Genomic DNA, 57,671 nt, shown 5'->3' with positions numbered 1-57,671 from the left:
CAGTCGCTTCATGTGCGTATCCCTTCCTTGGTTCGCCATGGCTGCCTTGCCGGCACACGGCGAGCGTTTCCATCTGGGTCTATGCGGGCGGTTCGGGCCGCCTTCTCGAATGGTCACATCTGGCGTGCGCGGTCGGTTTCCCTCCGGCCGCGCACGCTGGCGGATGAAGCCGTCTTGGAATGTCCGGAAAACGGGCCCTATGGCTCGGCCAGGAGCCCGAGCACCGTCACGGTTTTCTCGGCGACCATCGTCTTGGTCGCCGCGTCGAAGCGCTTGAAATGCTGGCTCGCGCAATGGGCGTCGAAGGCGGCGCGGTCGCGATAGATCTCGTAGAGCAAGATGCAGTCCTGCTCGCCGTCGGGCTGCAGCACATCGAACCGCTCGCAGCCGGGTTCGTCACGCCGCGAAGTCTCGGCGTTCTCGATCATCAGCGGCAGGAAGCCGGCCATGCTGCCGTCAGCGATGCGGAAGCGGACGAGGATGGTGAATTTCGCCATGAATGGTCCTGAGCAAATGGCGGGTGGTCAGAGGTCGGAGGCGTTCCAGTAGAAGTCGCCGACCTCGGCGAGATGAGCGCGCATCGCATCGGCCGCAGCCTGCGGGTTACGGGCGGCAACGGCTTCGAAGATGCGCTGGTGAGCGGCATAAGCGGCCTGCGCCGCGCCGCCGGCCTTGAGCGAGGTGGTGCGCTGTTCGGTCAGCCACTCGGTCAGGCCCAGATGGAGCGCGGTGAAGATCGGATTGCGGGTGATCTCCGCCAGCACGAGATGGAAGGCGACGTCGGTCCGTTCGAAGCCGCGCCCCTGATCGAGCGCGGCGCGGTTGGCGGCCAGCGCGGCCTCGAGCCTGGCGATGTCGTCCGCGGTCGCCGTTTCAGCGGCGAGACGGGCGACGCCGACCTCGAACATGGTGCGCGCCTGCTGGAAGTGGTGCGCCCCTCCGGGCTTCGCCAGGAGATAGCGCGCCAGCCCCGAGAGCTCGCCGATCATCGTGCCGGCGCTGGGCTGCGAGACGCGGGCGCGCTCACCGCTGCTGATGACGATCAGCCCCATGCGCTGGAGCGCGAAGAGCGCTTCGCGGATCGCAGTGCGGCCTACACCGTAAGCCTCCATGAGCTCACGTTCAGCGGGCAGCTGGTCGCCAGGCGCGTAGTGCCCCTCGTTGATCGCGGTTTCCAGCCGTTCGACCACGTCTTCATAGAGCTTGCGGCGCCTGATTGGCCGCCGGTCTGGAATGGTTGCGCCGGCAATCATGCTGGTTTCCTTGACGAGGGTTCTGCTGACCCGACGCGCCCGCGGTCAGCTGCCGGGCAAGGCGTGGACGTCGTCGAAGAACAGGTCCTTCCAATCCTTCGGAGCCGTCTTCAAGCGACCGGTCTGTGCCATGAAGTTCGCCATCTTCATCGTCTGGTGCGGCGTGAAAGTCATCTGGACTTCCGGCGCCGAGATCATCGCGTAGATGTCATCCACGCTTTCCTTGGTCCCGGTCATCCGCTGATAGGTCGCGGCAGCGGCCCGCTTGTCTTTGTTGATCAGCTCGATCGCCTCCTGCAATCCGGCGACGAAAGCTTGATAGGCCTTGGGATTGGCCTCGCGGAAGCGCTTGGTCGCATAGGCGGCGGTGTTGGTGGCCGGGCCGCCGAGCACATCGTAGCTGCTCAGGATCTTTTGGACGCGCTGGTCGCGCTTCTGCTGGTGCTGGAACGGCAATGCCGAGAAATGCGCCGAAATCACGCCGGAGCCGGAGAGCAGCGTCGAGGTCGCCTCCGGATGCGGGAGCGACACTGTCAGCGGATCGAGCTTGGCGTAGTTTTCCGCGCCGAACTCCTTGGCGGCGGCCATCTGCAGCAGCAGTGCCTGGTTGGAGACGCGCACGGTGGTGACTGCGATGCGGTCCTGTTCGGTGAAATCCTTGATGGACTTGACCTTGGGGTTGGTGGTCAGCAGCTCCATCGGCATGTTGACGATCGCGCCGACGCCCTTGACCTCCATGGTCGTGCCCTGGGTGCGCGACCAGAGCGTCAGCAGCGAAGGCACGCCGCCGCTGCCGAAATCCAGCCCGCCGGAAACCAGCCCTTCGGTGATGGCGCCGGGATTGCCGAGCTTCACCCAGGCCACGGTGAGCTCGGGCAGTCCGAGCGCCTTGGCATGCTTCTCGACGAGCTTGCCGTCCTCCATGATCATCAGCGGCAGGCTGCTCAGCCCGTATTGCTGAGCCGCCTTGATCTCCTTGACCTCTGCCTGCGCCTGGCTCGTGGCCAGCAGTGCCAGGCCGGCAGCGGCGGCCAAACCGATAATGCGTTTCACAGCGCTTCTCCCATGTTCATAGCAGTTGCCTTTGTCGGGCCAGATCAGTGCTGCATGCCCCAGCGCTGCACGGTGCGCTTCTCGATGGCGCGGAAAATCACGGACTCGACGAAAAGGCCGATCAGGATGACGGCGAGCAGGCCGGAGAAGACGCGGGCGGTGTCGAGTTCGGAACGCGCCTCGAAGATGTACCAGCCCAGCCCACCGGAGCGGGACGACACGCCGAAGACGAGTTCGGCGGCGATCAAGGTGCGCCAGGCGAAGGCCCAGCCGATTTTGAGGCCCGCGAGGATTGCCGGGAAGCCGGCCGGGATCAGGATGTGGATCACGTAGCGCAGGCCCTTCAGGCCGTAATTGCGCCCGCTCATGCGCAGCACTTCCGGTACCGCGCGGAACCCCGTCAGCGTGTTGAGCGAGACGGCCCACAGCACCGAATGGACGATGACGAAGATCAGCGAGCCGATGCCGAGGCCGAACCAGATCAGCGCGAGCGGCAGCAGGGCGATCGCCGGCAGCGGATTGAACATCGCGGTCAGCGTATTGAGGATGTCCGTCCCGAAGCGGGTCGAGACGGCCACCGTCGTCAGCACTGCCGCCAGCGCGAGGCCTGTGCCGTAGCCGTAGATGAGCGAGCGCATCGAGGTCGCGACACGGTCGATCAGCGTGCCGCTGGAGATATCAGCGACGAAGGTGGCGACCGTTTCGGCGAAGGAGGGAAAGAGAAGAGGGTTGTTGAGCCAGCGGGCGTAGAGTTCCCAGACTATGGCGAGCGCGATCAGGATCGCCACCTTGCGCACGGCTTCATTGTTGACGATGCGTTCCATGGCGGAAAGCGGTCGCGCCACCTCACCGATGCCGCTCGCATCGATCGGCTCGATCTCGAATTCGGGGCGGCGCGCAAGCATCGCGCCCTCACTGCGTCCCAGCGTCGCCATGCTCATGCCTGGGCGTCCTCTTCCTGCCGCTGTGGGCCGAGTTCATGCTCGAAGAGCAGGTTGTGGATCTTGTCCGACAGCGCGCCGAAGGCAGGCGTCCCCACGGTGTCGAAGCCGAGCTGGGATGCGTCGAGTTCGGCCCTGACACGGCCGGGGTGCGGCGACAGCACCAGGATGCGCGAGCCGACGATGATTGCCTCCTCAATGGAGTGCGTCACGAACATCAGGGTGAAGCGCACCTGCTCCCAGAGCTGCAGCAGTTCGTCCTGCATCTTGCGGCGCGTCAGCGCATCGAGTGCGGCGAAGGGCTCGTCCATCAGGAGGATGTCCGGCTCCATCGCCATGGCGCGCGCGATCGCGACGCGCATCTTCATGCCGCCGGACAGCATGTGCGGATAGACGTCGCGGAACTTGGTGAGCTTGACCTTGTCGATGATCGACAGGGCCCGATCCATCGCGTCCTTGCCCTTGAACCGGCCGGCTATGCGCATCGGAAACAGAACATTCTCGAGCACCGTCTTCCACGGCATGAGCTGCTCGAATTCCTGGAAGACCATCATCCGGTCGGGCCCGGGCCCGACGACCTCACGGCCACGCAGCCGGATGTGCCCTTCCTCGGGCGTCATGAAGCCGCCGACGGCCTTCAGCATGGTGGATTTGCCGCAGCCGGACGGGCCCAGGATCACATAGCGGTCCTGCTCGTGCACCGCGCAATCGACGCGGTAGGTCGCCGTCACCAAGTGGTTCGGCGTCTTGTATTGCAGTGTCAGCCCTTCGACTTCGAGCAGCCCGGGCAGGACCGGGGAGGCTTCCCGAGGCGGCGCCTGGCCGCCTGAAGCGCCGGAAAGGCCATGCACCGGCCGCGGTTGCGCAATGGCTGACAATGTCACGCCCTTCTCCCTGATCGTCCTCGCCTGCCGCGCGCTCGCTCAAGGTGGCCGCAGCTTATCTACTGGTCTACGTGTAGACCTGTCATACCAGATATGTCAAACCGCGTGCCAAGGCGTCCGCTGGAGATGCCCGGGAAGCTGGGACAGGAAAGCCATGGATAGCGAGAAGACCGTCATCGTCACCGAGAAGGGGCTGAAAGCCTTCTGTCGGGCGATGTTCACGAAGGCTGGCGTGCCGGAAGCCGAGGCGATCCTGATCGTCGACAACCTCGTCGAGGCCGATCTGCGCAATGTCGCGTCACACGGCGTCGTGCGTCTGCCGATCTATATCCAGCGCATCGAGGACGGCGGTTCCAATCCGCGCCCGCAGCCGAAGGTCATCCGCCAGACCCGGACGACGGCCGTGCTGGACGGCGACAACGGCATGGGCCAGATCGTCGGTGTCCGCGCCATGGAGATCGCGATCGAGAAGGCGAGCGATGGCGACTGCGCCTTCGTCTCCGTCTGCAACAGCAACCATTACGGCGCTGCCTCGCATTATGCCGAGATGGCGGCGAAGGCCGACATGATCGGCCTCAGCTTCACCATCGGCGGCATCAACCACATGACGCCCTGGGGCGGAGCCGAGGCCATCCTCGGCAACAACCCGTTCGCCTTCGCCTTCCCGACGCGGGATGGCTTCCCCGTCGTGCTCGACATGGCCTGCAGCGTCGCCGCGCGCGGCAAGATCATCGTCGCCGCCAAGGATGGCACGCCTATTCCGGCCGATTGGGCGAGCGGCCCGGACGGCGCGCCGACGACAGATCCTGTGGAGGCGCTCAAGGGCTTCGTCCTGCCGGTCGGCGGCCCGAAGGGCTATGCGCTGACGCTCGGTATCGGCCTGCTCAGCACCATGCTGTCGGGCGCCTATTTCGGCTCCGAGGTCACCCACATGTACGAGCAGACGACGACGCCGCAGAATGTCGGGCACCTGTTCGGAGTGCTGCCGATCTCCGCTTTCGAGGATCTCGATCGCTATTACGCGCGGATGTCGAAGGCGATCGCCGATATCCAGGGGACGAAGAAGGCGCCTGGCGTCGAGCGCATCCACCTGCCGGGAGAGCGCGAGCACCTCGCCCTCATGGAACGCCGCCGCAACGGTATTCCGCTCAACGCCGCAGTCTTCGACGAACTCAGCGAGCTCGGTGCGAAATACGGCATCGCGCTTCAGGCGGCCTGACCATGTGAAAGGGCGGCTCGCGCGCACCGCGAGCCGCCGCATCTGCCAGTGCAGGCCGGGGCCTTGCCAAGGCGCGGAATCTGCCCTAACTCTATGCGCATCGATTAACGTATACATTATTGGATGCAATGTATCTGAGCCAGCCTCTCGCGACGATGGGTAGCCGGGCGCCCCGCTCGACCGACACCGTCTATGCGCGGCTGAAGCAGCATATCCTCGACAACCGCTATCCCCCGGGTGCCCAGATCCTCGAAAGTGAGGTGGCAGCCGCGCTGAACGCGTCGCGCACTCCCGTCCGCGAAGCCTTCGTACGGCTGCAGCAGGAGGGGCTGCTCGAGATCGTGCCGCGCCACGGCGTGCGTATCTCGGCGCTCTCTCCCGACGACATGCGGGAGATCTACGAGGTTCTGATGTCGCTGGAGCCGACGGCGGTCGAACTGCTGGCGGCGCGCCGCCCCGACCGGACCGAGCTCGAGAGCCTGATCACCTCCTGCGACGCGATGGAGGCGGCGCTGGCCGGCGAGCCCGATCTCCAGGCCTGGGCCGCGGCGGACGAGGCGTTCCATCTGAACCTCGCACGGCTCTGCGGCAATAAGCGCCTGGCTGCGATGATCATGCAGGTCTGGGACCAGGCCCATCGCGCCCGGATGTTCACCCTGTCGCTGCGACCGCTGCCGGTGCGCTCGACCGAGGAACACCGAGCCGTGCTCGACGCCATACTGGCCGGCGATGTCGAGCGTGCCCGCTCGATCTACCACGCGCATCGCAAGCGCGGCGGCAACGAACTCACCACCATCATCGAAAAACACGGAATTCAAAGGCTATGACGTCCAACTCCTTCCAACTTGCAATGATGCCCGGCGAGGGCATCGGCATCGAAGTCATGGAGGCCGCCGGCGCGGTGCTCGGCGCAGTCGAGAAGCGCTTCGACCTGTCCTTCCGCCAGGAGCACATTCCAGGTGGCGCGCATCACTACAAGGATACTGGCGCGATCCTGCCAAAGGACGGGATTGAGCGGGCCGGTAAGGCCGACGCCATCCTGTTCGGGGCGATGGGCTGGCCCGATATCCGCTTTCCCGACGGCACCGAGATCGCGCCCCAGCTCGATATTCGCATGGCCTTTGGCCTCTATGCCGGCGTTCGGCCGATCCGCGCCATCCCCGGCACGCCGCCGGTGCTCGCTCATGAACGCTGGAAGGACATCGACCTCGTCATCGTGCGCGAGTCGACCGAGGGTATGTTCGCCTCGCGCGGCAAGGGCGAGATCATCGACGACAAGGAGGCCCGGGACACCCAGGTCATCACCCGCAAGGTCACGGAGCAGCTTACAGAGTTCTGCTGCGGGCTGGCGCGGCGTCGCCGCGAAGCGCGCGGCACGCCAGGGCGCGTGACGCTCGTCGACAAGGCGAATGTCTTCCGGTCCTTCGCCTTCATGCGCAAGGTCTTTTATGAAACGGCGGCCAGGCATCAGGATATCGAGGCTCGGCACCATTACATCGATGCGATGGCGCTCGATCTGGTCCGCAGGCCCTGGGATTTCGACGTGCTGCCGACGGAGAACCTGTTCGGCGACATCCTCTCCGACCTCGGCGCCGGCCTGATCGGCGGCATGGGCTTCGCCCCTTCCGCCGATATCGGCGAGTCGCACGGCATGTTCCAGCCGAGCCACGGCACTGCGCCCGACATCGCCGGCAAGGGCATTGCGAACCCGACCGCGATGATCCTGTCCACGGCCATGATGCTGGACTGGCTCGGCGATCGCCATGGCAGCAGTGCGGCGCGCGATGCCGCCCGCGCGATCGAACTCAGCGTCGACCACGCTTTCGGCAAGATGAACCTGCGGACCTATGACATCGGCGGCCGACACGGCACGCGCGATATCGGCAGCACCATCGCCGAGCTGATCAGCAGCGGGGCTGCCGATCCGCAATGACACTGAGGGTCGCCATCGCAGGCTGCGGCTATTTCAGCCGGTTCCACCAGGATGCGTGGAGCCGGATGGAAGGAGCCCAGATTGTCGGCGTCACGGATCGCGACGCCGGGAAGCGCGATGCGGCGGCGGCCTTGTTCAGCGGCGCCCGCGCTTTCGAAGATGCCGAGGCGATGCTGGAGGCCCTGCGTCCTGACCTGATCGACATCGTCACGCCGCCCGGGACGCATCGTGCCCTGGTCGAGGCCGCGGCAAGTCGCGGCGTCAAGATGATCTGCCAGAAGCCGTTGGCGCCGACCTATGACGAGGCTGAGGCGATCGTCGGCGTCGCCGAAAAGGCTGGCGTGATGCTGGCGGTGCACGAGAACTTCCGCTTCATGCCGTGGTTCGTCGAAACGCATCGGCTGATCCAGGGCGGCGCGGTCGGCCGGCCGCTCAACATCACGTTTCGCCTGCGGCCCGGAGATGGCCAGGGCCCCGAGGCCTATCTCTCGCGCCAGCCCTATTTCCAGGCGATGCCGCGCTTCCTGATCCACGAGACCGGCATCCATCTGATCGATGTGTTCCGCTATCTGCTCGGCGAGATCACCGGCGTCTTCGCCCGCCTGCGGCGGATCAATCCGGTGATCAAGGGCGAGGATGCAGGGCTCGTCGTCTTCGACTTCGCCAGCGGGGCGGCCGGGCTGTTCGACGGCAACCGCCATGTCGACCATCCCTCGGACGACACCCGCATGACCAATGGTGTGCTGCTCGTCGAGGGCGATGGCGGCGTGCTGCGCCTCGACGGCTATGGCCGGCTGTTCCTGCGCAAGCTGCGCGGCGAGGAGAGCGAGCATGCTTACGCCTGGCAGGACCGCGGCTATGGCGGCGACTGCGTCTACGGCCAGACCCGGCATGTCGTCGAGCACCTGACCTCGGGCATTCCGCTGGTCAATGACGGCCGCGCCTATCTGCGCAATTTCGCGATCGAGGAAGCGGTCTACCGCTCCGCGGAGGACGGGCGCTTCATCACGATCTGAACCACGAGAAGGCGGCGATCGGAGCCGCCCGGCTGGGCAGGAATGATCAATCCAGGGAGGACATCATGCAGAACAGGCGCAATCTCCTGAAAGCCTCGGCCGCGCTGGCCGGCGGCGCGGTCTCCGGATTTCCCTTCATCGCCAGAGCGCAGAACGCACGCATCTTGCGCTTCAGCCACACCGACACCTCCGTCGGCGCGGCACATGAAGCCGCGACGCGCTTCGCGGAGGCCGTCGAGAAATACACGTCCGGCCGCTGCAAGGTGCAGGTCTTTCACTCCGGCCAGCTCGCGAACGACGCGAAGTCCCTCGATCAGCTCCAGCTCGGCGGCCTCGACTTCGCCCTGACCGGCGTCGTGACCTTCACGCCGCATGTGAAGGATCTCTCGCTGATTGCGCTGCCCTATCTCGCCGAGAACTACGAGCAGGGCTGGAAGCTCTACGACACCTCGAAATTCATCAAGCAGCAGGCCGATCTGCTGCCGGCCAAGGGCATGCGGATCATCGGCAACTGGGAGGCCGGGTTCCGCAGCTTCACCACCAATTTCCCGCTCAACAGCCCGGCCGACGCCAAGGGCAGGAAGCTGCGCATCGCACCGGTCGAGATGATCCGCTGGATCATGGAGTCGATCGGCTTCTCGCCGGTCGTGATGCCGGTGACCGAGGTCTATCTCGCCATCCAGCAGAATACGGTTTCGGGTCAGGAGAACCCGATCGACACGATCTTCTCGCAACGCTTCTACGAGGTGGCGAAGCACGTCACCCTGTCGCAGCATGTCTACTCGCCGCGCTGGCTCGCCATGGCGGAGCGGACCTTCAAGGGGCTGAGCCCGGCCGATCAGGAGGGAGTGCTGAAGGCGGCAAAGGAAGCGGGCGACTGGAACCGCCGCGAAGTGCGCGCCAATGACGACAGGCTGCTGGCGGAAATGACCGCCAAGGGCGCGACCATCGCCAGGCCCGATCTCGCCGCCTGGCGCAAGGCGAGCGAGGGTGCCTATGAGCGGGCCCGCAAGGAGTTCGGCGCGGCGGCGGTCGACCAGATGCTCGGCGAAGCGGCCGAGATCCGTAAGAGCATGAGCTGAGGCCTGGGCTGCGGGACGGAGGCCGGCATGCGTTTTCTCTATCGTCCCGACCTTCCCGAGCCGGCGCCGCTGCGCTGGCTCGGCGATCTGGTCGATTTCGCCGTGACGTTGCTGGCCGCCATGCTGCTCGTCGTGATGTTCGCGAATGTCGCCGCGCGCGTCGCATTGAACAGCGATCTCGCCTGGAACACCGAGTTCGGCGAGTTCGTGCTGCTTTGGGCGACTTTCCTCGGTGGGGCGTCGGCGGCACGCCGGGGCGCCCATATGCGCATCACCGAGTTTACCGAGAAGATGCGGCCGAAGCTGCAGCAGGTCGTCGAGATCGCGACGCGCCTCGGCGTCATCGGACTGCTTTGCCTGCTGATCGGCTACGGCCTCAGCATCACCGAGCGCACGATGGGCCAGGAGCTGACCGTGATGCATGTCCCGATGGGGCTGCAATACCTCGCCATGCCGGTCGGTTCGGCGCTGGCGCTCGTCTTCGTCATCTACGAGACGATCCTGCTCGCCCGCGGCAAGCCGATCCCGCAAGAAGCCTTCCAGGATTGACGCCATGGTGCTCGCGGTCATCTGCGCGGTCTTTTTCGCGCTCGCCCTGCTCGGCATGCCGCTGGTCTGGGCGCTGCTGCTCACGACGGTCGCGACGATCGGGATCTTCGGCCAGGACTACCCGCTCGAGGCGATCTTCCTGTCCTACATTTCCAGCGTCGAGCCGCTGCATCTGGCGGCGATCCCGCTCTTCATCTTCACCGGCGAACTTATCACCAATGGGGGCGTCGGCAGGCGGCTGATCGACTTCGCCCGCTCGCTCCTCGCCTTCATGCCGGGCGGGCTCGGTGTCGTCACGGTCTCGGCCTGCACGATGTTCGGCTCGGTCTCGGGCTCGGCCGTCGCCGACTCGGCGGCCATCGGCTCGATCATGGTGCCGCGCATGGCAGAGCGCGGCTATCCACGCGCCTTCGCCGCCGCCCTTATCGCCGTCGCAGGAACGATCGGCGTCTTGATGCCGCTGTCGATCCCGCTGCTGGTCTACGGCTTCGTCGGCAACGTCTCGATCCGCGAACTGCTGGTCTCCGGCGTCTTCCCGGCCTTCACGCTCGCCTTCGTGCTGATCCTGCTCTGCATCTGGAAGGGGCGTGCGCTCGGCTGCGATCTCGGCGGAGCGATGCCGAGCCGGACCGAGATCTGGAAGAGCTTCGTCGCCATCCTGCCGGCCTCGGGCATGCCGGTCGTCATCCTCGGGGGCATCCTCTCCGGCGTGTTCACGCCGACCGAGGCGGCTTCCGTCGCAGTGTTCTACGGGCTGATCCTGGCACTGTTCGTCTATCGCGAGGTCAAGCCGGCGCAGGTGCCCGGCATGCTGCTGCAGAGCTTCCGCACCAGCGCCGTGGTCATGCTCGTGGTCGGCGCGACGGGTGCGCTCTCTTGGCTGATCACGGTCGAGCAGATCCCCGCCAATCTGGCGCAGGCAATCCTCAACATCGCCGAGAACAAGTATGTCTTTCTGTTCCTGCTGAACCTCGCCCTGATCCTGGTCGGTATCTTCCTCGAGCCGCTGCCTTCGTTGATGCTTACGGCTCCGCTGTTCATCCCGACCGCCAAGGCGTTCGGCATCGATCCGGTCCATCTCGGCCTGATCATGGTTTTCAACCTGGTGATCGGGCTCTACACCCCGCCGGTCGGCGGCACGCTCTTCGTCGCCGCAAAGATCGCGCGCGTCGGCATGGTCGCGATCTCGCGCGAGCTGATCCCGATGTTCGCGCTCGCGCTCTGCGTCCTTTTCCTCGTCACCTATGTCGAGGCGATCCCGATGGCTCTGGTCTGGTTCATGCGCGGATGAAGCTCTCCCTTGCCGATGTTTCCCTGCTCGGTTCCGGGCTCAGCCGGCCGGAATGCGTCCTCGCCACGGCGAAAGGGGACCTCTACACCGCCGACTGGCGCGGTGGCGTCGCCCATCTCAAGCCGGACGGCACGCAGGCGCTCTATACAGGCGTGACGGCAGACCTGCCGGAGGGGCTGCGTCCGAACGGGATCGCGCTCGAGCCCGATGGCTCATTCCTGCTCGCCAATCTCGGCAGCGAGGCCGGCGGCGTCTGGCGCCTGACGCGCGACGGGCAGGTCTCGGCCTTCTGGACGCAGATCGACGGCGTGCCGATCGCGCCGTCCAACTATCTGGTGCGCGACCATCTCGGCCGGCTCTGGCTGACGGTTTCGACGACTCTGGTGCCGCGCGCGCTCGACTATCGCCGCGAGGCACGCAGCGGCTTCATCGCCGTCATGGACGAGAAGGGCGCGCGCATCGTCGCCGACGGGCTAGGCTTCACCAATGAATGCCAGATCTCGCCGGACCGACGCTGGCTCTATGTCAACGAAACCTATGGCAGACGGCTCAGCCGGTTCGCGCTGCGCGACGATTCGAGTCTCGGGCCCAAGGAAGTGGTCTACGAGTTCGGCGAGGGCCAGTTTCCGGACGGGCTGGCCTTCGACCAGGAGGGGCGGGTCTGGATCGCCGGCGTGATCTCGAACCAGCTGATGCGGCTCGACCCGGAGAACGGTCGCTGCGAAATCATGTTGAGCGAGACCGACGCCGCCCATGTCGACTGGGTCGAGGCGGCCTATGCGGCCAACACGCTCGGCCGTCCGCACATGGACACCAATCCATCGACCAAACTGCGCAACCTCTCCAGCATAGCCTTCGGTGGTCCCGACCTGCGCACGGCCTATCTCGGCTGCCTGTTGGGCGACGCGATCGGCGTCGTCAGTTTGCCGGTCGCAGGCATTCCGCCCGTGCACTGGGAATACTGACGCCACGACAGCTTTCGGGGAGATGGCGAAGTCCACTCCTGGCGCATCTCTCCCGGTGCGCGATGGCATGACCTTCTGTCTGCCAAAAGACATAGTTCAGGATGGGCGAATTCAACCGCGGCAGATCAGCTTCGCCTCGAAGGGGGCAGCACGAGAAGGCTTGATGCGCCGGAACATAGCCGCTTGAGCTGGCGTCGGTGAGGAGACAGGACCGATCGAAGCGAACGCGTCGAGGCTCTTCGCCTCTCGCTGCCCACGGGGGCGCACGGCGCTGCCGTCCTGCGTCAGGCCCAGGCTGCACTCCATCTCCGTGTTCTGCCACCGATTCTTCTGGCCGTGACGGCGATGGCTGCGAAGAGATGTCGGCCTAATACCGGGAGCTGATCCACCGCATCGCCCACGCTGGTTGTCACGCCAGTTGGAAGGCGTCTCAGTTCAGCAGGCCGATCCGATCGACATCACGTCCCCTGGCGCCGGCGAGTGGCAGGCTTCTTGCCGCCATCACCAACCCGACGCGGTTGCGGACCCGTAACTTCTGCATCAGGAGGGTCATGTAGTTCTTGATCGTCTTCTCGCTGAGATTCATCTGATTGGCGATCTCGCGATTGGTTCGGCTCTCCAGTAATAATGAAACGATCTGCTCTTCGCGAACGCTTAGCTTTATTCCTGATGTCTTCGGATTGGCGAGTGCTGCGATGACTTTCGTAGCAAATCCTTTTGAGATGTAGGTATCTCCGGCCATGACGGCATCGATTGCTTCCGTCAGGCTTCCCAGCGGGCTACCCTTCAGCACATAGCCGCTGGCCCCGGCCTGCAGTGCATCGATCGCATGGTTAATGCCGGACGATGCCGTGAAGGCAATGACCTTGGTTTCCGGAGAGGTTGTTCGGATCTGTGCTATGCAATCAAAGGCATTACCGGGCATATTCAGGTCGATCATCAGTACATTTGGCTTGTACTCGAGCGCGATCCCGAGCGCATCGGCGCAACAACTGCCGGTGGCAATGACTTTGTACCCGGGACGGCGCGAGAATATCGCCCGAATCCCTTCCAGCAAGGTCGGGTGATCGTCGACAAAGGCGACCGAAACGCTGAGCATCACGCAACCCCCAGCCTAGAGCATAATCTTAACCTATTTGTCAGCGATTACAAACAGCATCGTAAATGCTTGGTTAATCAAGGAATTGCACGTGCAACCTTAACGCCTTCGCCGGAGAGTAACCGAAGACGAACAACGTCTTCAGCCAGTCCTGCCTGCTTCTCGATATGCTGGACGAGACATAGCGCCACCTTTTCCTGCGCCCCGACGAGACGCAAATCTCACGGCCGAAAGAGACGCATCGCAACGGATCTCGCACCACTCGCGCCGGGCTCACAGCCCGCCATGGTCGAGCGGCAGGGATACCTGCACATCGGTGCCCTTTTTCGTCCTCACGATATTCAGCCGTCCCCCGAAAGCCTGGACGCGATTGCGAATCCCGCGATGCCCGAGCTTGGTATGGGACGCCAGCGCTCCCGGCTGGACGGCTGCCTGTGCGCCCTGATCGCTGATCCGCAGCTCGAGGGCATGGTCCCGCACCGCCGCCGCAACCTGTTGTCCGACGCCGCCGGCATGCCGGAAGGCGTTCGTCAGCGACTCCTGGATGATCCGATAGACGCAGATCTTCATGGCAGACGGCAATGTCTGCGGAAGGTCTCCGAGATCGAGCTCGACCTGCGTCGCCGTCGCGCCCTCGTGCCGGTCGCGCGCCAATTCGATCAGCTGACGCGGCGACAGCTCGTCGAGCTCAGGCAAGACGAGGCCGGTCGAGAGATGCCGCAACTCGTCGATGGAATCGCCCAGCGCAGACCTGGCCTCGTCGAGATATCGCGCGAGCGAGCCCTTGCTCTGCCGCTTGTCGCTCCAGATCTCCGCGATCTCGTCGATCCGGAGGCGCGTCAATGTCAGGGCCTGGATCGGCCCGTCGTGAATGTCGGAGCCGATGCGCCCGAGCAGTTCCTCGTTGGCTTCGTTCGCTTCGAGCCGGAGCCGCTCGTTCTGGGAGGCCATATGCTGTGCGTCGGCGATGCGCTCTCTCAGTTCCGCGCGCTGCACCGCGATCGTGAAACTGCCGCGCCGGACGATCAGATAGAGGAAGGCGAGCATCAGCAAGGTCGTCAAGCAGACGACGATCCAGGTCTCTCTCCGGCTGGATCGCAGCTGAGCATCAAGGTCGCTCGCGTCTTCATATATCTCGCCGACCGCGATGACGGACTTCGTCCCTGTCTTGTAGAGCGGCGAGTATATTTCGATCAGAGCCTTGCCGAGACTCTGCTCGTAGGCACTTTCCGCGCTGATCATGTCCTTGAATTCGGCGACGATCTGGCCGCTCGCCGCCTTGGCGACATCCGTCGAGACGAAGTGCTGCCCGATGATGCCCTTCGCCATGTTGGTGTAGATGACTGTCGCGTCAGGTCGCCATATCTTCACCGAGACGATCCGCTTCGCGACGGTCTCGCCCCCGAACAGCCGATCCAGACGCTGCTGCGTTTCGATGGGCATGGTGCCGTCGGGCAGAAGGTTCTGCACCTCCGCCTCGAGAAAGCTGACCATCAAGTCGGATCCGCCCTGACCAGACGTCGCCAGCACGCTGCGGGTGATCCTGTGCGTGACCCATGTCCCCAGCACAGCCATCGAAACGCAAAGAACAACGGCCGCAGCGGCAAGAAATTGCGTCGATAGGCTATACCGATCCCGCCAGCTCATAAGATATTAGGTCCGCTATCGAGGGTGCCGAAAGTCCCGAAATCGAATTCGACCAACGTCACGAAGATTGCCTGACTTCCTCACACTGACAACGACCCAGCGCGCTCGGCACAATACGTCGATCTGAAACGGTGGCGAGCGACGTCCTGGTCGCTCAGGAGTCTTGGGGAGAGGAAGATGGCTGTCAAACTCAATCAGCATGACCTGGAATTCATCCTCAAGCAGATCAAGATCGCTGAGGCTCATGTTGCGGGAACGCCGTTGACGCAACTGATCGATCAGCCGCACCTGCCCTATGGACTGCGGACGGTTGATGGCACCTACAACAATCTGATTCCGGGCCGCGAGACCTGGGGCGCCTCAGATCAACCCATGCCGAGGATGTTCGACCCGCGCTGGTCGAACGAGAACGACGAGACCGGCATCGACATCAACGGGCCCGCAGCGCCCGGCGGCCAGGTCACCAACACCGACTACGAGGCGCCTGGCCATGTGGTCGACAGCGATCCCCGCACGATCAGTAATCTCGTCGTCGACCAGACACTGAACAATCCGGCGGCGATCGTCGCCGCGCTGCGCTTCGCCGAATATGATGGGGCGCTGCTCGACGCGCCAACGGTGCCGGGCGCCCTGACCGTGATCAAGGGCCTCTACCAAGCCTATCTGGCCGACGCCGCGGCCGCCACCGCGACGGTCCTCACGGGGCTGCCCTCTGGTGCCACGGCCGCGGAAAAAAAGGCCGCGGTGGCCGCCGCGACGGAGCCACTGAAGACCACGCTGCACAATACGCTGCTCGCCGACTACGGCATTGAGATGGACGGCGACAACGTCGTGGTGCCGAACGTCGCGCCCGATGAAGGCCTGTCGGCGCCGTTCAACGGCTGGATGACCTTCTTCGGCCAGTTCTTCGACCACGGGCTCGACCTCATTCACAAGGGCGACAACGGCACCGTCTGGGTGCCGCTCGCCGCGGATGATCCGCTCAGGACGCATGGGCCGGACGGCATCGCCGGCAGCGGCGACGAAGTGCCGGCGAGCCGGGCCTTCATGGCGATCACCCGCCTCACCCCGGTGAAGGAGCCGGGCGCTGACGGCATTCTCGGCACGCCCGATGACGTCATCACCCAGGAGGCGCGGAACAAGACCACGCCCTTCGTCGACCAGAACCAGACCTATACGTCGCATGCCTCGCATCAGGCATTCCTGCGCGAGTATCAGATGGTCGACGGCAAGCCGCTTGCGACGGGCCATCTGCTCGACGGCGCCAATGGCGGCCTCGCCACCTGGGGGGACGTCAAGACGCAGGCGCTGGAGAAGCTCGGCATCGTGCTGAGCGACCTCGACGTCCTCGGCGTGCCGCTGCTGCGCACCGACCCCTATGGCGAGTTCATCCGCGGGCCGGACGGTTTCCCGCAGGTGATCTACAATATCGGCCCGGACCTGATCCCGAACACGGCCGACGATCTGACGGTCAGCGCCTCGCCGGGCAACCCGGTCGTGCTCGCCAGCATCAATGGCGGTCTCGGCCCCGTTCGCACCTCGCACCAGTTCCTCGACGACATCGCCCACAACGCCAATCCGGTCGGCACCGTCAACGGTTTGCCTGCGATCCTACAGCCGGACATCAACACCGAGACCGACCCACTCGGCAATCCGATCCCGATCGAAGGAGGCGTCGCCGTCTATGACAACGAGCTGCTCGACCGGCACTTCATCACCGGCGACGGGCGCGGCAACGAGAATATCGGCCTGACCGCCGTCCATCACGTCTTCCATTCCGAGCACAACCGGCAGGTCGAGGACGTCAAGAAGCAGGTGCTCGAGATCGCCGCGAGCGGGCGGGCGGAAGACATCGCCTTCCTCAACGAATGGCTTCTGGTCGACGTCACTGCGGTTCCCGCCGACCTCGGCACCCTGTCCTGGGATGGCGAGCGCCTGTTCCAGACTGCGCGCTTTGCGACAGAGATGCAGTATCAGCACCTCGTCTTCGAAGAGTTCGGCCGCAAGGTCCAGCCGAACATCGACGTCTTCGTCTTCAACACGACCACCGACGTCAACCCGGCCATCTTCGCCGAATTCGCCCATACGGTGTACCGCTTCGGCCATTCGATGCTGACCGAGCACCTGAAGCTGCTTCCGTTGAACGGCAGCGGGCAGCCGGTCGATGCCAACGGCAACCCGCTCGCCAATGCCAATGGCTGGGCGGGCGTCGATGTCGGGCTGATCGAGGCCTTCCTCAATCCGATCATGTACGACCAGGACGGCGCGATCTCGGCCGAGCAGGCGGCGGGCGCGATCGTACGCGGCATGACCTATGTCCGCGGCAGCGCCATCGACGAGTTCGTGGTCGAGTCGCTGCGCAACAACCTGCTAGGCCTGCCGCTCGACCTTCCGGCCATCAACATCGCCCGCGGCCGTGATGCCGGCGTGCCTTCGCTGAACGAGGCGCGGGCGCAGCTTTACGCCGCGAGCAACTCGACCTGGCTCAAGCCCTATGACAGCTGGGCAGATTTCGGCGCCAACCTGAAGACGCCGGCCTCGATCATCAATTTCATCGCGGCCTATGGCCGGCACGACACTATCCTCAACGCGGACACGCTGGCCGAGAAGCGCGATGCGGCCATGGCGATCGTCTTCGGCGTCGCCACCGGTACGGCGACCACGGTCCCGGCCGACCGGCTCGACTTCCTCAACGGGGTCGGCGCCTGGAGTGCAGCGTCCAGCGGCCTCAACGACGTCGATCTCTGGATCGGCGGTCTCGCCGAGAAGCTCATGCCCTTCGGCGGCATGCTCGGCTCGACCTTCAACGCCGTGTTCGAACTGCAGATGGAGAACCTCCAGGAGGGCGACCGGTTCTACTACCTGTCCCGCACCCAGGGGCTCAACCTGCTGAACGAGCTCGAGAACAATGCGTTCTCCAAGCTCATCATGGCCAACACCGATCTCACCCAGCCCGGCGCGGACGGCATCCGCGGAACCGCGGACGACATCATCACCCACCATATCGGCGTCGACTCCTTCGCTAGATATGACGGCGTGCTTGAGGTCGACATCGCCAAGCAGATCGCGCTCGATCCTGAGGGCGACGACCCCTTCATGAATGCGATCCGCGCCAAGGTGCAGCGCGACGATCCCAGCACCGCGGGAGCGGATTCGAACTATCTGCGCTTCACCGGCGGCGAGCACATGGTCATGGGCGGCACGTCCGGGGCCGATACGATCATCGGCGGCGATGGTGACGACGGCATCTGGGGCGGCGCCGGCGACGACCGCATCGAGGCCGGTCACGGCGTCGACCTCGTCGTAGCAGGCGCCGGCGACGACATCATCACCGATACCGGCGACACTGGCGACTTCCTCAAGGGCGAGGATGGCGACGACATCATCGCCAACTCCAACGGCCTCGACGTGCTGATGGGCGGCGACGGCAAGGACGTCTTTCTGGTCGGCGTCGATGCCACCGAAGTCTTTGGTGGCGAGGGCGACGACTTCATGCTCGGCGGCCTCGATCACGACTTCCTGCTCGGCAACGAGGGCGACGACTGGATGGAGGGCGGCGACGGCTTCGACGTTCTCAACGGCGACAATTCCGAGCTGTTCTTCAACTCGACCATTCTCGGCCACGACGTGTTGATTGCCGGCGAGAACGAGAACGATTTCGACGCCGAATCCGGTGACGACATCATGGTCCAGGGCGAAAGCGTCATGCGCAACGAGGGCATGTTCGGCTTCGACTGGGCGATCTACAAGGGCAGCCGCATCGCCGCCGATGCCGACATGCGCATCCCGTTCTTCACTACGGTCGCCGCGGACATCCTGCGCGATCGCTTCGACCAGACCGAAGCGATTTCGGGCTGGGACCATAACGACATCATCCGCGGCGACGATCGCGGCAGCGACGAGGAGATCGAACTCGAACTCAGCATGGTCAACCATGAGCTGAGTCAGGCGGGCGTCAACCGCATCGACGGCCTGCGCGAAATGCTGGATCTGGCGGAATACACGCCGGCGAGCCCGGGCGAGGATCTCGAGAAGGTTACCGCCTGGACCGGCGGGAACGTGCTGATCGGCGGCGATGGCGGCGACCTCCTGGAAGGCCGCGGCGGCAACGACTTCATCCATGGCGACGCCTGGCTGAACGTCCGCATCCGCATCACCGGGAACGGCCAGGAGAACACGGCCGCCAACGAGATCGCGACCGTCGACACGCTCAAGCACGTCTTCGCCGCCGGCGAGGTCGACAGCGCCGGCGAGCCAATTCCCGCCGCATGGCACGGCAAGTCGCTGAGCGAGCTGCTGCTGTCGCGCGCGATCAAGCCCAACCAGCTGCATATCGTCCGCGAGATCAAATACGACGAGAACCCGAGCAACGATACCGATACCGCCATCTTTGCGGGTAACCGGGACTGGTATGAAATCACCCATGTCGGCGACAAGACGCTCGTCGCCCGGCGTGAGATGGAAGCGGTCGATCCGCAGATCGACGAAGGTGTCGATACGCTGGTTGGCATCGAGCGCATCCTCTTCGCCGACGGGATCTACACGATCCGCCAGACCGGCAACCACGACCCGACGGGGCGCCTGACCATTTCCGGTCTCCCTGCGACGGAGGGCGAGCCGCTGACGGTCGACGCCTCCGCCATTCGCGATGCCAACAATCCCGACGGCACCGTGCCGGGCGGCGCGATCACCTATCGCTGGCAGATCGAGCGGAACGACGGCACCGGCGACTACATCAACATCCCCAATGCGGCCGGCAATAGCTTCATTCCGGGCGAGGAGCATGTCGGCCTGCGCATCCGCGTGCTCGGCACCTACACCGATGGCGGCGGCGTGCTGGAGGTCGTGACCTCCCAGCCCACCGATCCCGTCGGCAATATCGACGGTGACCCGACCGGCGCGGTCCTGATCAGCGACATGACGCCGACCGAAGGCCAGCCGCTCACGGCAACCGCAGCCTTCAGCGACCCTGATGGCATCACCGATGCCTTCGAGGAGAACCTGCTGGTCTATCAGTGGGAGTATTCCACCGACGGCATCACCTGGACCAGCGTGCCGGCCGCGGATGGCGGCAATGCACGGACCTTCGTGCCAGGGCCCGAACTGGTCGGCATGCGTCTGCGCATGCGCATCGACTATGTCGACGATGGCGGCAATGCCGAGCAGGTCATCTCTGCGGTGACCGAAATCGTCGGCAACCACATCGTCTCCAACGCCGCGGTGATCAATGCGGCCGGCGGCGGCGATGCCCAGGGCGGCACCAATGCCGGGGACGACATCGTGCAGGGCGGTGCCGGCGCCAACCAGATCAGCGGCGGGGCGGGCAATGACATCCTGCTCGGCGCGGCCGGCACTGACACGCTCTCCGGCGATGCCGGCAACGATACCCTCAATGGCGGTGCCGGTGATGACACGGTCAATGGTGGCATCGGCAACGACACCATCATTTACGGCACTGGCGAGGGGGCCGACACCGTGGACGGCGGGGACGGCTCCGACACGCTGAGGATCGTCGAAGGCGCCTTCGGCGCCGACGACACCGTGACGGTCGCCCTCGCAGCAGGGGTCATCGGCTCGGTCAACGGCAGCACCACCGTCGCCAATGTCGAAGCGGCCGAGCTCCATCTCGATGGCGGCAACGACACGCTCACTTACCAGACCAGCCAGAACGTGTCGGTCAACCTGCTCTCCGGCGCGGCGACTGGCTTCTCCTTCCTGCGCGGCGTCGAGAACGTGACGGCGGGCAGCGGCAACGACACCCTGCTCGGCAACGGCGTCGCCAACCGGCTGGACGGCGGCGACGGCAATGACGAACTGCGCGGCGGCTTCGGCAACGACGTGTTGCTCGGCGGCGGCGGAAACGACAACCTCTATGGCGAGGACGGCGACGACCTTCTCGAAGGTGGCGCTGGCAACGACCGTATCGATGGCGGCGCCGGCAATGACACCGCTTCCTACGCGTCCGCTGCCGCGGCCGTGACCGTTTCGCTATCGGGCACGCCGACGCGGGTGAGCTTCGAGGAGCAGGACACGGTGGGCGCCGGCCGCGACCGGCTGATCGGTATCGAGAACCTGATCGGCAGCGCCCACAACGACAGCCTCACCGGCGACGGCAACGCCAACCTTATCGATGGCGGCGCCGGTGCGGACACGATGGATGGCGGCGCGGGGAACGACACCTATGTCGTCGACAAGGCCGGAGACGTCATCAACGACGCCAGTGGTGTCGATACTGTCCGCACCGCACTTTCCGGCTATGCGCTCGATGGCGATGTCGAGAATCTCGTCCTGACCGGCAATGCCGCGATTGGCGGCATCGGCAACGCTCTCGACAACGAGATCACCGGCAATTCCGCCAGCAATACGCTGAACGGCGCCGGAGGCACGGACACGGTCGTCCTGCAGGGGACGATCGGCGATCACAGCTTCGCCCTGGCGGCCGGCGGCATCACCGTGACGAGCGCCGTGGGCGGCACCGATACGCTCGTCAGCGTCGAACGCGCCAAGATCGGCAGCGCGAGCTATCTCATCGTGCCCGGGACCAACACCGCCAATAGTGGCGCCGGGGCGGTGATCGGCGGCAGCGAAGCCGAGTTGCTGCTCGGCTTCAACGGGGCCGACGAGCTCCGCGGCAATGGCGGCAACGACATCCTGGTCGGCGGCGCAGGCGCGGACCAGATGTTCGGCGGCGCCGGCAACGACATCTACTGGGTCCAGCAGGGCACAGATCAGGTGACGGAACTCGCCGGCGAGGGGATCGACACGATCTACTCGAATGTCAGCCGCAACCTGACCGTCGTGGCCCAGGTTGTCGGCGAGGTCGAAAATGTCGTTCTCGTCGGAGCGATCGGCAACGAAGCGCTAAATGCGGTCGGCAATGGGTTGAACAACGAGCTGACCGGCAATGCCGGCAACAACACCCTCACCGGCAACGCCGGCAACGATACACTGGTCGGCAATGCCGGCAACGACACGCTCAATGGCGGCGCCGATGACGACATCCTGAATGGCGGCGCCGGCAATGACACGCTGAACGGCGGCGCGGGCACGGATAGGGCGGATTTCGCCGGTAGGGTCGGCGACTACAGCTTCGGCCTCAATGCGGCGGGCCTCGCGACCGTCACGCATCTCGCCAGCGGCAATGTCGACACGCTCACGGGAATCGAGAGGCTCCGGTTCGGCGACGGACCTGTCCTCGACATCGTGACAGCGGCCGGCAGCATCCCGGCCGGGCCGGCGATCCTGTTCGGAACCAGCGGCGCCGATACGATCGTGGGCGGCCCCGGCGCGGATGTGATCATCGGCGGCGCCGGCGACGACATCCTCAACGGCAGCGATGTCGGCGATGGCGACAATAATGCGTCGCCCGGCAGTCCCGATGACGATACCTTCATCTGGTATGTCGGGGACGGCTCCGACACGATCAATGGCGGCCTCGAGGGCGCCAATGGCGACCTGTTCCAGATCATCGGCAATGCCCAGGCCGAGACCTATCGCATCTACACCTATGACGAGGCGGTGGCGCGCATCGGCTTTGCCGGCAGCGACGAGGCGGAGATCGTCGTCACGCGGCAGGCGGCGGGTGGAGCAGAGACGATCATCGCCGAGCTCACCGAGATCGAGGAGATCATCGTCAACGGTGCCGGTGTCAGCGGTAACGGCACGGCCGGCGGCGACTCTTTCGAGATGTATGGCGACTTCTCGGTCACGACCAGCCTGCGGCCGAACACGATCACGCTGCTCGGTACCGGCGGAAACGACACGATCGACATCACCTCGCTCCGCTCGGCCCACCGCATCGTGTTCAAGACCGGCGGCGGCAACGACACGATCATCGGCACCTTGCGGCCGCAGGATGTGATCGAGCTGCCGGACGGCACGACGATCGCCGACTATGCGGTCACGATCGACGAGGAGACCGGGCTGACCAGGCTGACTGGCGATGGCCATTCCCTCACCTTCGTCGCTCCTCATGGCATGCCCGACTTCGGCGTGAACTACCCTGGAGATGACCAGGATGACGACGATGATGACGATCCGCCAGGGCCGAACCCCGGCGGTGGTGACGACGATGACGACGACGATCACGGCTGCGGCTGCGACGGCGGGGATGATGACGATGACGACGATGGTCCGGGCACGCCTGCGCCGAATCCGAATCCCACGACCGGCGGCGGATCGCGCACCGGCACCGCGGCCGCCGATGTCCTGACCGGGACGGCCGCTGCCGACAATCTCGTCGGCCTCGGCGGCGACGACACTCTGACCGGCCTTGGTGGCGCCGATGCGATCTCGGCCGGCGACGGTGCCGATTTCATCGATGCGGGCGAGGGCCGCGACATGGTCTTCGCCGGAGCGGGCGACGATCAGCTCTTCGGCGGCGGCGGCGCCGACATGCTCTATGGCGAAGCCGGCAACGACCGGATCTTCGGCGGCGCCGACAACGACCTGATCGATGCCGGAACCGGCAACGACACCGTCGTGGCCGGGGCTGGGGCCGACCTCATCATCGGTGCGGCCGGGGATGGCGACGACACCTATTTCGGTGACGAGATCGATGGCGGCGTCGGTACGGACACGCTCGATTTCTCGGCGATCACGGCCAATCTCGCCGTCGATCTCGGCAATGGCTTGCTCGGGCGCGGCAGCGCGGCGAGCAGCCAGAGCGGCAGCGACACGCTGTGGAGCATCGAGAACGTCAGCACCGGCTCGGGCAACGACACGATCACGGCCAGCAACGCCGTGAACGTGATCGAGGGCGGCTCCGGCAACGACACCTTCCGCTTCCTCAGCACGGCGGGCGCGGATGGCGACACCATCCTCGACTTCCAGCCCGGCGACCGGCTCGATCTGAGTGCGATCGACGCCAATGCCGGTCAGGCCGGCAACCAGAGCTTCACCCTGGTGAATGGCGGAGGCTTCACCGCATCGGCCCAGCTCTCGGTCACCTACGAGACGAGGGCGGACGGCGAGTACACGATCGTCAAGGGCAACGTCGATGCGGCGACGGATGCCGAGTTCCAGATCAACCTGAAGGGCAGTCACAACCTGACCGCCAACAGCTTCATCGTCTGATCGAACCGGCGGCGGGCGGGCCGGTGGCCCGCCCGATCCTTCACCATTCGCAGTTCACCGGGGGCCCATGATGGCACCGTCCAAGACGCTCTCCAGCGCCCGCAAGCGCGACGCCGCCCGGCTCACTCGCGGCCTGCGCGGCATCGTGTTCTTCCTGTTCGCGGTCTCGGGCCTGATCAATCTGCTGGCGCTGACCGGCTCCTTCTACATGATGCAGGTCTATGACCGGGCGCTGACCAGCGGCAGCATCCAGACCCTTGTCGCGCTCTCGACGCTCGCCATCGGTCTCTATCTCTTCCAGGGCTGCTTCGACGTCATCCGCTCGCAGGTGCTGGTGCGGGTCGGCGCGCGCTTCGACCAGGAGATCGCCCCGGTCGCGCACCGCGTCACCGTCGACATGCCGCGCCTGGGCTTCTCGACATCCGAGGCGATGGAGCGCGGCCGCGACGTCGACACGGTTCGCAGCTTCTTGAGCGGGCAAGGGCCGGGCGCGCTGTTCGACCTACCCTGGATCCCGCTCTATCTCGCCTTCATCTACTTCCTGCATCCCTGGCTCGGCGGGCTGACCCTGGCCGGCGCGGTCCTCCTGACCCTGCTGACCCTGCTCAGCGAAGTGATGGTCCGCCGCATCAACAACGACACGAGGCAAGCGGCCATCGCGCGCGGCGCCATCGCCGACAGCAACGCCCGGAACGCCGAGGTGCTGAAGGCGATGGGTTTCGCGCCACGCGCCGTCGAGCGGTTCGACGAGGTCAATCGCGAGCATCTCCTGCTGCAGACCCGGTCCAGCGATCTCGGCGGCACTTTCGGCGCGGTCTCGCGCGTGCTGCGTATGGTGCTGCAATCGGCGATCCTGGGGCTCGGCGCCTACCTCACCATCAAGGGCGAGCTCTCTGCGGGCGCGATCATCGCCGCCTCGGTCGCGTCCGCGCGCGCGCTGGCGCCGGTCGACCAGGCTATCGCCAACTGGAAGCCCTTCGTCGCCGCGCGCATGGCCTTCCAGCGCCTGCGCGAAACCATGACGGCGCTGAGCAAGGCGGTCGAGCCGATGGAACTGCCGGCTCCGCACCAGTCGCTGAAGGTCGACAAGATCACGGTCGCGGCGCCCGGCAGCGGCCAGGTCCTGCTGAGCGAGGCGAGTTTCGACGTCCAGGCCGGCAGGGCCGTCGGCATCATCGGTCCGAGCGGCGGCGGCAAGACCACGCTGGTGCGGGCGCTCACCGGCATCTGGCCGGTCCTGCGTGGCGCGGTCCGCATCGACGAAGCCGAGCTGGAGCAATGGCCGGAAGAGTCGATCGGCCGCCATCTCGGCTATCTGCCGCAGGAGGTCGCGCTGCTCGACGCCACCGTCGAGGAGAACATCTCGCGGCTGGCCGAGCGGGCCGATCCGGCCAAGGTCGTCGAGGCGGCGATGGCAGCCGGCATCCACGAGCTGATCCTGCGTCTGCCGCAGGGCTACACGACCCAGCTCGGCCCGCAGGGGACCGCGCTTTCGGCCGGGCAACGCCAACGCATCGGGCTTGCCCGCGCGCTCTACGGCAACCCCTTCCTGCTCGTCATGGATGAGCCGAACTCCAATCTCGACAGCGAGGGTGAGACGGCGCTGACGGCGGCGATCGAGCAGGTGAAGGCGCGCGGCGGCATCGTCTTGATCGTCGCGCACCGCCCGAGCGCGCTCCAGGCGGTGGACGATATCGGCCTGATCCAGGCGGGCAAGCTCGTCGCCTTCGGTCCGCGCGACAAGATCCTCCCGCCGGCCCAGCCGCGGGCCGCAGCGAGCGCTCCAAACCCTGCTGCCGCCGAACGCATTGCGGCCATGCCGCGCGCCGTCGGTTTCGGCGAGCAGCCGACCATCCTGCAAGGGAGGGTGCCGGCATGATCTCGATCAAGGCGAAAAGGCCGGAGGAACCGCAGGCTCCCGACGCCGCGCAGCTCTACCGCAAATTGCAAACCGATGCGCTGCCGGCCTCCCGCTGGCCCCGCATTCTCGCGCTCGCCCTCACCGCGGTGGCGCTCTATCTCAAAAGTCTCGCCCCCGGGCAGGCCAGTACCGATGCGGCGCCCTCGACGCAGGCGAACGCGGAGGCCGGAGAAGCCGCCGGCAAGCCGGCCCTGGCCGAGAGCGGCGAAGCGCCGCCGACGTCGGGCGAAGAGGTCGACGAGACCGGTTCGGTGGAGGCTCCCGCCGACAAGGCAATCGGCTCGGGCGGACCCGCGCTCGGCATTCCCGGCCTGCCGGACTTTCTCAACATCGAGTCGCGGCTGATCGACTACGATCAACTGCCGCTGCCACGCTATCCCTCGCCGATCATCGATGCCGGCCCCGGCTTCTCCCCGAACAACGACAATGGCGGGCGCGGCCCTTCTTCCAGCGCCATCGCCGACGACGGTTCGGCCTCTGCCAGGGACGGAATGAAGCTTGTGCCGGGTTCCGCTGGAACGGTATCCGAGCCGGCTCCCGAAGGCCGTCGTTCGGTCACGCCTCCAGGCTCGTCCTCAGCCGAGCCAGTAGTGCCGGGGCCGGCGCCGAATCCAGGTGATGGCGACGACGATGGCACCCCGCCTTCGGAAGAGCCGCGCAATCGTGCTCCGCGCCTGTCGGGCCCCATCCAGTTGGCGGATATCGGCGGTTGCCAGACCCTCCTGATCGCCAGTCTCGCCTTGCTCGCGGGGGCGACTGACGCCGATGCCGACCCGCTCTCCATCGCAGGACTGCGCGTTTCCCATGGCCAGCTCACCGCCAGCGAAGGCGGCTGGGTCTTCAAGCCGCCGGCCGATTGGTTCGGCACGGTGACGCTGAGCTACTGGGTCAGCGACGGCGAGGCCTTAGTGCAGCAGACGGCGACGTTGCGCGTGCTCGAATTCCTCGAGGTTACCGGCACGGCCGGCGACGACCTGCTGCTCGGCAGCGACTGCGCGGACCGGATCGAGGGGCTCGGCGGCGACGACCTGATCGACGCACGCGGCGGCAGCGACATCGTGGTCGGCGGCGCCGGCAACGACCACATCTTCGGCGGCGCCGGTCACGACCGGATCGATGCCGGGGCCGGTGACGACATCGTCTTCGGCGGCGCGGGCAACGACGTCATCCATGGCGGTGCCGGCAATGACAGCCTCCATGGCGGCGGCGGCAACGACACCATCTTCGGTGGCGCCGGCCGCGACGTGATCACCGGCGGAGACGGAGACGACATCATCGACGCTGGCGAAGGCGATGACGTCGTCGATGGTGGCTCTGGCGACAACGTCATCGATGCCGGCGCAGGCGACGACACCATCACGGCCAGCGGTGGCGACAACGCCGTGCTCGCCGGCGACGGCTGCGATCAGGTGGACCTCGGCGAAGGTGACCACGTCGTCCGGGCTGGGCCGGGCAATGACCGGATCGCCACCAGCGATGGCAATGACCGCATCTTCGGCGAGGAGGGCGAAGACCTCCTGCAGGGCAAAGGCGGCAAGGATGTGCTCGACGGTGGCCCGGGCGAGGATCGGGTCGAGGGCGGGCCGGATGACGACGTCGTCGTGGCGACGAGCGACGCGGCCGCCGACCACTATGACGGCGAAGAGGGGCGGGACACGCTCGACCTCTCCCACACCGAAAAGGGCGTCACCGTCGATCTGAAGCGCGGCACCGCGGTCGGCATCGAGATCGGCTCCGATACGGTGATCGACTTCGAGACGATCCTCGGCGGCGATGGCGACGACTGCCTGATCGTCGGCGCGAAATCCGCCTCGCTGAAGGGCGGAAAGGGCGACGACCGCTTCGTCTTCGCCGTGGACGACGAAGCGGAGACGGAAGAGCTGGTGCACAAGATCCTCGATCTCGAGGCCGGCGACCGCATCGTCGTCAAGCAGTACGAGCTCGGCCTGCGCCGCGACGATGACGATGACGATTGCCGTGACGGCGGAACCGATCGCTTCGGCCAGGCCTATGGCGACGACAGCGACAACCGCCCCTTCCGTTTCCGCATCGAGAAGGTCGGGGAGGACGAGCGCACCTATGTCGACGTCTATGTCGACCGGGAAGACGCCAAGGACTTCTCGATCGAAATCTACGGCAACCACACGCTCTACTACGTCTGAGGCGCAACAGGCCGGGTTACCGGCAAGGGATGATGCCGATGAACGCCCTCAACCACGATTTTCCCCCAACCCCCGGAAGGGCCGGCAGGCAAGCCCCGGAAAGCCGCACGAGCTTCGCACTGCGAGGCCATGTCCTCGTCGGTTCAGCACTTGCGCTCCTGCTCGTGCTCGGTTGCGGCGGCTGGGCCGCGTCGGCAGGACTCAATGGCGCCGTCGTCACCCAGGGGTCGGTCAAGATCGACCAGAACCTCAAGGAGGTGCAGCACCGCGACGGCGGCATCGTCCAGGCGATCTCGGTGCGCCAAGGCGACCATGTCGAGGAAGGCCAGATCCTGATCCGCCTCGACGATGTCCAGACCCGCGCCGAGCTCTCGATCATCCGTTCGCAGTTCGCCGAGAATCTCGGCCGCCAGGCACGGCTCCTCGCCGAACGCGACAACCTGTCGAGTGTGACCTACGCCCCCGAGATCGCGAAGCTTTCGGATGACGGGAGCCGCATCATCGAGGGTGAGACCCGGCTTTTCGCCGGCAACAAGGCCAATCGCGACAGCCGCAAGGAGCAGCTCGAGATCTCGATCGTGCAATCCGGCGAGGAAATCCGTGGCCTGGAAGCGCGCCAGACCGCCAAGGCAGAGGAACTCCGCCTCGTCGATCTCGAGCGTAACAAGTATCTGGGCCTCTATCAGAAGGGCTTCATCGACGGGGTGAAGGTCTTCAACATCAACCGCGAATGGGCCAGGCTCCTGGGCGAGCGCGGCGAAATCGAGGCGACGCTCGCCCGAGCCAAGCTGCGCATCGGCGATGCCCGCCTGCAGATCATCGCGATCGACGATACCGCGCGAACCGAGGCGCAGCGCGAATTGCGGCTGGTGGAAGCCAAGCTCTCGGAGCTGTCGGAGCGACGCGTCGCCAACGAGGACAGGCTCGCGCGCATGGAAATCCGCGCGCCGGTCGCCGGCACCGTCAATGAACTGACGGTCTACACCGTCGGCGGGGTGATCACGCCGGCGGCGCGCCTGGCGACCATTGTCCCGACGGAAGCGAAGCTGACCGTCGAGGTTCGGGTCGCACCCGCCGATATCGATCAGGTGCATGTCGGGCAAAGCGCGCGCATGCGCTTCTCGGCCTTCAACCGCAACACCACCCCTGAGGTCTCCGGCAAGCTCGTCCATATTTCGCCGGCCACCAGCAAGGACCCCGCCACCGGCCAGAGCTTCTATGTCGGAGAGATCCAGATCGAGGATGCCGCCATCGCACTCGGCGACAGGCGCCTGCTCCCCGGCATGCCGGTCGAGGTCTTCATCTCGACCGAGGAGCGCACCGCTCTGTCCTACCTGTTCAAACCTCTCACCGACCACGCGGCGCGCATGTTCCGCGAGCGCTAGAGCATTTTCGAGCGAAGTGGCGCCGGTTCGCGTGCAGAAAATGCGATGAAACAAAGAGATAGAGCATTCCCGCGATTCAGAGACTCGCGGAAATGCTCCGGCTGCCCTGCCTCGTCCCGGCTCGCTTGGCAGAGCGCATTCGCCTCGGTCGCTGGGATGCTAGCGATGGGCGCCGACAGCGTCGCTTGTTCAGCGGCGCGCTGTGGGTTCGAGAGCCTTGAAAGGATCTCTTGGTTCAGGCCCGCGCACGGCCTGTGTCCCGCACAGACTGTCGATCAAGGGCTCGGGTGCTCAAGGACGGTCTGTTCTCAGGCTGTGTCTTTATGTCTGGTCCTGGCGCTCGGGGCTGGCTCGACACCAAGCCTGGATCAGCGGCTCAGCAGCGCTCGGATACCGCTCAGATTGTCGATGGTGTGGGTCAGGTGCAGACGCAGGCGCTCGGCGGCCTCCGATTGTCGTCCTGCCGCCAGGCTGTCGAGGATCGCGAGATGCTCCTCGCATTGCTGACGGTAGCGCTTGCGGTCGAGCATGGAGCGATAGGACAGCAAGCGTCTCACGCGATTGATCCGGCGGATCGTGTCGAGAAAGAACGGGTTGCCCGAGCCCGCTACGATGGTCTCGTGAAAGCGCACACCGCGTTCGTGCAAGGCATCGGCCGTGTCCGTCTCGATCGCGCCTGCGAGGAGCCGCTCCTCGGCAGCGCGGCACGCCGCAATGCTCTCCGGCGTCAGATGATATCCCGGCTCCAGCAGCGCTGCGGGTTCAAGCGCGAGGCGCAGCCGGTAGGTCTGCTCAAGGCTGTCCGGTGTGTTCAATACCGGCGCGAAGGTCCAGCCATAGCCGGCGCGGCGCTCCGCCCAGCCCTCCTGGCTGATGCGCGTCAGGACTGCGCCGAGCTCGGCGCGCGTGAGGCCGTAGCTCTCACGCAGATCGGCTTCGCTGACCTGCTCCGGAAGCTTGCCACGGAGATGGTCGTCCGCGATCCGGAAGTAGGCCCGGGTCACGTCGTCCTGCTCGGAAAGCCCGAGTGCATCACTGGAAGGCGGCGACGCCTGCTGGACGAAATAGCCGCGATTGCGTTCGTGACGCAGCACGCCCTTGTCGGCGAGGATCTGGAGCGCTTGGCCTATCGGAAACCGCGACACGCCGAAACGCGTCGCGATGTCCTGAGAGCGGAGATGGGTGCCGACGGCGAGGACGCCATCCCTGATCTCGACGAGGATGCGCGCCGCCAGTGGTGTTGCAAGCTCTCGTCTTCCGCTGCCGGCCATCGCCAATACCCCGGGCGGAAGTCCCGCCCCGAGACGAGGTCTATGGCCGGCTGCGGCGCGCCGCAAGCAGAGCCTATTTGACGAGGCCGATGGTCTTGAGAATGTCGCCGACGCGGACCTGTTCTTCTTTCAGGAAGGCGGCGAAAGGTTCGCCGGCGAGATAATAGTCGTCCCAGCCGCGCGCCTTGAGCAGCGCCTTCCACTCGCTGCTCGCGACCATGCCGTCGAAGAGCCTGGTCAGTTGCGCCTTCTGATCGGCGTTGATGCCGGCAGGAGCCATGACCGCACGCCAGTTCACGACCTCGACGTCGTAACCAAGTTCCTTGAGCGTGGGGACATCGACGCCCTCGAGGCGCTTGCCGGACGAAATCGCCAGCGCGCGCAGCTTGCCCGCCTTGATCTGGCCTTCGAACTCGCCATAGCCGGAAACACCCGCGGTCACGCGGCCGCCGAGCATCGCCGCCAGAGCTTCGCCGCCCCCGGAGAAGGCGACGTAATTGACCTTGCCGGCATCGGCTCCTGCCACCTTGGTGACGAGGGCGGCCAGGATGTGGTCGGCGCCTCCGGCCGATCCGCCCGCCCAGGTGACGCGCGCCACATCGGCTTTGATTGCCGCGACGAAGTCCTTCACCGACTTATGGGGCGACTCGGCGGGGACGACGATGACCAGCGGATCGCCGGTGAGGCGTGCCAGCGGCGTCACCTGGTCCAGGCTGACAGGCGACTTGTTGGTCAGGATGGCGCCGACCATAGTGATACCGTTGACCATCAGTTGGCTCGGATCGCCCTTGGCGTTGTTGATGAACTGCGCCAAGCCGATCGTGCCGCCGGCACCGGTGACGTTGTTGACCTGGACGCTGCGGACCGCCTTGGTTTCGGTCAGGACCTGTTGGATCGAACGGGCGGCGCCATCCCAGCCTCCGCCTGGACCGGCCGGTGCCATGATCTTCAGCTCCTGGATCGGCGACTGGGCCAGCACGAGGCCGGGCGAGATCGACAGGGCGGCGATGCCAGCTGCCAGGAAAAGTCTGCGCGTCGTCATGATGATCCTCCCAAGGGTGACAGGTGGTCGCGCTTCTCGCGCTGTTCAGGCTTCCCGCAGGGGCGCGGGTCGTGCTTCACCGGTTGCGGTGAAAGGCGGAACAGGCGCGGCAAGCGCGCGCCCGAGGATCAGGGAAATGATGCCGCCGGCGCGCAGCGTCTCGCATTCGAGCGCGGTCTCGACGGCAGCCTGCAGCGACAGGGGTTCAACCGCGCCGCCGAAACGATGGATGCGGGCCGTGACGATGCTGCGCGGAGCGATCCATTCGGGCCCGGCCTCGATCTCGATGGTGTCACCGGGCGCAAGCTCCAGGGAACCAGGCCCGGCGCCGGCCGGGAACTGAAGCGGCAGAATGCCCATGCCGATCAGGTTGGAGCGATGAATGCGCTCGAAGCTCCGGGCGATGACGGCATTGACGCCGAGGAGACCTAGCCCCTTGGCGGCCCAGTCGCGCGACGAACCCGTGCCATAGCGTTCGCCGGCGACGACGACCATCGCATCGCCCGAAGCGCGGTACAGCGCGGCGGCGCGCCACAGCGACATGATCTGGCCGGTCGGTACATGAAGGGTCGAGCCCGCCGGCAGATCGGGTGCAAGGCGGTTCACGACGCTGCGGTTAGTGAACAGGCCGCGCAGCATGACCTCCCAGTTGCCGCGGCGCGCGGCGTAGACGTTGAGATCCTTCGGATCCTCGCCGCGCTCGATCAGCCATTGTCCGGCCTCGCTTGCCGCAGGGGTCTGTCCGGCCGGCGAGATATGGTCCGTCGTGATGTCGTCACCGAGAACCAGCAGGGGATGGGCGCGATAGTGACCGAGCCGATGAGGTTCGAGCGCCCCAGCAAAGGGCGGTGGCCGCAGTGCGGTCGAGGCCGGATCCCATGGGAACAGGGCCGAAGACGGCGCGTCGAGCTCGGCCCAGTGACGGCTCTTCGTCGCCGTGGCGAATGCTCGGCTGAAATCCCCGGGGTCGAGGGCGAGCCCCAGCGCCGTGTCGATCTCGGCGCCGCTCGGCCACAGCTCGGCCAAGGTCACCGGCTTGCCATCCGGGGTCGAGGCCAGTGGCTGCCGGAGAATGTCGCGATCGGCATCGCCGGCGAGCGCATAGGCCACCACCAGCGCCGGTGAAGCCAGGAAGCCGGCCTCGATCTGGCCATGGACCCGACCGGGAAAGTTGCGGTTGCCCGACAGGATCGCGACCGGAAGGACCTCTCCGGCGCGGATGGCCGTGTCCATCGCCGGCAGCAGCGGTCCCGAATTGCCGATGCAAGTGGTGCAGCCATAGCCGACGATGCCGAAGCCGAGGGCCTCCAGATCATCGAGCAGTCCCGCCCGCCTGAGATAGCGTTCCGCCGCAGGCGATCCCGGTGCCAGTGAAGTCTTGACCCAGGCCGGTGGCTTCAGCCCAAGCCGATGGGCCTTGCGGGCGACCAGGCCGGCCGCCACCACGAGGCGCGGGTCGGAGGTGTTGGTGCAGCTCGTGATTGCGGCGAGGGCGACGGGAAAGCGCGGCAACGAGACGGATACGGTCTTGGGCTGGGTCATCGCGACGAGGGCCGGCCGCACCGCTTCGGGCGAAAGCAGATCCTGCGGACGGCGCGGGCCGGCGAGGCTGATGGCGATCGCAGCGAGATCGATCTCGACGACATCGGTATAGCGGGGCTCTGCCTGCGGATCGAACCAGAGCTGCTGCTCCTTCGCGTAAGCTTCGACCAGGGCGATCTGCTCCGGCGACCGACCGGTTCGCGCGAGATAGGCCAGCGTCGCATCGTCGATCGGGAAATAGCCGGTCGAGGCGCCGAATTCCGGGGTCATATTGGCGACCACCGCGCGCTCGCCTGCCGAGAGGCTGGAGACGCCCTGCCCAAAGAACTCGACGAACGCGCCGGTGACATTCCGGGACCGGAGGCGCTGCGTCACGGCAAGCGCGAGATCGGTCGCGCTGACGCCCTCGCGTAGCTGGTTCGTCAGGCGAACGCCGATCACGTCGGGAATGCGCATCATCACCGGCATGCCGAACATGACGCTCTCGGCCTCGAGCCCGCCGACGCCCCAGCCAAGCACGCCGATGCCGTTGATCATCGGCGTGTGGCTGTCGGTGCCGATCAGCGTGTCGGGCAGGGCCCAGAGCCGGCCGTCGATCCGGCGCGTGGTCACGACGGTCGCGAGCTGCTCCAGGTTGATGGTGTGCATGATGCCGGTGCCCGGCGGATGGACGCGGACGCCGTCGAGGGCCCGCGTAGCCCATTTCAGGAAGCGATAGCGTTCGCCATTCCGGCGGTATTCGCGCGCGATGTTGACCCGCATGGCGTCGGGCGAGGCCGAGAGGTCGACCCCCAGGGAGTGATCGACCGAGACGTCGACCGCCAGGACCGGGCTCAGGCGCTCTGGATCTCCGCCTGCCCGGGCAATGGCATCGCGCATGGCGGCGACGTCGACGAGGGCCGGCGTGCAGGTCGTGTCGTGCATCAGCACGCGACCGGGCTGGAACGCGATCTCCGCGCCCGAGGTGCCGTGGACAAGCCAGTCGCGCAGGTCACGCAGGGCCTGATCGCGCTCCTCCTGCCCCTTGGATTCCCGCAGCACGTTCTCGGTGACGAGACGCAAGACGTGCGGCAACCGCAGGAGCGCGTCGCCGAGCTGAGCGGCGAGGTCGGCAACGACACAAGTCTCCGTCGAGGAGGTACCAACCTTGAATAGCGGTCGTGTTCGGCTGCTCATCCTCGATAAATGCATAATGTAATCAGAAAATGCAATATACCGTATCGCCTTCGCCTTGACCGGAAGCGGTCGGCCTAACTGGTCGTTGTGGTGGCTCGGCAAACGTCCGGAATCGGGAGGTCGCCCAATGCCCGCTTCCCACTTTGCGGACCCTCGGAAGGTCCGCTCTCGGGCAAGCTGATCAATCGACCCTAAGGCGAAACTCGCTGGCGAGTTTCAATCGTTGGAATAGCCTTCGCAGCATGCGTGGTGCGATGTTCGTCTCGATATCGCGGGGAGAACGACGATGACTTTCGGTGTGACCGCCGTGTTGGATATAGGCAAGACCAACAGCAAAATCCTCGCTGTCGATCACGACCTGAACGTCGTCGCCACGCATGGCATGGCGTCCATCAGTGATGGCGGCCGCCTCGATACGACGCGCAGCTGGGAGTTCATTCTGGCGAGCCTGAAGCTGATCGCGGTGCGCTTCAACCTTTCGGCCATCGTGCCGGCCACACATGGAGCTGCCTTCGCCATCATGGGCGAAAGTGGACTTGCCCATGGGATCGTCGATTACGAACAGCGTGTTCCTGACACCGTTTCAGCCGAGTACGACGTTCTGCGGCCGGATTTCACGGAGAGCTTTTCGCCAAACCTGCCTTTGGGCCTCAATGCCGGACGGCAACTATTCGCGCTCGATCGTTCCACGCCGGGCCTCTTCGACGAGGCTCGGGCGCTGATCGCCTATCCGCAGTACTGGGCCTGGAAGCTCAGCGGCGAGCTGGTCTCGGAAGTCTCGTCGCTCGGCTGCCACACCGACCTCTGGGCGCCCTTGAAGGCCGGCCCTTCCTCGCTGTCCGGCGCAATGGGCTGGGACCGCCTGTTCCCGCCGATTGCACCCGCCTGGGCGACGCTCGGCGAGGCCGCGCCTGCGCTCGGCCTGCCCACCAGGTGCCGGGTTCTGGCCGGCGCGCATGACAGCAACGCCGCCTTCCTGCGCTATCTCGCCGGCTCGCGGGAGCCCTTCGCACTCGTCAGCACCGGCACCTGGTTCGTCTGCTTCAACACGCAAGGGGACGTCCCCGGCCTTTCGGCCGAGCGCGACACGCTGGCGAATATCGATGTGCTCGGGCGGCCCGTGGCCTCGGCTCGTTTCATGGGTGGGCGGGAATACGCCGCACTGGCGGAGCTCGGCGGGCAAGCGAGCCTCGAGGATCTGCGCGCGGTCGTGGCGGCGCAGGTATGCGCACTGCCTTCCTTTGCCGCTGGCGGTCCGTTCGGCGGAAGAAGCGGGGCCGTTCGCGGGACACCGTCCGGGCCGGCGCAGAACGCGGCGCTGGCCGCGCTCTACTGTGCCCTGATGACCTGCGAAAGCCTCGCCCTCACCGGCCCCGTCTCCAAGCTCTATGTCGACGGGCCCTTCGCCACCAATCCGCTCTATCTCGGAGCGCTCGCCACGCTTCTGCCCGATGTGCGCATCCTCGCCTCGCAGGACCAGCACGGCACCGCCGTCGGTGCGGCGCTGCTCGCACATTGGCCGTCGGAGGCCGCGCAGCTACCGGACTATACGCTCGCCGCGCAGGAGATTGCCGCGCTCGACCTGGATCTGGAAGGCTATCGCAGGACATGGCGGGCGATGATCGCCGAAGGACCGGCGTCAGGACGCTGAGAGCAGACCCGGGGGCTTGGCGGCGTCCGTTACCTCCATAACCCGCACATCGGGGCACAGGCTGCGCAGCAGCTCGATCTCGGCTCCGCCGGCGCCGCTGTCGGTGATGACGATGTCGATCTCCTCGAGCGGGGCCACGACCATCGACGACCGAACCTTGAGCTTCGCACTGTCCGCGAGCAGCACGATGCGCTCGGCCCGGCGCGCCAGCTTCTGCGCCGCGCGGGCGATGAGCGGATCCCTCTCGGTCGCGCCAGCGCGGCCGAGCCCGTAGCAACTCGTGAACAGCACCTCGCCGGCGAAGCTCTCGGTGCCGTCATGCTCGAAGGAGCTGAGGATGATGTTGTGCTCCGGATAGACGGTCCCGCTCGGAATTGTCACGCGGCAGCCCGGGCGCACCGAGAGCAGCTCTCCGGCGATCGAGAATGAATTGGTCAGGACGTCGAGGTTTCGTCCGCGCAGCAGGCGCGCGAGCTCGAAGGTCGTCGAGCCGGCATTGAGGATGACGCTCATGCCGTCCTCGACCAACCGGGCCGCCTCGCGCGCGATCGCCTGCTTCTGCGCGACATTGACGTCACGGCTCATGGCGAAGGGCACGCCGGCGAGCTGGTGCTGATGGCGCGGCCGCAGCGCCTCCGCCCCGCCGCGAACCCGCCGCAACTCGCCATTGCGGTCGAGCGCCGCAATATCGCGCCGGATCGTCGCTTCCGATGCATCCAGCATGTCGACGAGATCGGAGAGCGCGATGATCGAGCGCTCATTGGTCAGCTTGACGATCAACCTGTGCCGTTCGCGTTCGAGCATCTTGTTTCCGTTTCCCTGCCCTTGGTCCGGAGCCGGCCGCAGCCGGAGGCATCCTTCATTTTTTCAGGCGCATCGCAATGCGGCTTGCAAGAAAATGACAGAACTTGATCGAACTTGACAATGATTGAGAGTTCGCGATGAATTTATGAAACAGCGGCCGAAACGAGCCGCTTGCCGGAAACGCCGAAGTCGAGGATCTCATGGCCGATCACGCCATTGCGAGCGGTTTGTCACGCCTGCTCACCAGCTCATGGGACGAGGGGCTGGCGGAGACGCTCTCGCCACAGGATCTGCTGGTCTATCGCTCGAACCTGCTCGGTGCCGACAAGCGCATCACCAATTTCGGCGGCGGCAACACCTCCTCCAAGCTCGGCATGCCCGATCCCCTGACCGGCGCCCCGGTCGAGGTGATGTGGGTGAAAGGGTCGGGTGGCGATCTCGGTTCGATCCGGCTCGACGGTTTCGCGACGCTGGACATGGCGCGCTTCCGCAGCGTGCGACAGGCCTATGCCGGCCCGGACATGGAGGATGACGTCGTCGCCCTCTATCCGCACTGCACCTTCGGCCTGAATCCGCGCGCCGCCAGCATCGACACCCCGCTTCACGGTCTGATCGACTATCCGCATGTCGACCATGTCCATCCCGATGCGATCATCGCCATCGCCGCCTCGGTCGATGGCGAGGCGATCACCCGTGAGATCTTCGGCGACGAGATCGGCTGGCTGCCTTGGCGGCGGCCGGGATTCGAGCTCGGGCTGATGCTGGAGCGCTTCGTCCGCGACAATCCCGGGGCGCGCGGCGTCATCCTCGGCAGCCACGGCCTCTTCACCTGGGCCCACACCCAGCGCGGCTGCTATGAGACCACGGTTGAGGTGATCAATCGCGCGATCACCTGGCTGGCCGAGCACGAGGCTGGCAAGCCGGCTTTCGGCGGCCCGGCAGTGGAGATGCTGGCTCCTAAGCAGCGCCGCGCGACTGCGGCCCGCCTGATGCCGATCCTGCGCGGTCTCGTCTCGGAAGGCCGCGCGAAGGTCGGCCATTTCGACGATCAGGCGGCGGTGCTCGATTTCGTCTGCAGCCGCGACCTCGCCGCGTTGGCGCCGCTCGGGACATCCTGTCCCGACCATTTCCTGCGCACCAAGATCCGCCCGCTTGTGCTCGAAATCGATGCCTCGCGCCTCGACGGGGAGGATCTGCTGCCGACGCTCCGGCAGGCGATCGCAGCCTATCGCGCCGACTATCTCGGCTATTACGAGCGCTGCAGGCGCCCGGATTCGCCGCCGGTGCGCGATACCAACCCGGTCGTCATTCTCGTGCCCGGGGTCGGCATGTTCACCTTCGCCGCCGACAAGGCGACGGCGCGGATCGCCGGGGAATTCTACGTCAACGCCATCAACGTCATGCGTGGCGCCAGCGCTGCCTCGACCTATGCCGGCCTGCCGGAGCAGGAAGCCTTCGACATCGAGTACTGGCTGCTCGAGGAGGCCAAGCTGCAGCGGTTGCCCAAGGGCAAGCCGCTCGAGGGGCGGATCGCACTGGTCACCGGCGGGGCCGGCGGCATCGGCCTCGCCACCGCGCGCAGACTGCTCGGCGAAGGTGCCTGCGTCGTGATCTGCGACATCGACAGGAGCGCGTTGCGCGAGGCTGAGACTGCACTGGTAAAGAGCCATGGTCGCGACCGCGTCGCGGCGGTCCCCGTCGACGTGACCGACGAGCGGACTGTCATCACCCTCTTCGGCGAGGCGGCGCTGGCTTTCGGCGGGCTCGACATCCTCGTGTCGAATGCCGGGATCGCCTCGGCCGCGCCGCTCGAGGATACCAGCCTCGAACTCTGGCAGCGCAATATCGACATTCTCGCGACCGGCTATTTCCTGGTCTCTCGCGAGGCGTTCCGGCTGATGAAGGCGCAGGCGCGTGGCGGCTCGATCGTCTTCATCGCCTCGAAGAACGCGCTGGTCGCCTCGCCCAACGCCTCGGCCTATTGCACGGCCAAGGCCGCCGAAATTCAGCTCGCTCGCTGCCTCGCTCTGGAGGGCGCGCCGCACGGCATCCGCGCCAATGTCGTCAATCCAGATGCGGTCCTGCGCGGTTCGCGCATCTGGGAAGGCGAATGGCGCGCGCAGCGTGCCGGGGCCTATAATGTCGCCCCCGACGATCTGGACGAGGTTTACCGCCAGCGCAGCATGCTGAAGCTCAACGTCTTCCCCGAAGACATCGCCGAAGCCGTCTATTTCTTCGCCTCGGACCTTTCCGCGAAATCCACCGGCAACATTCTCAACGTCGATGCCGGGCACGCGCCCGCCTTCACGAGATAGATCATGGCGGAACTCCTGATCGATCCCGGGGTCATCGAGGCGCATAACCGGCAAGGGGCCGACGCGCTCGCGCAGGATTACGAGGCGCTTTCGCGATCGCTCTCGCGACGGGGTATCGATTGCGAAATGCTGCTGGCCAGGGTCTCGGCCCTGGAAATCGCTGTCCCGTCATGGGGCGTCGGCACCGGCGGAACGCGGTTCGCGCGTTTCCCGGGACCGGGCGAGCCCGCCGACATCTTCGACAAGCTCGAGGATTGTGCCGTCATCCAGCAGCTTGGCCGGGCGACGCCGCGCGTCTCGCTGCATTTCCCCTGGGACGAGATCGCCGACATGGCGGCGGTCCGGGCGCGCGGGCAGGAGCTCGGGCTCGGCTTCGATGCGGTGAATTCCAACACCTTCCAGGACCAGGCCGGCCAGAAGCTCTCATACAAGTTCGGCAGCCTGTCCCACGCCGATGCGGAAGTGCGGGCTCAGGCCGTCGCGCACAATGTCGACTGCATCCGCAAGGGGCAGGCGCTGGGTGCGCGGGCGCTGACGATCTGGCTGGCCGATGGCAGCAACTTCGCCGGCCAGTCCCATTTGGCGCGCGCTTTCGAGCGCTATGTCGAGTCCGTCTCTGCGATCGAAGCGGCCTTGCCCGACGAGAGCTGGAGGCTGCTTCTGGAGTACAAGAATTTCGAACCCGCCTTCTACGCGACGGTGGTGCAGGACTGGGGCTCCTGCCTGCTCGCGGCCCAGGCCGTCGGCCACCGCGCCCGCTGCCTCGTCGATCTCGGGCACCATGCCCCTTCGACCAATATCGAGCTGATCGTCGCGCGATTGATCTCGGCCGGAAAGCTTGGAGGCTTCCACCTCAACGATTCCCGTTTCGGTGACGACGATCTCGATGCCGGCTCGGTCGATCCGTTCCGGCTCTTCCTGGTCTTCAACGAACTGGTCGATGCCGAGGAGCGCCAGGCCTGGGACGAGGCGCCGGCGCTGATGCTCGACCAGTCGCACAATCTCACCGACCCGATCGAGAGCCTGATGCTCAGCGCCGACGCCGCCCGGCGGGCGCATGCCCAGGCGCTGCTCGTCGACCGGGAGCAGCTCGCTGAGCTGCAGGCGCGCAACGATGCCGCCATGGCGGCGGAGGCTCTGCGGCGCGCCTTCCGCACCGATGTGACGCCGCTGCTGGCCGAGGCGCGGCGCCGGGCCGGCGGCGCGATCGATCCCGTCGGCGCCTATCGCCTGTCCGGCTACCGGGAGAATGTCGCCGCGCAGCGCCCGCTCAGCACAGGGGGCGGCGGCGGCATCGTCTGAGGCTCGAAGATCAAAAGCGCCGCCGGATCGTTCGGCCGGCAGGCGCAAAACACAGAACGAACGCAGTGGAGGGAACCCATGAAGACACTCTTCAAATCACTCATCACCGGGGCCATGGCTTCGCTCGCCCTGGGAGCGGCGGCCTTCGCGCAGGCCCCTGCCCATGAGGGCAAGCTCGTCGTCTATGCCTCCCACCCGTCCGAAATGGTCGACCATTTCACCAAGATGTTCGGCGACAAGTACGGCATTCGCGTCACGACCGTGAAGGCCGGCACCGGCGAGCTGCTGAACCGCATCCGCGCCGAGCGCAACCGCCCGGCGGCCGACATCATGTGGGGCGGTTTCTCCGACACCGGCGCCTCGGCGCCCGATCTCTTCGACAAGTACAGCTCGCCCGAGCTCGCCAAGGTCGAACCCAAGATGCTCGATGCCAACGGCTACAACACGCCGTTCGCCGCTAGCACCATGGTGATGATGTACAACAAGAGCCAGGTGAAGCCGGAGCAGGCGCCCAAGACCTGGGCCGATCTCGCCAAGCCGGAATGGAAGGGCAAGATCGTCCATGCCGACCCGTCGAAGTCGAGCTCGGCGCTGGCTGCGCTCAACACCTGGCTGCTGATCTACGGCCGCGACGACAAGGGTTGGACGATGGTCGAGAACATGACGAAGAACATGAACATCATCCTCAAATCGAGCCTGGTGTTCCAGCAGGTCGGCCGCGGCGAGTATCCGATCGGCGTGACCTATGAGGAAGCGGCGATCAACTACGTCCTCGCCGGCACTGCCGGCATCGTCTACCCGGCCGACGGCACGCTGCTGGAGCCGGAGGGTATGTTCATCGTCAAGGGCGCGCCGAACCCGCAGGCCTCGAAGCTGTTCGCCGACTTCCTGCTCTCCGAGGAGGCGCAGAAGGAGCTCACCGCCAAGTTCCCGGGCCGCCGGCCGACCCGCCAGGGCGTCCAGACCCATGCCGAAATGAAACCGGCAGGCGAGCTCAAGCTGATCGACTATGACGCGAAATGGGCAGCCGCCAGCCGGGCCGAAGTGCTCGACAGGATGCAGAAGATCATCGTCAAGACGCAGCAGTAGGCTCTGCCGCCGAGCCGATCCCGGGCGAGGGCACGCGCTCTCGCCCGTTCCCCCGTGACATGCGTGACCGACCGGGTTTCCAGATGGCCTCTACTTCCGTCCGTATCGATCAGGTGACGAAACGCTATGGCGATTCCGTCGCCGTCGACAATGCCTCGCTCGAGATCGCCAAGGGCGAGTTCTTCACCCTGCTCGGATCGTCTGGCTGCGGGAAGACGACGTTGCTGCGCATCATCGCCGGCTTCCTGAAGCAGACGAGCGGGCGCATCCTGTTCGGCAACAGCTGCATCGACGATCTGGCACCGCAGCACCGCAATACCGGCATGGTGTTCCAGAGCTATGCGATTTTTCCGCATCTCAGCGTGGTCGACAACATCGCCTACGGGCTGCGGGCTAGGGGCCAGAAGGCCGCCGAGATCAAGCAGAAGGTCGACACCTATCTGGCGCTGACGCGCCTCTCCCATCTCGGTCACCGCAAGCCCCGCGAGCTCTCCGGCGGGCAGCAGCAGCGCGTCGTGCTCGCCCGAGCCATGGTGATCGAGCCCGACGTGCTGCTCATGGACGAGCCGCTCTCCAATCTCGACACCGAGATGCGCATGCATCTGCGCACCGAGATCCGCGCCCTGCAGCGCAAGATCGGCGTGACCACGATCTACGTCACGCATGATCAGGAGGAAGCGCTCTTGATGTCGGACCGGATCGCGGTGATGCGCGGCGGCCGGCTGGAGCAGGTCGCCAGCCCGCACGACATCTACAACAAGCCGAGCACGCGCTTCGTGGCGAGCTTCATCGGCGAGAACAATTTCCTGCCGGCGGTACAGCGAGATAATGCCGAGGCGGGGCATGTCCGGATCGAACTGCCGGGTGGCCAGTTCACCGCGAAGCTGCGCGGCGACCTCCCGCAAGGCGCACTCGAAGCCGCGTTCCGCCCGCAGGACATCGAGCTACGCCCGCTGGATTGCGAGGGCGAAGGGCTCGTCGGGACGCTGACCGACATCCAGTTCCTCGGTGGGACCGTGCGCTACGCGATCGATCTCGGCGGCGGGCATCTCGTCCAGGTCGCGGGGTCGAGCCGGACCGGCGTCACGCTTCCCGAGATCGGAACCCGCCATCGCCTCGGCGTGTCGCCGGCGGCGATTGCCCTGTTCGCGCCCGAGGCCGCCTGATGAGCGCCGTCACCGACACGGAGACCCCGCTGCGGCGCGGCGGCGGGTTTGCCCGCCATTTCGGCTTCTGGCCCGTGGTCACGGCCATCGTCCTCGTCCTCATCGTCGGGCTCCTGCTGGTGCCTGTCGCCAACATCGTCGGCGTCAGCCTCTCGGCAGGGGCCAAGACCGGCAGCATCTTCGAGAACTACGTCAACTTCTTCTCCGAACGCTTTTATTATCAGACGCTGGTCAACAGCTTCTGGGTCAGTATCTGGGCGATGATCTTCGCCGTCTGCCTCGGCGTTCCCGCGGCCTATTTCGTCAATCGCTACGAGATCTGGGGACGCGGCTTCGTGCGGGCCGCCGTCGTCCTGACCTTCGTCTCCCCGCCCTTCATCGGCTCCTATTCCTGGGTCGTGCTGTTCGGGCGCAGCGGCGTCCTGACCCAGTTCTTCAATTCCATCGGCGTCTCGCTGCCCTCGATCTACGGCGCCTCGGGCATCATCTTCGTCTTCACGCTGCAGTTCTTCCCCTTCGTCTTCCTGCTCGTTTCCTCCGGCCTGAAATCGATCGACCAGAGCGTCGAGGATGCCGCCCGCAATCTCGGCTCCAGCGAATTCCGCACCTTCCGGACCGCGATCGCTCCCTTGCTGGTGCCCTCGATCACCACGAGCGCCTTGCTGGTCTTCATCGCCTCGTTCACCGATCTCGGCACCCCGATCATCCTGGGCGAGCGTTTCCGCGTCCTGCCCGTCCTGATCTATGGCGAGTTCGTCAACGAGTTCGGCGGCCGCCCGGTCCTCGCCAGTGCACTCTCGGTGCTGCTCCTGTCGGTCACGACGGGCGCGCTCCTGCTGCAGCGCTGGCTGTCGGCGCGGTTTTCCTATGCCACGTCCGCGATCCGCCCGCTGCAGGTCCAGGAACAGCCCAGGGGCAAGCGCATCGCCGCGACGGCTTTCGTATTCCTGCTGATCGGCTTTGCGCTGCTGCCGCTGGTGAACATCGTCGTCTCGTCCTTCCTGAAGTCGAACGGGCCGGTCCTGGTCGCGAGCTTCACGCTCGACAACTACGCGCGCATCCTCGACCGGATCTCGCTGCCGCTCTGGAACACGCTGTTCTACACCACGGTCGCGACGCTGCTCTGCGCGGTCATCGGAACGGCGATCGCCTACATCATCGTGCGCCGGCCCGGGCCGGTCTCCAGCCTGCTCGATACCGTGGTGATGTTCTCATATGCGGTTCCGGGGATCGTGCTCGGCGTCGGCTTGGTGGTGACCTATCACGAGCCGCCCTTCGCCCTGACCGGCACCGCGACCATCCTGATCCTGGCCTATTTCATTCGCCGGTTGCCCTTCTCGGTCCGGTCCTCGGTCAGCATGCTGCAGCAGATCTCGCGTGACACCGAGGATGCCTCGATCAATCTCGGTGCGGGACCGGGGCGGACCTTCGCCAAGATCACCGTGCCCCTGCTGGCGACGGCGATCCTCTCGGGCGCACTGCTGACCTGGTCGAACACGATCCGCGAGCTCAGCGCGACGCTGATCCTGCAGTCGGGAACGACGACGACGGTCGCAATCGAGATCTTCAACGAGGTCGTGAACGGCAATTTCGGCGTCGCATCGGCGCTGGGTACGGTACTGATCCTGCTGACCTTCCTGCCGCTGGTCGTGCTGTTCACGCTGCTGGGCAAGAAGGAGGAGGCCCTTGTATGAGGCATTGCCAGAGGCTTGGCCGGGGGATCGAGCCCTCCGTCGGCAGCGTGGGCGATAGCTACGACAACGCCCTCGCCGAGGCGATCAACGGGCTCTGCAAAGCGGAGCTCATCCATAGGCGTGGATGACTGCACGCGCGAGAATTGCCGCTCAGGCGCATGTCGCTAGGTTCACCTCATGTCGCTGACGACCTTTTCTGCTTGGTTGCCATGAGACGATCGCCGACATAAGCCAGGCCGCATCCTGCTGGTCTGACGCTCGGGCTGTTCTTATGGCACGCGACATCGCAGTGCGGCGGCACCGCACCATTCTGGAAAGTCTCGACAGGCTTGAGTCTCTAACTGTCGAAGAGCTCGCCCGCTCGCTGGATGTGTCGCGGGAGACCATTCGGCGCGACCTCAAGACCTTGTCGGCGGCCGGGTTGCTGTCGATCGTCCACGGTGGCGCAACCCGGCACGAGCGCTCGGAAGCCTCCTTCGCCAGCCGTCGAACCGTCAACCGCGCAGGCAAGGAGCGGATCGCCGCTCTCGCGGTCTCGCTGCTCGGCGATGGCATGACAATCCTGCTCGATTCGGGCACGACGACGGAGGCTCTGACGCGCGCGCTGGCGCGGTCCGATCGCAAGCGCCTGATCGTCCACACGACCTCGCTGGAGAATGCGCGGCTCGCGAGCCGGCTTTCAGGCGCGCGTGTGTTCCTGATCGGCGGTGAGTTCGACAGCAACGAGGACGCTACCACCGGCCCCGAAACACTTCGGGCGATCGCGCGGCTCTCTGCCGATTTCGCTTTCGTCAGCGTCGGCGGCGTCGATTCGGATGGACACCTGACCGACTATACCCGCGCCGGTGCTGCGACCCGGACTGCCCTGTTGAATGCCGCGGAGCAGAGTTTCCTGATGGCCGATCACAGCAAGTTCGGGCTGGTCCTGCCCAGCCGGATCGGAGGCGGTGCGCCTTGGGCGGGGCTACTGGTCGACCAGGCTCCACCCGTCCCGCTCGCCGCCAAACTGGCGGAACACGAGGTTCGCATCCACGTTGCTTAATTTGACCGTTTATGTGGTTTTTTGTTGTTTTATGAAATGAGCCCGCTAACCTGCCTTCCATCGCGGAGGCGCTCATGTCCATTCCCACCCAATCCCGTGTCGTCATCATCGGTGGCGGCATCATCGGCTGCTCGGTCGCCTATCACCTGAGCAAACTCGGCTGGCGCGACGTGCTGCTGCTGGAACAGGGCCGCCTTTCCTCCGGCACGACCTGGCACGCAGCCGGCCTCGTCGGGCAGCTGCGCAGCCAGTCGAGCATGACGCGGCTGATACGGTATTCGACAGAACTCTACGCATCGCTGGAAAAGGAGACCGAGCTCGCCACCGGCTGGAAACGCTGCGGCTCGGTCTCCGTCGCGCGCACGCCGGAACGCATGACGCAACTGCGTCGGACGATTTCTGCGGCGCGGGCACAGGGGGTGGAGATCGAGGAGCTGAGTCCGAAGGAAGCCGGCGACAAATGGCCGGTGATGCGCACCGACGATCTCGTCGGTGGCGTGTGGCTCCCCGGCGACGGCAAGGCGAACCCCGCCGATATCACCCAGGCGCTGGCACGCGGCGCTCGCAACGGCGGCGCGATCGTGCGTGAGGGCATACGCGTTACCGGAATCGAGACCGAGAAAGGTCGGGTGAAGGCGGTTGTCACCGATCAGGGAAGGGTCGAATGTGAGGTCCTCGCCATCTGCGCGGGGCAATGGTCCCGCACCGTCGGGCAGATGTGCGGCGTCTCGGTACCGCTGCATTCCGCAGAGCACATGTACATCGTCACCGGCAAAATCGAGGGGGTAACGCCTGACCTGCCGGTGATGCGCGATCCCGATGGCTACACCTACTACAAGGAGGAGGTCGGCGGCCTCGTCATGGGCGGCTTCGAGCCCGATGCGAAGCCGTGGGGCATGGACGGCATTCCTTATCCGTTCGAGTTCCAGCTCCTGCCCGATGACTGGGACCAGTTCGCGATCCTGATGGAGAATGCGTTGCAGCGCGTGCCGGCGCTGGAGACGGCCGAGATCAAGACCTTTCTCAACGGTCCGGAGAGCTTCACGCCGGACAACAACTTCCTGCTCGGCGAGGCGCCGGAGGTGGCGGGCGTCTATGTTGGCGCCGGGTTCAACTCGATGGGGATCGCGTCGGCCGGCGGCGCCGGCCGGGCGCTCGCCGAATGGATCGTCGAGGGCGAGGCGACGAGCGATCTCTGGCCCGTCGACATTCGCCGCTTCGCTGGCTTCAACAACAATCCGGCCTGGCTGAAGGACCGCATCAAGGAGACGCTCGGCCTTCACTACGCGATGCCCTGGCCGAACCGCGAACTCGATACCGCAAGGCCTTTCCGGCGCTCGCCGCTCTATGAGCGCCTTGCAGCCAAGCATGCGGTCTTCGGCTCCAAGATGGGCTGGGAACGCGCGAACTATTTTGCCCGCAACGAGGACGAGCGCACGATCCGCTATTCCTTCGGACCGCAGAACTGGTTCGAAACGGTCGCTGCCGAGCATCGTGCCTGCCGCGAGGCGGCGGGGCTGGTTGACATGAGCAGCTTCGCCAAATTCCTGCTGCAGGGTCCGGAGGCCGAAGCCGCCTTGCAGCGCCTCGCTGCCAATGATGTCGCCGTTCCCGTGGGCAGCTCGGTCTATACAGCCTTGCTCAACGCGCGCGGAACCTTCGAAAGCGACCTCACGGCCGCCCGTATCGCGCCCGATAGCTACCTGCTCCTGACCGGCACCGCGCAGGCGACGCGCGATGCGCACTGGATCAGGCGCCAGCTCCCCGAGGGTGTAACGCTGACGGATGTGACCTCCGCCTACGCCGTTCTCTCGCTGGCCGGGCCGAAGGTTGCGGAGATACTCGGCCGCGTCTCGCCGATCTCGTTCGATCCCGCTGATTTCCCGGCCAATGCGATCCGGCAGATCACGATCGGCTATGCCACGACCTGGGCTTGCCGCCGGTCCTATCTGGGAGACGGCTTCGAGCTTTATGCTCCCGCCGAATTCGCTCTCGCCATCTATGACGCGCTGCACGAGGCCGGTGCTGACCTCGGGCTCATGGATGCAGGCTACTACGCGGTCGACTCGCTGCGTCTCGAGAAGGGCTTCCGCGCCTGGGGCAGGGAGTTGACGCCGGACGTCAATCCCTACGAGGCCGGGCTCGGCTTCGCCGTGAAGCTGAACAAGGGGGACTTCATCGGTCGCGATGCCCTCGTGACGGCGCGCGCCGCGCCCCGCACGAAGAGGCTGATCTCGCTTGTCGGGCCTCGCCCGGACGGTCAGATGGCCTGGGGTGGCGAGGCGATCCTGGCCGACGGCAAGCCGGTCGGCGAGATCACCTCGGCGGCGTTCGGCGCGACCGTCGACGGCATCGTCGCGTTAGGCTGGGCCGAAAGCCATGAGCCTATCGACCAGGCCTGGCTCGATGCGCGCAGCTGGACGATCGATCTCGCAGGCACGGCGACACCGGTGACCGCCAGCCTCGCCGCGCCGCTCGACCGCAAGCAACTGACAAAGGGAGCCACGGCATGACCGATCTTGCGCCCCTCTCGCCTGCCATTTCCCGGGAGATCAGCGTGCAGAACCCGCGCCGTGTCCTCACCCTGTCCTGCGAGGACAGGCCGGGCATCGTGCATGCCGTCAGCGGCGCGCTCTATCGGCATGGCTGCAATATCCTGGAAAGCGCACAGTTCAGTGATCCAAGGGATGGACGCTTCTTCATGCGCGTCGCCTTCGCCGCAGGAGGGAGCTTCGACGATGCCGCGTTCCGGCGCGAATTCGACGGGGTCGCCGGCACCTTCCGCATGGACTGGGACGCGATCGACACGAGGCGCCCGCAGCGCGTCGTCCTGATGGTCTCGCGCTTCGGACACTGCCTGAACGATCTGCTCTTTCGTCAGGCGACCGGCAATCTCAACATCACGATTCCGGCGATCGTTTCGAACCACCGCGATTTCGAGCCGCTCGCGGCGAATTACGGCATTCCGTTTCACCACCTGCCGGTCACGGCGGCCAACAAGGCCGAGCAGGAGGCGAGGCTCCTGGAGATCGTCGCCGAGACCGATGCATCATTGGTCGTGCTCGCCCGCTATATGCAGGTGCTCTCCAACGAGCTGTGCCGTGCGCTGGATGGGCGGGCGATCAACATCCACCATTCCTTCCTGCCGAGCTTCAAGGGCGCGAAGCCCTACCACCAGGCCTATGATCGCGGCGTGAAGCTGATCGGAGCGACCGCGCACTACGTGACCTCCGATCTCGACGAGGGGCCGATCATCGACCAGGACGTCGCCAGGGCCGATCATTCGCTTGCGCCTGACGATCTCGTCAGCGTCGGGCGCGACATCGAGGCGGTCGTCCTGGCGCGCGCCTTGCGCTTGCATGTCGAGCGGCGGGTGATGCTGGCCGGCCGACGCACGGTCATCTTCCGCTAGGGGCCATGACGCGATGGCACGAATTTCAACAGAGATGGATCACCGCTTCGGCTCTGCTGACAATCGGCTGTTCGCCGGAGAACGTGATGCTCGGGCAAAATCGGCTTTCATTTTCAGCCTGGCGGCTCCGGCGCTGCCACGAACAGACGCCTTTCGCTATGTGAGGCCTGTCACAGTCGCTTTCCGCAAACTGCGTATCCATTGCGCTGGATCGAGCGGCGGAGCGGGCCACATGCCCAACACCTTCCATCAGAAGATCGCGGTGTTCCATCGCAACACCATTCAGAAAATGAGAAATGCAGGACTATCGGCGTATGTCCTGAGAGAAGATGGCAGTGTGGTGCACTTTAGGTTCGACGGAAAAAGGGAAGTCATCAGCTCCAGTTCAATTCCGCCGAAAAATTCGAGATCGGAACCTGGCATGCTGACGACAAGCTGAAGGCAAGAAAGCCACGGCCGAACCGAACCTTTGAGCCGTGACTGCGCAGGCGACACGCCTTGTATCCGAATAGCAAGGCCATGCGGATTCCCGGCGCTCAGCTTTCGGCCAGTCCGCCAAGATCGGTTCATGGGGCGTCCCGCCAGCGCTGGGAACGATGGGGTAGCCGTCGGTGCTCGAGAAAACCTGTGCAAGCAGAAAGGGCGCCTTTCGGCGCCGTATGCGATTTCGAGTACTGGCGCCATGATGCTGCGCTCTTTCAGTGGCCGTGGGTGCCGACTGACGGTTGCGAAACGCCGCCCAAGCCCATGAGCAACGAGTACCTCACGAAAAATCCTCGCCCGGTTCTGAGCACGGACTGAACTCTCGCCTTTTACGAAACGCCGCCTGTGGCTCGCCATTTGTCAGCCACCGGACAATGCTTCCGTACAACTTACCTCACATCCTTGGCTGTCAGGCGCGGCCAGTTTCCCTCGGCACGGGCGATGTACGCCCGCGTTTGAGCGAGCCAGGTCTCTCGCACGCCGAGGTCGTAGTTGAGGTAAAGCCGGCCATCGACGATCGACCACGCTTCGGGCTCGATCTTCACGAGATAGCCACGCGAGGTGCCATAGGCGCAGAACCCGCCATAGGCCGGCAGATAGCGCGCGGGATCGGCCTCGAACAGCGCCTTGTGTTCGGCGCTGGCGAAGCGCCAGCTAGCACCGCCATGGTGCACCGAGAACTCCGGCTTGCCGAGGCGCGGCCCGTGGTCGCGGAAGTAGGCGACGGGATCGTAGCCCCGGATCGCGAGCCCGTCGGGCGAGCCGATCGTGTTGACCGGCCGCCCGATCTCGGCCCGCGCCGGTATGCCGCCGAGCGCCGCCAGGGCCGCGATCCCGGCCAGGCGGATGAAACCTCGTCTGTCGAACATGGTGCTTCTCCGATCGTTGGAACGTTTCAGGGCGCGCGCGTTTCCAGCTCCTCGAAGACACGAGCCGCGACGTAGCCGTAGATCGCGTGGCCGAGGAGGCTCATCAGTGAGAGGCGCGGCACGTCGTTGAGGAGGAAATGCTGTCCGGCGAGCGGGGCGAAGAAGGCGAGCGCGATGAAGTAGGTGATCACGCCCCAGATCCAGCCATCCGCCGGCATGCCGAAGCTCTTCACCCGGCGCGTCAGCACCCAGTAACCCAGCGGGTAGAGCAGGAAGCCGGTGACGAAATGCAGCAGCTTGGCGGCCGGCGTCGAGAGCGTCAGGCCGAGCTGATGGGCGAAAAGCGACTTCACCAGCTCCGGCGGCTCAAGCGGGAATTCCGCCAGCCAGGCCGTCGGCACGGCCGAGAACAGTTCCCAGAAGCCGAGGCCGGCGAAGCCGCCGAGGGTGAGGTTCGTGAGGGTGCGGGCCGAGGGCAGTGCGAAGCCCTGGATCGTGGCCGAGGCGGTCATGGCGGTCATCCTTTCCTGTCTTCAATGGGCGATGGCGAGCGGGGTGGAGGCGACGGCGAGCGTCGCCAGCCGCCCTGCACCGCCGTCATGCAGCCGTGCCAGCCGGCGGGCGGCGAACAGGTTTGCGCCGCCGCGCCGCCCCAGGCGGTCCTCCAGCAGATGCGCGGCGCGGTCATGCTGGCCGGCACGGATCAGGCCTTCGGCATAGGCCTGTTCGAAGAGGTCGCGCTGGGCATGGCTGCCGCCGATGACGCAGAGCCCGTCGCGGGCGGCGCCGAGCAGGCGGGCTGCTTCATTGTAGTCGCGCTCCTGGAAGGCGATCAGCCCGAAGGCGGCGAGGGCGCCGTTGCGGGCGGCGGCGCGCCGCTCGTCACTGGGATGGCCCGCTGCATCCTTCAGCAGGCCATGCGCGATGGCGTGCGCGCCGTCCGCGTGGCCCGCGCCGAGCAGCGATACGGCATAGTGCAGGTCGGCGAAGACCAGGCGCCCGTCATCAATGCGGCCCTCGGCCTTGGTGGCCAGCTCGTGCCAGCGATCGCCGACATCGACCCCGGCATATTCGAGGCGGGCGAGCAGCGAGGCGCCGTTTGCGATGTCGCGATAGTCGTCGGTCGGCTCGGCCCTGATCTCTTCGTCATAGAGCCGCAACACCTCGCCCGTTTCGCCACGTTCCAGCCGGAACAGGGCGAGATGCCAGAAGATGTGGAAGCGCAGATTGTTGGCATGGGCGAAGCTGCGGCCATCGCCGAGCCAGGTGATGCCCTCGGCGACGCGCCCGGTCATTTCCAGCACATGAGCGACAGCGTGACGGCCCCAGGCGTCGCGTGGGCTCAGGCTCACGGCGTGGCGGCCGGCCCGTTCGGCTTGCGCATAGAAGCCCCGCTCTTCGAGCGCGAAGGCATGGCAACCATGGACGAAGCCGGCGAGCGGATGGCTCTCGCCGAAGCCCGGCGCGACGCGGCGCAGCGTCACGAGCATCTCGGACTGGTCGCCGAGCATGAAGCGCAGGCCGTGCGAGAGCTTGAGCGCCAGCACGTCCAGAGGGTGAGCGAGCAGGATCGCTTCAAGCCTCTCGGCCGCCCGCCGCGGGCTGTCCTCGAGCCAAAGCGCCAGGGCTTCGATGACCATCGTCTCACGCCGCGTGACCCGTCGCAGCAGGGCCGCCGAACGGGCCTTGGCGAGGCAATTGCGCGCCGGGGCGAGCAGCTCGCTCCGGGCCAGTGAAAGCAGCATCAGCCCCTTGGCGGCATGGGCGAGGGCGAAGTCCGGATCGGCGGCGAGCGCGCGGGCGAGATGCTCGGGCGTGGTGGCGGCATGGGCCATGAGCGCCTCGAGCGTATCGTTCCAGGCAAGGCGCGCCGCATCGTTGGCGACGCTGATGCCGTCGCCGGAGAGATCGTTGTACCTAGGGTCAGACATTACCTGCTCCGTTGCCGCGCCGATGCCGGGCGCTCTTCAGGGAGTTCGCAGCGCGCCGATCAAACGGCGTTCAACTCGCTTCACGGACCCGTGTTGTCGGCGCGCTCATCGCCACAGACGGATGCTGCGCCTCGCTCGCCGTCTTGCGGACCGGGGCAGCCCAGGGCGCGCTCTTGAACCAGTCGACCAGGACCGCGGTCGCGAGGATCAGCGCGAAGCCGGCAAGGTTGAGCAGCGCAACGACGGGCTCGCTGCGGCCGGCCGCATCGGCGATGGCGCCGAGAAGGCGCGCCAGGACGACGCTCGCCAGGAAACAGGCCAGCGACTGCCGGCCGATCAGGACGAGGAGATGGCCCAGGCCGCTGTCGAGCCGCTGCCGCCAGGGCTCGATCAGGCTGAGCACGAGATAGGCCAGCGCCAGGAAATGCATGACGCGCAGGATGTGGAGATTGGTCTTCTCATCGGCGGGGAGCAGCAGGTCGCGTGCGGCCGCCGACGGCCAGTGCTCGATCAGGCCCCAGAAGGAGAGCGGCACCGAAAGCACGACGAAAGCCGCGGTCGCGATCATGATGCGTCGGTCGCCGAGCGCCGGCACCGGCAACCATCTCATCGCGATGAAGAAGCCGAGGAAGAATGCGAGCTGCCAGGCGAAGGGATTGAGGAACCAGCCGGCGCCGTTCCAGGGATTGCCGGGCAGGTTGAGGCCGCCGATCCAGCTCGCCGCATAGAGCGCCGCCGCGATCAGGAACGGCAGGACTGCGTGGTAGCGTCGCGCCAGCATCATCATCGGCACGAGCGCCAGGATCACCAGATACATCGGCAAGATGTCGAGATAGTCCGGCTGCCAGCTCAGAGTGGCGATGCCGAGCAGCGCGGTTGCCGGGTCAGCGAGAAGCGGCTGGAACTGCTGTGCGAGCATGGTGAAGCCGAACAGCCGATCCAGCGCGGCAGCGAGTCCGACCAAAGCGAGGACGAGGCCGATCTGCGCCCAATAGACCTGCCACATCCGGTAGGCGATGCGCGCCGAGCCCAACCACCAGCCAGCCCGGGCAAAGGCGCTGCCGAAGGCGAGCGCGCTGGCGATGCCGGAGCAGAAGACGAACAGCTCGGCGCCCGACGAGAAGCCGAAGCGCGCCGGAATCCAGGCGTTCCAGCTGTTGTCCGGCAGATGTGCGACGAAGATGATCAGCATCGTCAGACCGCGGAAGAAGTCGAGCCTTTCGTCGCGAGGCCGTTTGGCCTGGACGGGGGCGAGGCCGGCCATCAGAAAGCTCCCTCGTAGCTTTCGGCATCGATCCGGCAGGCCAGCACCGTGAAGCCGCCGCGTTCGAATGCAGCGGCCAGTTCGTGCGCCAGGGTCTCGCAATCGTCGATCGTTGCGCCATGCCCGCCCAGCGCGCCTGCCACGGCGGCGAAATCTGTGGCGCCGATATCGATGCCGGCACGCGGCAGGCCAAGCTGGCGCTGCTTCAGCGCGATCAGTCCCAATTCCTGGTCGACGAGCGCCACGACGATCACGGGAAGCCCGAGATCGCGCAAAGTCGCCAGTTCGCCCAGCACCATTTCGAGGCCGGCGTCGCCGACGAAGCAAAGGACGGGATGGCCGGTTCCGAGCGCAGCGCCCGTGGCCAGGGGCAGGGCGCACCCCATGGTGGACAGGCCGCTCGATTGAAGCAGGCGGCGCGGTCCGTCGCAGCTCCAGATCTGGCTGAGCAGGATGCGGTGCGCGCCGGAATCGGCGGTAGCGATCGTGCCGGCGGGCGCGATGCGGCGCGTCGTCTCGAAGACGGCGTGAGGGCCCCAGCCGGTGGGCGCGGCGAAGGCAGCCCGAAAATCTCGGCGGATGACAGAGGGCTCGCGGTCCGGCCAGACGGCCTTTGCCTCGAGCCGTTCGGCCAGATAGCTCAGGATCGTGCCGACATCGCCTTCGAGCTGCAGGCTGGAGCCATGCATGCCGTGCTGAGCCGGCTCGGCGACGATATCGATGACCGGCTTGCCTGCGGGCCAGGGGTGGCGCCAGCTCTGCCGCATCTCGATCGGATCGTAGCCGGCGAGAAGGATCAGATCCGCCGCTTCGATCAGGGGGTGGACGATCGCATCGGCCTTGGGCGAGAGGCCGACGGCGCCGATGACACGCGGGTCGTCCTCCGGAACCAGGCCCTTGGCCTTGTAGGTCGTCAGCAACGGCGCGCCGGTGCGGGTCAGGAAGCGATCGAGCGCGACCGCTCCGTGCTGAACGACGAGGTCGAGGCCGGCGATGACGAGCGGCCGTTGCGCAGAGGCGATCAGGGCTTGCGCCGATTGGAGATCGGCAGGTGTCGAGCGCGCGATCTGCGGCAAGACAGGCGCAACCCGCGGGGCCGTATGGGCTTCCGCAACCGCAATCGGCAGGTCGATATGCACCGGGCCGGGCCGGCCGCGCCGGGCGATGGCGATCGCCTTCGCGGTCACGAGATCCTCGGTGCCGGGCGCGGCCCGGAAGCTCGCCTTGACGAGCGGCCGCAGCACCGCCTGATGGTCGAAGACCTGATGGGTGTAGCTCTCGGCCAGCGCCTGATCGATGCAGCCGGTCACGAAGATCAGCGGTACCCGGTCCTGCTGCGCATTGGCGACGACATTCACTGCATTGGCGACGCCGGGGCCGAGCGTGGCGACGAGCACGGGCAGGGCGCCTGTCGCATGCCAGAGCCCCTCAGCCATGAAGCCGGCGGCGTTCTCGTGTCTGGCGAGCAGGAAGCGGATGCCGGCGCGTTCGAGCGCATCCACCAGGGCCAGCACCTCGCCACCGGGAATGCCGAAGGCATGGGTCGCGCCCGCTGCCGCCAGTTGCCCGGCCAGAAGATCGGCGCCCCTTGGCAGGCCCTGCGGACCCGTCTCCGCCGGCGCGGCGGCCGATATCCGTTCATGGCGCATGGTCTGTCTCCGGCGAGCCGCCTCGGTGGCGTCGACGGACAGATCGCGCGGAAGGGCGGTTTGGTTACAGGATCACGGAGACGTGAGCTTGCCGCCGTTCGCCGGAGGCAGGGCAGCTTCATCGCCAGTTCATGGCCTTGTGAGCCCGCCGACCGCATGCGACGGAATGAGCCGATCCTATCTCGCGTGCTCCCACGAAGACGTGCCAGCCTTGTCGCTCGACGAACTCGAATCTCAGCTCCGACCGGTTTTCCTTGCCGCTCTCACCGGTGACGAGGCCGCTTACCGTCTTTTCCTCGACACGATCAGTGTCAGGCTGCGCGGCTATCTGCGCCGGATGCTGACCCGCGCCGGGCGCTCGGAGGCCAGTGAGGTCGAGGATGTGCTGCAGGAGGTCCTGTTGGCGCTGCATCTATCGCAACACACCTACGACCCGGCGAGTCCGGTGACGGCCTGGGCCCATGCCATCGCTCGCTACAAGCTCGTCGATCATCTGCGCCGGACCAGCCGGCACGCCGGCAACCAGCCGCTCGACGATCAGGCGTATCATCTTGCCGGCCCAGCCGACAGCGCCGCGTCGGAGGCGCGGCTCGATCTCGAGCGCGCCATGGCGGCCCTGCCGGAGCGCACGCGCGGCCTGATCGATCGGGTCAAGCTCCAGGGCACGACGGTGGCCGAGGCAGCGCGAGCGTCGGGCATGACCGAAACCGCCGCCAAAGTTGCGATCCATCGTGGGCTTCAGGCGATGGCCAGGTTTTTCTCGCGACGCGGAGAGAGACCGGGCTGATCTGCACCAGGAAGCAGAAGGGTGTAACCTTTCGGTAGTGCGCCGCGAACTCAAGACAGAGCAGAACGCATCGAAACCGGACATGCAGACAGACGATCTCATTTCCCTCATGACCGCGGGCCACCGGCCGGTGGATACCGGCTGGCTGCGTCGCGTCACCTGGCTCTGCGCGCTGGCGGCGCTGGCCTTTACCGCGCTACTCGTCCTGCTGGTGCTCGGCGCGCGCCGCGATCTTGCCGTCGCCTGGCTCACAGTCCCGGTCATCGCCAAGGTGCTGCTTGGCGCCAGCGTCGCCGGCATCGCGCTGTCGCTTTTCCAGCGCAGTCTTCGACCCGGACTGAGGCCGCGGCGGTTCTTGCCGCTGGTCGCGTTGCCGATCGTGGCCGTCGTCGGCTGGGCCGCGCTCACATTGCTGCGGGCGCCTGTGGAGCAGTGGGGCATGCTGATCTTCGGCAGCTACTGGCGGGCCTGCCTGATCGCGATCCCCCTTTACGCACTGCTTCCCCTCGCCATCCTGTTCGGGTTGGCGCGTCGCGGAGCACCTGTCGACGGTACGCTGACCGGTGCCTGCGCGGGTCTCGCCTCGGCCGGCCTCGCGACGATCGCCTACAGCCTGCATTGCCCGGACGACACCGCTCCCTTCCTGGCTACCTGGTACACGCTCGCGATTGCAGCGGTGACGGCTATAGGGGCGGTCACTTTTGCCAGGCTGCCGCGATGGTAGCTTCCCGCGTAGCCCGGACGGGCGGTCCGTCTCGGAGAAGCTCAGCGTGGATGTCCGCTTTCGGAGAAACGGTCGACGCCCGCCTTTGGCGCCTGGGAGCTGGGCTGTTGCGATCTTAGCACCCGCCCGGTCCGAAGGGCGTGAGCCCAGTCTGCCCGACCATTGGCTTCAGCGCGCCGGGCTGCCTGTTCCCAGTCATAAGCGATGGCGTAGAGCTCGATCGCAACCGCATCCGATATCGTCACGACGGCGAAGCGCGCATGCGGGCCGCCGCTTTCCGACACATGGATGCTCGGTTCGGTGGCGCGGTAGGCGGGGTTGCCGACGCTGCCGGGGTTGACGACGACTGTGCCGTCACCGAGCCGCAGCAGGCGCGGCTGATGGCTATGTCCGCATAGAACCACGGCCTGACCAGCTGTGCCGATCAGCGCCTCGACGGCCTCCGGGCGAGCGGCGACGAGGCGTCCACCTTCGATAGCGTCGAGCAGATAGGTGTCGTCGTCTTTCGGGCTGCCATGAAAGCACCGCGCCCCGCCGATCTCGATCTCGAAGGGGAGAGTCGCCAGCCAGTTGCGCGCCTCGGCGTCGAGATCGTGCCAGGCATGGCTGTCGGAAGTGCCCAGCCCGTCCGGCGAGGTCGTGCCGAGCGCCCGGTCATGGTTGCCGCGGACATGGCTCATCGTGCTGGCACGCAGAAGGCGCACCGTTGCCGCCGGCCAGAGCGGGCCTGAGGCGCAGTCGCCGAGATTGACGACCGCGTCGACGGACAGTTCGGCGAGCCTGGAAAGCACGGCTTCAAGAGCCGGCAGGTTGCCGTGTACATCGGCGATGACGCCTAGCCGCATGTCGCGAATTCCGAATCTGCCCCCGGTCTTTCGCCGGCCAATCTCGTGATGCCGCGTCCCGGCCCTGTCGCCAAGACCCGAGGCGGTCCGATCATGGGTTCGATCCGGCGGGAACGATCACGCGTTCCAGGGCATTGA

At 66.0% G+C, this 57,671-nt stretch carries 42 protein-coding genes and 1 pseudogene (1 of these 43 running past the window's edge); 25 read left to right on the top strand and 18 right to left on the bottom strand.

Annotation, left to right across the window (positions count from 1 at the left end):
* The 6 genes from DK26_RS12800 to DK26_RS12775 form a co-directional block, all read right to left on the bottom strand.
* Positions 1–12: the 5' portion of an ABC transporter substrate-binding protein gene (locus DK26_RS12800; protein ID WP_066472758.1), read on the bottom strand. It extends 987 nt beyond the left edge of the window; the window shows 12 of its 999 coding nt (coding positions 1–12); the start codon lies at positions 10–12; its stop codon lies off the left edge, out of view.
* A 185-nt stretch (positions 13–197) separates the two neighbouring features.
* Entirely contained in the window at positions 198–497 is a 300-nt protein-coding gene (locus tag DK26_RS12795; RefSeq protein WP_083533192.1) for a putative quinol monooxygenase, read from the bottom strand.
* A gap of 27 nt (positions 498–524) precedes the next feature.
* Entirely contained in the window at positions 525–1,253 is a 729-nt protein-coding gene (gene nanR, locus DK26_RS12790; protein WP_066472756.1) for a transcriptional regulator NanR, read from the bottom strand.
* A 45-nt stretch (positions 1,254–1,298) separates the two neighbouring features.
* Positions 1,299–2,306 (bottom strand): ABC transporter substrate-binding protein, encoded by a 1,008-nt coding sequence (locus DK26_RS12785; RefSeq protein WP_066472755.1) that lies wholly within the window; start codon positions 2,304–2,306, stop codon positions 1,299–1,301.
* A gap of 44 nt (positions 2,307–2,350) precedes the next feature.
* Positions 2,351–3,211 (bottom strand): ABC transporter permease, encoded by an 861-nt coding sequence (locus DK26_RS12780; protein ID WP_157089655.1) that lies wholly within the window; start codon positions 3,209–3,211, stop codon positions 2,351–2,353.
* A 32-nt stretch (positions 3,212–3,243) separates the two neighbouring features.
* On the bottom strand, positions 3,244–4,038 hold the full coding sequence (locus DK26_RS12775; protein ID WP_066473753.1) for an ABC transporter ATP-binding protein: 795 nt from the start codon (positions 4,036–4,038) through the stop codon (positions 3,244–3,246).
* A gap of 247 nt (positions 4,039–4,285) precedes the next feature.
* Between DK26_RS12775 and DK26_RS12770 the strand changes: the two genes are divergently transcribed.
* From DK26_RS12770 to DK26_RS12735, 8 genes are all read left to right on the top strand, one after another.
* Positions 4,286–5,350, top strand: coding sequence for an Ldh family oxidoreductase (locus DK26_RS12770; protein WP_066472749.1), 1,065 nt, complete (start codon positions 4,286–4,288; stop codon positions 5,348–5,350).
* A 128-nt stretch (positions 5,351–5,478) separates the two neighbouring features.
* Complete coding sequence (locus DK26_RS12765) at positions 5,479–6,177, top strand: GntR family transcriptional regulator (protein ID WP_198162326.1); 699 nt, start codon at positions 5,479–5,481, stop codon at positions 6,175–6,177.
* Positions 6,174–7,283, top strand: a complete 1,110-nt coding sequence (locus DK26_RS12760; RefSeq protein ID WP_066472746.1) for an isocitrate/isopropylmalate family dehydrogenase — start codon at positions 6,174–6,176, stop codon at positions 7,281–7,283. Before DK26_RS12765 ends, DK26_RS12760 begins: the two co-directional genes overlap by 4 nt.
* Positions 7,280–8,299, top strand: a complete 1,020-nt coding sequence (locus tag DK26_RS12755) for a Gfo/Idh/MocA family oxidoreductase (RefSeq protein WP_066472743.1) — start codon at positions 7,280–7,282, stop codon at positions 8,297–8,299. Before DK26_RS12760 ends, DK26_RS12755 begins: the two co-directional genes overlap by 4 nt.
* Positions 8,300–8,364: 65 nt before the next feature.
* The gene (locus DK26_RS12750; RefSeq protein WP_066472740.1) at positions 8,365–9,381 is read left to right on the top strand and encodes a TRAP transporter substrate-binding protein; all 1,017 of its coding nucleotides are present in this window, start codon (positions 8,365–8,367) and stop codon (positions 9,379–9,381) included.
* Positions 9,382–9,408: 27 nt separating this feature from the next.
* Positions 9,409–9,930: a TRAP transporter small permease gene (locus DK26_RS12745; protein WP_066472738.1), complete on the top strand. Its 522-nt coding sequence runs from the start codon at positions 9,409–9,411 to the stop codon at positions 9,928–9,930.
* Positions 9,931–9,934: 4 nt separating this feature from the next.
* Positions 9,935–11,221: a TRAP transporter large permease gene (locus DK26_RS12740; protein ID WP_066472736.1), complete on the top strand. Its 1,287-nt coding sequence runs from the start codon at positions 9,935–9,937 to the stop codon at positions 11,219–11,221.
* A complete protein-coding gene (locus DK26_RS12735; protein ID WP_066472735.1) occupies positions 11,218–12,186 on the top strand; it encodes an SMP-30/gluconolactonase/LRE family protein in 969 nt (322 codons plus the stop codon). The genes DK26_RS12740 and DK26_RS12735 overlap by 4 nt, the downstream gene beginning before the upstream one ends.
* A 430-nt stretch (positions 12,187–12,616) precedes the next feature.
* Here the strand turns inward: DK26_RS12735 and DK26_RS12730 are convergent, their stop codons facing one another.
* Together DK26_RS12730 and DK26_RS12725 are read right to left on the bottom strand one after the other, a co-directional pair.
* Positions 12,617–13,285: a response regulator transcription factor gene (locus tag DK26_RS12730; RefSeq protein ID WP_066472734.1), complete on the bottom strand. Its 669-nt coding sequence runs from the start codon at positions 13,283–13,285 to the stop codon at positions 12,617–12,619.
* Positions 13,286–13,558: 273 nt separating this feature from the next.
* Positions 13,559–14,779 carry an ATP-binding protein gene (locus tag DK26_RS12725; protein ID WP_066472733.1) on the bottom strand — a complete coding sequence of 407 codons (1,221 nt, stop codon included), beginning with the start codon at positions 14,777–14,779 and terminating at the stop codon, positions 13,559–13,561.
* Positions 14,780–15,109: 330 nt separating this feature from the next.
* Between DK26_RS12725 and DK26_RS29650 the strand changes: the two genes are divergently transcribed.
* The 4 genes from DK26_RS29650 to DK26_RS12705 all read left to right on the top strand — a co-directional run bounded on the left by DK26_RS29650 (position 15,110) and on the right by DK26_RS12705 (position 29,475).
* Entirely contained in the window at positions 15,110–24,007 is an 8,898-nt protein-coding gene (locus DK26_RS29650) for a peroxidase family protein (RefSeq protein WP_066472725.1), read from the top strand.
* Between the two features lie 70 nt (positions 24,008–24,077).
* Positions 24,078–25,886: a type I secretion system permease/ATPase gene (locus DK26_RS12715; protein ID WP_066473749.1), complete on the top strand. Its 1,809-nt coding sequence runs from the start codon at positions 24,078–24,080 to the stop codon at positions 25,884–25,886.
* On the top strand, positions 25,883–28,090 hold the full coding sequence (locus tag DK26_RS12710) for a cadherin-like domain-containing protein (protein WP_066472723.1): 2,208 nt from the start codon (positions 25,883–25,885) through the stop codon (positions 28,088–28,090). The genes DK26_RS12715 and DK26_RS12710 overlap by 4 nt, the downstream gene beginning before the upstream one ends.
* A gap of 38 nt (positions 28,091–28,128) precedes the next feature.
* Positions 28,129–29,475, top strand: a complete 1,347-nt coding sequence (locus tag DK26_RS12705; protein WP_066473745.1) for an HlyD family type I secretion periplasmic adaptor subunit — start codon at positions 28,129–28,131, stop codon at positions 29,473–29,475.
* Positions 29,476–29,843: 368 nt separating this feature from the next.
* On the opposite strand, the gene DK26_RS12700 is transcribed toward DK26_RS12705, so the two are convergent.
* From DK26_RS12700 to acnA, 3 genes are all read right to left on the bottom strand, one after another.
* On the bottom strand, positions 29,844–30,746 hold the full coding sequence (locus DK26_RS12700) for a GntR family transcriptional regulator (protein ID WP_066472721.1): 903 nt from the start codon (positions 30,744–30,746) through the stop codon (positions 29,844–29,846).
* Positions 30,747–30,819: 73 nt separating this feature from the next.
* On the bottom strand, positions 30,820–31,788 hold the full coding sequence (locus tag DK26_RS12695; protein ID WP_066472717.1) for a tripartite tricarboxylate transporter substrate-binding protein: 969 nt from the start codon (positions 31,786–31,788) through the stop codon (positions 30,820–30,822).
* A 45-nt stretch (positions 31,789–31,833) separates the two neighbouring features.
* Entirely contained in the window at positions 31,834–34,506 is a 2,673-nt protein-coding gene (acnA, locus tag DK26_RS12690) for an aconitate hydratase AcnA (RefSeq protein ID WP_066472714.1), read from the bottom strand.
* 286 nt (positions 34,507–34,792) lie between these two features.
* On the opposite strand from acnA, the gene DK26_RS12685 reads away from it, so the two are divergent.
* The gene (locus tag DK26_RS12685) at positions 34,793–36,157 is read left to right on the top strand and encodes a hypothetical protein (protein ID WP_066472712.1); all 1,365 of its coding nucleotides are present in this window, start codon (positions 34,793–34,795) and stop codon (positions 36,155–36,157) included.
* Here the strand turns inward: DK26_RS12685 and DK26_RS12680 are convergent.
* Positions 36,146–36,961, bottom strand: a complete 816-nt coding sequence (locus DK26_RS12680) for a DeoR/GlpR family DNA-binding transcription regulator (RefSeq protein ID WP_066472710.1) — start codon at positions 36,959–36,961, stop codon at positions 36,146–36,148. The two genes, DK26_RS12685 and DK26_RS12680, sit on opposite strands and share 12 nt — an antisense overlap.
* Positions 36,962–37,161: 200 nt before the next feature.
* On the opposite strand from DK26_RS12680, the gene DK26_RS12675 reads away from it, so the two are divergent.
* The 10 genes and pseudogenes from DK26_RS12675 to DK26_RS28985 all read left to right on the top strand — a co-directional run bounded on the left by DK26_RS12675 (position 37,162) and on the right by DK26_RS28985 (position 49,420).
* Positions 37,162–39,276, top strand: a complete 2,115-nt coding sequence (locus DK26_RS12675) for a bifunctional rhamnulose-1-phosphate aldolase/short-chain dehydrogenase (protein ID WP_066472705.1) — start codon at positions 37,162–37,164, stop codon at positions 39,274–39,276.
* 3 nt (positions 39,277–39,279) lie between these two features.
* On the top strand, positions 39,280–40,578 hold the full coding sequence (rhaI, locus tag DK26_RS12670; protein WP_066472703.1) for an L-rhamnose catabolism isomerase: 1,299 nt from the start codon (positions 39,280–39,282) through the stop codon (positions 40,576–40,578).
* Positions 40,579–40,656: 78 nt separating this feature from the next.
* On the top strand, positions 40,657–41,667 hold the full coding sequence (locus DK26_RS12665; RefSeq protein WP_066472701.1) for an extracellular solute-binding protein: 1,011 nt from the start codon (positions 40,657–40,659) through the stop codon (positions 41,665–41,667).
* Positions 41,668–41,750: 83 nt separating this feature from the next.
* A complete protein-coding gene (locus DK26_RS12660) occupies positions 41,751–42,833 on the top strand; it encodes an ABC transporter ATP-binding protein (RefSeq protein WP_184231697.1) in 1,083 nt (360 codons plus the stop codon).
* Positions 42,833–44,527, top strand: coding sequence for an iron ABC transporter permease (locus DK26_RS12655; RefSeq protein WP_066472697.1), 1,695 nt, complete (start codon positions 42,833–42,835; stop codon positions 44,525–44,527). The genes DK26_RS12660 and DK26_RS12655 overlap by 1 nt, the downstream gene beginning before the upstream one ends.
* A pseudogene (locus tag DK26_RS28990) lies at positions 44,524–44,649 on the top strand (IS3 family transposase); the annotation flags it as partial. The gene DK26_RS12655 and the pseudogene DK26_RS28990, both read left to right, overlap by 4 nt.
* A gap of 149 nt (positions 44,650–44,798) precedes the next feature.
* Positions 44,799–45,569 carry a DeoR/GlpR family DNA-binding transcription regulator gene (locus DK26_RS12645; protein ID WP_066472696.1) on the top strand — a complete coding sequence of 257 codons (771 nt, stop codon included), beginning with the start codon at positions 44,799–44,801 and terminating at the stop codon, positions 45,567–45,569.
* Between the two features lie 74 nt (positions 45,570–45,643).
* Positions 45,644–48,082, top strand: coding sequence for an FAD-dependent oxidoreductase (locus tag DK26_RS12640; protein WP_066472694.1), 2,439 nt, complete (start codon positions 45,644–45,646; stop codon positions 48,080–48,082).
* A complete protein-coding gene (gene purU / locus DK26_RS12635; protein WP_083533187.1) occupies positions 48,079–48,981 on the top strand; it encodes a formyltetrahydrofolate deformylase in 903 nt (300 codons plus the stop codon). The genes DK26_RS12640 and purU overlap by 4 nt, the downstream gene beginning before the upstream one ends.
* 34 nt (positions 48,982–49,015) lie before the next feature.
* Positions 49,016–49,420 carry a hypothetical protein gene (locus DK26_RS28985; RefSeq protein ID WP_157089639.1) on the top strand — a complete coding sequence of 135 codons (405 nt, stop codon included), beginning with the start codon at positions 49,016–49,018 and terminating at the stop codon, positions 49,418–49,420.
* Between the two features lie 433 nt (positions 49,421–49,853).
* On the opposite strand, the gene DK26_RS12630 is transcribed toward DK26_RS28985, so the two are convergent.
* The 5 genes from DK26_RS12630 to DK26_RS12610 all read right to left on the bottom strand — a co-directional run bounded on the left by DK26_RS12630 (position 49,854) and on the right by DK26_RS12610 (position 55,177).
* The gene (locus DK26_RS12630) at positions 49,854–50,333 is read right to left on the bottom strand and encodes a YHS domain-containing (seleno)protein (protein WP_066472692.1); all 480 of its coding nucleotides are present in this window, start codon (positions 50,331–50,333) and stop codon (positions 49,854–49,856) included.
* Between the two features lie 26 nt (positions 50,334–50,359).
* On the bottom strand, positions 50,360–50,845 hold the full coding sequence (locus DK26_RS12625; protein ID WP_157089638.1) for a DUF6789 family protein: 486 nt from the start codon (positions 50,843–50,845) through the stop codon (positions 50,360–50,362).
* 21 nt (positions 50,846–50,866) lie between these two features.
* The gene (locus tag DK26_RS12620) at positions 50,867–52,264 is read right to left on the bottom strand and encodes a tetratricopeptide repeat protein (protein ID WP_066472685.1); all 1,398 of its coding nucleotides are present in this window, start codon (positions 52,262–52,264) and stop codon (positions 50,867–50,869) included.
* Between the two features lie 70 nt (positions 52,265–52,334).
* Positions 52,335–53,528, bottom strand: a complete 1,194-nt coding sequence (locus tag DK26_RS12615) for an OpgC domain-containing protein (protein ID WP_066472684.1) — start codon at positions 53,526–53,528, stop codon at positions 52,335–52,337.
* Complete coding sequence (locus DK26_RS12610) at positions 53,528–55,177, bottom strand: thiamine pyrophosphate-binding protein (RefSeq protein WP_066472682.1); 1,650 nt, start codon at positions 55,175–55,177, stop codon at positions 53,528–53,530. Before DK26_RS12610 ends, DK26_RS12615 begins: the two co-directional genes overlap by 1 nt.
* Positions 55,178–55,388: 211 nt before the next feature.
* Here DK26_RS12610 and DK26_RS12605 point away from each other — a divergent pair, with 211 nt between their 5' ends.
* Together DK26_RS12605 and DK26_RS12600 are read left to right on the top strand one after the other, a co-directional pair.
* Entirely contained in the window at positions 55,389–55,964 is a 576-nt protein-coding gene (locus tag DK26_RS12605) for a sigma-70 family RNA polymerase sigma factor (protein WP_248309954.1), read from the top strand.
* A gap of 82 nt (positions 55,965–56,046) precedes the next feature.
* Positions 56,047–56,688 (top strand): DUF1109 domain-containing protein, encoded by a 642-nt coding sequence (locus tag DK26_RS12600; RefSeq protein WP_066472678.1) that lies wholly within the window; start codon positions 56,047–56,049, stop codon positions 56,686–56,688.
* Positions 56,689–56,729: 41 nt separating this feature from the next.
* On the opposite strand, the gene DK26_RS12595 is transcribed toward DK26_RS12600, so the two are convergent.
* A complete protein-coding gene (locus DK26_RS12595; protein WP_066472672.1) occupies positions 56,730–57,533 on the bottom strand; it encodes a metallophosphoesterase family protein in 804 nt (267 codons plus the stop codon).
* Positions 57,534–57,671 lie beyond the last annotated feature (138 nt).

The sequence above is a fragment of the Allobosea sp. WAO genome, from assembly GCF_001509835.1.
In the GTDB taxonomy this organism is placed as follows: Bacteria; Pseudomonadota; Alphaproteobacteria; order Rhizobiales; family Beijerinckiaceae; genus Allobosea.
This window is presented reverse-complemented; position numbering and strand designations above follow the sequence as displayed.

Coding starts and splice junctions, on each gene's coding strand:
- DK26_RS12755 (WP_066472743.1), top strand. CDS start 7,280: ATGACACTGAGGGTCGCCATCGCAGGCTGCGGCTATTTCAGCCGGTTC.
- DK26_RS12750 (WP_066472740.1), top strand. CDS start 8,365: ATGCAGAACAGGCGCAATCTCCTGAAAGCCTCGGCCGCGCTGGCCGGC.
- DK26_RS12765 (WP_198162326.1), top strand. CDS start 5,479: ATGTATCTGAGCCAGCCTCTCGCGACGATGGGTAGCCGGGCGCCCCGC.
- acnA (WP_066472714.1), bottom strand. CDS start 34,506: ATGAGCAGCCGAACACGACCGCTATTCAAGGTTGGTACCTCCTCGACG.
- DK26_RS12640 (WP_066472694.1), top strand. CDS start 45,644: ATGTCCATTCCCACCCAATCCCGTGTCGTCATCATCGGTGGCGGCATC.
- DK26_RS12725 (WP_066472733.1), bottom strand. CDS start 14,779: ATGGTCAGCTTTCTCGAGGCGGAGGTGCAGAACCTTCTGCCCGACGGC.
- DK26_RS12715 (WP_066473749.1), top strand. CDS start 24,078: ATGGCACCGTCCAAGACGCTCTCCAGCGCCCGCAAGCGCGACGCCGCC.
- DK26_RS12595 (WP_066472672.1), bottom strand. CDS start 57,533: ATGCGGCTAGGCGTCATCGCCGATGTACACGGCAACCTGCCGGCTCTT.
- DK26_RS12695 (WP_066472717.1), bottom strand. CDS start 31,788: ATGACGACGCGCAGACTTTTCCTGGCAGCTGGCATCGCCGCCCTGTCG.
- purU (WP_083533187.1), top strand. CDS start 48,079: ATGACCGATCTTGCGCCCCTCTCGCCTGCCATTTCCCGGGAGATCAGC.
- DK26_RS28985 (WP_157089639.1), top strand. CDS start 49,016: ATGGATCACCGCTTCGGCTCTGCTGACAATCGGCTGTTCGCCGGAGAA.
- DK26_RS12665 (WP_066472701.1), top strand. CDS start 40,657: ATGAAGACACTCTTCAAATCACTCATCACCGGGGCCATGGCTTCGCTC.
- DK26_RS12625 (WP_157089638.1), bottom strand. CDS start 50,845: ATGACCGCCTCGGCCACGATCCAGGGCTTCGCACTGCCCTCGGCCCGC.
- DK26_RS12685 (WP_066472712.1), top strand. CDS start 34,793: ATGACTTTCGGTGTGACCGCCGTGTTGGATATAGGCAAGACCAACAGC.
- DK26_RS12700 (WP_066472721.1), bottom strand. CDS start 30,746: ATGGCCGGCAGCGGAAGACGAGAGCTTGCAACACCACTGGCGGCGCGC.
- DK26_RS12740 (WP_066472736.1), top strand. CDS start 9,935: ATGGTGCTCGCGGTCATCTGCGCGGTCTTTTTCGCGCTCGCCCTGCTC.
- DK26_RS12680 (WP_066472710.1), bottom strand. CDS start 36,961: ATGCTCGAACGCGAACGGCACAGGTTGATCGTCAAGCTGACCAATGAG.
- DK26_RS12795 (WP_083533192.1), bottom strand. CDS start 497: ATGGCGAAATTCACCATCCTCGTCCGCTTCCGCATCGCTGACGGCAGC.
- DK26_RS29650 (WP_066472725.1), top strand. CDS start 15,110: ATGGCTGTCAAACTCAATCAGCATGACCTGGAATTCATCCTCAAGCAG.
- DK26_RS12615 (WP_066472684.1), bottom strand. CDS start 53,528: ATGGCCGGCCTCGCCCCCGTCCAGGCCAAACGGCCTCGCGACGAAAGG.
- DK26_RS12735 (WP_066472735.1), top strand. CDS start 11,218: ATGAAGCTCTCCCTTGCCGATGTTTCCCTGCTCGGTTCCGGGCTCAGC.
- nanR (WP_066472756.1), bottom strand. CDS start 1,253: ATGATTGCCGGCGCAACCATTCCAGACCGGCGGCCAATCAGGCGCCGC.
- DK26_RS12620 (WP_066472685.1), bottom strand. CDS start 52,264: ATGTCTGACCCTAGGTACAACGATCTCTCCGGCGACGGCATCAGCGTC.
- DK26_RS12655 (WP_066472697.1), top strand. CDS start 42,833: ATGAGCGCCGTCACCGACACGGAGACCCCGCTGCGGCGCGGCGGCGGG.
- rhaI (WP_066472703.1), top strand. CDS start 39,280: ATGGCGGAACTCCTGATCGATCCCGGGGTCATCGAGGCGCATAACCGG.
- DK26_RS12630 (WP_066472692.1), bottom strand. CDS start 50,333: ATGTTCGACAGACGAGGTTTCATCCGCCTGGCCGGGATCGCGGCCCTG.
- DK26_RS12645 (WP_066472696.1), top strand. CDS start 44,799: ATGGCACGCGACATCGCAGTGCGGCGGCACCGCACCATTCTGGAAAGT.
- DK26_RS12710 (WP_066472723.1), top strand. CDS start 25,883: ATGATCTCGATCAAGGCGAAAAGGCCGGAGGAACCGCAGGCTCCCGAC.
- DK26_RS12760 (WP_066472746.1), top strand. CDS start 6,174: ATGACGTCCAACTCCTTCCAACTTGCAATGATGCCCGGCGAGGGCATC.
- DK26_RS12770 (WP_066472749.1), top strand. CDS start 4,286: ATGGATAGCGAGAAGACCGTCATCGTCACCGAGAAGGGGCTGAAAGCC.
- DK26_RS12600 (WP_066472678.1), top strand. CDS start 56,047: ATGCAGACAGACGATCTCATTTCCCTCATGACCGCGGGCCACCGGCCG.
- DK26_RS12660 (WP_184231697.1), top strand. CDS start 41,751: ATGGCCTCTACTTCCGTCCGTATCGATCAGGTGACGAAACGCTATGGC.
- DK26_RS12705 (WP_066473745.1), top strand. CDS start 28,129: ATGAACGCCCTCAACCACGATTTTCCCCCAACCCCCGGAAGGGCCGGC.
- DK26_RS12675 (WP_066472705.1), top strand. CDS start 37,162: ATGGCCGATCACGCCATTGCGAGCGGTTTGTCACGCCTGCTCACCAGC.
- DK26_RS12610 (WP_066472682.1), bottom strand. CDS start 55,177: ATGCGCCATGAACGGATATCGGCCGCCGCGCCGGCGGAGACGGGTCCG.
- DK26_RS12730 (WP_066472734.1), bottom strand. CDS start 13,285: ATGCTCAGCGTTTCGGTCGCCTTTGTCGACGATCACCCGACCTTGCTG.
- DK26_RS12780 (WP_157089655.1), bottom strand. CDS start 3,211: ATGCTTGCGCGCCGCCCCGAATTCGAGATCGAGCCGATCGATGCGAGC.
- DK26_RS12745 (WP_066472738.1), top strand. CDS start 9,409: ATGCGTTTTCTCTATCGTCCCGACCTTCCCGAGCCGGCGCCGCTGCGC.